Here is a 57,671-nt window from a genome sequence, read left to right on the forward strand (position 1 = left end):
CGGTATGAGATGGTAAGGATCGGCCATGGCCAGATTAGCGGCCCAAGGAATCAGAAGCGAGGTCATCGCGCTGCCGTGTGTCAGGAACAGCCCGTACATGCCCATCAGAACGGGAAGCTGCAGCAGTAAACCAGCCATCGATTGGAAAGGCTTGATGCGATAAACGCGATAGAGCTTGAACATCTCCGTCGGCAGCTGCTCCGGAACGGCTGCGAGCCGCTCACGCAGCTCCTTCAGCTCCGGCTGCATAGAGCTGCTTCGAACCTGCTGCCGTGCGGCCAACAAGTTGAAGTAGAACAATCCAGCTTTGACACATAACGTCAAGCCAATAACCGCCAGTCCCCAATCTCGGGTAAGCATATGGAGTCCGTCCAACAGCGGGACGAGCAATGAAGTAATCGAGTGAAACCAAGTATACATGCCAGATTCTCCTTCAAGCTTCTCAAGAAGCTTTGTTTAATGAAATGCTCCATTCATGGACATTAACACACCATGAACAAAGCCGCTTCATCATCACAGGAGGAACCCTTAGCAGAAGGCTGCTTGCGTCGAAACACCTTCATCCGCGAACACCTTGGCGGTGTCGAAGGAGCAGGAACAAGCATAACGCTTCGAGAAGGTTGTCCCGATGAAAGACTCTCCTCCCGCTGCCCTAGCAATATTCCAACTCCACCTATCAGACCTACCAAGCTCGCCATGAACAACCAAGTGGAAATATCAAAAGTCAGCTCCATCGGTTCACCCCCTTCCTGAAGGAATACTTTATATACGGATCAGCGAAGAAAAGATTTCATATTGCCTTTATTTTCATACCACCTATCTTTAGTGCAAATATTTCTTTTAATCCATCATATGTCCATACGAATAAGAACTCATCCTCATACTCTATTAGCATCCCGTTAATTGAAAGGAATGTTGATCTTAATGGCGAGAACAAAGCAGGGACAAGAAGGCCCCGTACAATTCAGACATCGTATGGAAGGGTTGACCTCATTTGTTGATGGTCACAGACATTCTTTTGGCAATCTGACCGATTTATTCATTCCTGAGGACGGAAGACACCGTCATACCTTCCGAGGCATAACAACTACCGCAGAGGGACATCGACATTCTTACTCCGGTCAAACAGGTCTCAATATCGGCATCGGTCCGAACCATTTTCACCGTTTTCGAATTCAGACGAATATTGCAGATGGCCATCGCCACATTATTACCGGTAGAACTACAGGACTCATTCGTCTAGGAACAAGGGTCGGACACAAATTAATCATCGAGAAAATTGTACGGCAGCGCGTAAAGTAATGGAATTACAATAAGAGCAAGTGAGTATCTACTAATGATACCCGCTTGCTCTCTTTTTTACTATACTAACGCTTCCGCAGGTATGATAGAATAAAGCAGAAGTAACCTATATCATACCTGTAACTAAAGGAGCGTCTATGAAAACTAGAGAGCCTTATAGCCATTTTCGACCGAAAAGAGTTGCAAGCTGGTGGTGTACCCTGGATGATATTCTATGGCCGCAAAAGGGAGTTACCGATCGCATCAAACGCAGGGCTGAAGCCTTTGCAGAAGCAGGCATCGACACCGCGATCAACTTCGGATTCCATATCCGCTTCGACTTCGCCAATTACTTCGGCCAATTGCACGGTTATTTGAACAACGTGTGTGAGGAGCTTCATAAATATGACATTCGTTTCCTTGATCATTATTCCTGCAACACGATTGAACGACCTCGGAGTAAAGCCGAATTAATTAAAATGAACACCGCTCAACGGCATCACATTCTGCTTCATCATGATCCTATTGCGGCTGAATATGCGGGGTACGCGGGGTACCGCTTTAATGACCTTTGTGAGGTCGATGTGCGAGACGGAAGCAGAGGCTACAGCCCTTCTTATCAATTAGAATTATTTTGTCACAACAACCCGTCATTCCTGGAAATGCATGGCAAATATCTGGAGCGGCTGCTGAATGAGGTGGATCTGGATGGCGCCCAAATCGACGATATGGCTCATTATGCCTGGATGTCCACATGCGCCTGCGAGCATTGTTTAGCTCGCTTCAAACGTGATTACGGACACGAGCTGCCTGCTTTTGGAGAGAAATCCTTCTGGGGGGATACGTCTGGATCCGCAATTTCATGGGGGAACTATGAGAACCCTGTGTTCCGCGATTGGTTAAGCTTGAAGACAGACGTCATTGCCGACCACGTAAAGATGATCAAGAGCTATTTTCCGGATAAACCGCTTACTACTTGCTGCTCCAGCACAGGTCCGATTATTCTTAACGCTGTATCGCTTGACTTGGAGAAGCTGACAGACCATCTGGATCTCGTGATGCTCGAGAACTGCGGCATTGGCACCGGCAGCGTCAATTGGTGCAAGATGGATGCTGAAGCCATGCAGCAAAAAGATATCGCCGCTAATATGGGTGGTGCCCCTGCCATTGCGCTTAGCTACATGATCTATGAGAAAGGCGGATACATGGGATGGGCTCTAGGACGTTTCTGGGGTGTGGTGAACTGGAGCAGCACGTTGAACGGGCGATTGGCGGATGATCCTGTCGATATGCTGGAAACCCACGATATTATCGGTCCGTACAACAACTGGGAAAAGGCCAATAGCGATCTAGACGGTCAAGCGGGTCATGATTTCGCGGAAGTGCGTCTCGTCAGCAGCAAATTTTGCCGTAACAACGGTTGGAGAGACGAGCAGGGTCAGGAGCATTGGGATCGCGTATTAGGTTGGTCAGGTGCATTCGTAGAATCCAACATCGGGTATCGGATCGTACGAACAGAAGAGCTTGCAGATGCAGCTCGGCTGAAACTAGAAAGTACACCTCTTCTGCTGGACGGTGTAGCCTGCGTGTCGGATGCGCAGTTCCAAGCCATCAAGAGCTTCCTCCAGGCAGATGGGACCGTATGGCTGGGTCTCCCATTCGGTACCCACGATGAGCGCGGCTTCAAGCGTGATCACGCATTATCGGACGAGCTGTTGGAACTGGCTGCCACTCAGGTTTATACGGGGCTTCAACTGCTAGAGAGCAGCGCGAGTTCGATGTCCGAAGGAGAACCAACACTTACTAGCTCGAGCTTAGTTTCCCTGCAGCGGTTAGCTGCTGACGGCGCATTCTCCCCGCGCATCCGTCAACTCTCGGGCGACACAGGGTGGGCAGCAAGGCTGCGCGTGCATGAAGAAGGCATTGTCCTGCATCTGATGAACCGCTCTCTTGAAGCGATTCCGCACCCTCAACTCAAGGATGCTCATAACCATGCAGTGGTATTACAGGATATCCGTTCACTCAGCACAAATAACCAGTTAATCTATGAGATAGACTTCGCTGGTCAAGGAACTGCTGAATCATGGACTACAGTTGTATTGAAAAGTCCGGAGCTTGGCGCGGAAGCCCGTGAAGTGAATGTCGAGACATTGTCATCGACGAGAGCTAGAGTATCCATCAACCTGGACGGTGTAGACATTTATGGTGTGATAGGTTAGAGAACTTCACAAATACCCTCTGGAACCATTATCCAGAGGGTATTTGTTATTGCTAACTGTCACGCCTTCAGCTTCATCAGCTCTCGATACTTCTCTATCATCCCTGCAACATCGATGCTCTTAATGGGTTTACTGATATACTCGTCCATTCCAGCTGCCATATATTTCTCCCGATCCCCATTCAGTGCGTTAGCCGTCACAGCCACGATATAAGGACGTCTCTCGGGGGGAAGCGTTTCTTTGATCACCTTAGTCGCTTCTACACCATCCATAATCGGCATCTGAACATCCATGAAGATGATGTCGTAGGTCTCATAAGCAACTGCACGAACGACTTCGCTGCCATTCTCCGATAAACTAGTCGAATGCCCCATCTTGTTCAACATCTTTTGCATTACGATCTGATTCACTTTATGGTCTTCGGCTATAAGAATCTTGAGCGGTTGAATATTATGCTGATCACCCTGTGCCTCTGACTGCTCCTTCAGGGGTACTGGCTCTTCCTCTTCCGAGAAGGAAACCGTGAACATGAAGGTCGCTCCTTGCTCGTCCGAATCAGCATGACGCTCTATCCATATTTCCCCGCCCATCAATTCCACGAGTTTCCTGCTGATCGCTAAGCCTAATCCGGTTCCTTCCGATTTGCGAGTCATGAAATGATCCAGCTGATAGAAAGGTTCGAACAAGTGGCCAAGCTTCTCTTCTGGAATCCCAATACCTGTATCTTTAATCGTGAATTGAAGCTTTACTTTATGATCATGGTTCCCTATCTTCTCGACGAATATGGTAACTCCACCGATATAGGTAAACTTGATCGCATTCCCGATAATATTGAGCAGCACTTGCCGCAACCGTTTGGAATCCCCGATTACTCGGCGAGGCACATCCGGGCTAACCGATACAGTCATTTTCAAGTCTTTCTCTCGAGCTTTGGACACTAACACATCGAGCGCCTCTTCAATAGTCTCGCTCACGTTTAAGGGTTCTTCCAGAAACTCTGTTTTCCCAGACTCAATTTTGGAGAAATCGAGAATGTCGTTAATCAGGTTCAGTAAAGTATTTCCGCTTTTGCTAATAATCTGTACATACTCTTTCTGCTCATCTGTCAGGTCTGGGGTATCTAACAAAAGATCCGTCATGCCGATCACACCATTCATTGGAGTACGGATCTCGTGACTCATCATCGCGAGGAATTCACTCTTCGCTTTATTCGTATTCTCAGCTGCTTCCTTTTCAATGAGAAGCTTCTTTTGGGCAGTAATGTCTTTGACTATGATATAGTAGCCTGTCATTTCCTTGTTAATGATAATCGGGGCTATTGTCGCAAGCACTTCTGCGTATCGGCCGTCTTTACATTCAATTCGATCTATATCTTTCTCAACAAGGGTGCTGTCCTCGGAGCCAGAAAGCAATCTTCTGAGATTCGTTTCCCCAATAAATCGGGAGAGATTCATTCCAATCATCTCACTAACACTATATCCGGTAAGTTGCTCCGCCATAGCATTGGTGTTCATTATAACACCTTCCATATCCAGCGAAATAATAGCATCATGGTTATATTTCTTGAGAGATGTATAACGCTCAATGCTTTCCTGGAGTTTCAATTCCACTCTCTTACGCTCCGAGATATCCTGAATCGTACCGTTCATACTAATAGGACTGCCATTTTCCGCAAAATTCACAGTACCTCTTATGTGCAAATATTTGACCGACTTATCCGCAAGGATATTACGGAACTCAAAATTTAATTCGCCCCTCTTATACGCTTGTCTAACGTTTACAAGCACATGCCGCTGATCATGGGGATGAACAAATCCTAACAGTTCGCCGGGCTGCGATAGCTGGCGATTCTTGTCTAACTGGAGAATTTCATACACTTGGTCCGATAAGAACATCGCCTCACTGTGAATATCCCATTCCCAGCTGCCCAGGAGGGCAATTCGTTGGGCTTCTGCGAGACTGTCTTCATATTTTTTGCGTTCGGTTACGTCCCGGCCTATCCCAATAATAATCTGGATTTCACCTTTTGCATCTCGTACAATCTTCGTCGTGGATTCAAACCACACATAGTAACCGTTCTTGTGAAGAACGCGATAGGTGAACACATTATGATCAAGGATCGGCTTGGACATCAGCAGCGCCATATCTTCTGGATGATAAAACTGCAAGTTGTTCTTCCCTATGACTTCCTCGGGTTCATATCCCAACAGATCACGCACCGAGGGTGAACAATATCGGGTAATGCCGTCAGGCGTCATATAAGAAATGATGTCCAATGCATGCTCGGAAATAAGATTAAACAATTGTTCAACCTCAATAAGCTTGTTCTCAACCGCTTTTTTCTCTGTAATATCGATCACATGGGCAATGAAGTATAAAGGCGTCCCTTCCTGCTCATCTCGTACTAATGATACGTGCAGGGAGGCCCATATATCGCTTCCATTTTTGTGGATATAGCGTTTCTCGGTTTCATATACAAGGGTAGTCCCATCTAGTAAACTACGGATAAACTCCTTATTAACTTCCAGATCATCCGGATGGGTAATGTCACCGAAAGATAATCTCACAAGCTCCTCATCGGAATAGCCAAGGACCGAACATAATGCTGGATTCGCCTTCAGCCACATTCCGTCAATAGATACCAAAGCAATACCAATTGGAGCATGTGTATATACATGTTCGAATAAAGCATGGTGATCGACTTGTGATTTGTGCTTCATAAAGATCCTCCAGTCGCGATGATAAGCATCCCCCTTATAAAGGCTGATACGGAAAAGTATAACACATATAATAAGGATCATCAGCAGGGCATATCAGGGTCTCATTCATGAGCGAGAAACAAAGGAATCGATGTTCCAACGTAAAAAAGAACCCAACCGACGGCTGAGTTCTTTGAGTTTTTATTATAATTTCAGGCTATCGCCGTACTTCCCTTCAAAGAACGATTCAGCAAACGGTCGGCGACTTGAAGGCTGCTCCCGCTCTTGGTGTTTCTCGGAAAGCTGCTCCTTCTCCCCGCGATAACCTAGAGCTATTACAGCCATCGCTTCGTAATCATCCGGAACGCCTAGCGTTTCTTTGGCCTTGTCTTTGTCGAATCCACCCATTGCATGTGAATAAACTCCATGACGAATCGCTTCAAGCGCCAAGTAACCCCAGGAGGTCCCTGTATCAAAGCCGCCCCAACGATTAGCGCTACCATTAGGGTTAAGTTGATGGGCAAAAGCAACAGCAATTACAGGGGCACGCTTGCACCACTCCACATTAAATGGGCTGATGAAGGATAAGAACCGTTCCCGATCCTCCGGAGTTTTCGCTACGATGTAACGCCAAGGTTGATTGTTACTTGCTGAAGGTGCCCACCGGGCCGCTTCAAAAATGCTTGCTAACACAGCATCCGGCACTTCTTTATTCTGAAAAGATCTTGGCGACCATCGATTAAGGAACGATGGATCCATGTCATGCTCCGCCTTCCTGGTCAGGCTCACCTCGGGATTTATCAATTTACTCATCATCTACTCCTCCTAATTCCTTTTCTTATACACATCAAATAAAAGTTACTTATATTTAATAAGAATAACAGAAGGAAATCAGGTTTTCAAATTTGAAGCATGTGTTAGATTTCAAGGTCCAATAGGGTATATTACTAAGTGAGGTGATTTTTCGCAGATGGACATATTTCTGGTCGTATTGGTGCTGCTTACCCTGATTCTTCTATCTAACATCCTGAATCGGTTCATCCCTTTTATTTCGGTTCCGCTTTTCCAGATTGCACTCGGAGCAGCTATTGATGTATTTCCATTACGTTTGCATATTCCGTTGAATCCGGAGCTATTCCTTGTTTTATTCGTAGCCCCGTTGCTGTTTAATGATGGCAAAAGAATACCGCGCGAAGAGTTATGGAATTTGCGTTCGCCCATTCTATTCCTTGCATTAGGCCTAGTATTCGCTACCGTCATTGTCGGAGGATACGTCATTCACGGATTAATTCCAACTATACCGCTCCCAGCTTCCTTCGCGCTTGCTGCCATTCTGTCTCCTACTGATGCGGTAGCCGTCGGAGCATTGTCCAGCCGAATTCGACTGCCCAAAAAAATTGTCCGCCTGCTTGAGGGAGAAGCATTATTGAATGACGCCTCCGGCTTGGTAGCATTCAAATTCGCGGTTGCAGCAACGGTTACAGGTGCATTCTCCTTCGCTGACGCTACTGTCGATTTCTTGATAATCGCGCTTGGCGGTCTGGCGATCGGCATCGTTGCAGCTTTCCTGCTCATCGGGTTCCGAGTATACATACGCCGCTTCGGAATGGAAGATATTACGATTCATATGCTGATTCAAATCTTAACGCCATTTATTATTTATCTGGCTGCAGAACATTTCCACATGTCGGGGATTCTCGCTGTTGTAGCCGGAGGAATAGTCCATGCCATTGCCAGGGATCGTTCCGAATCTTCTATGGTAAAGCTGCAGCTTGTATCGAACAGCACGTGGTCTGTTATCGTATTCATTCTCAATGGGCTTGTATTTGTTATTCTGGGGCTGCAGATTCCAGCTGTAACCGGTGTAATTTTCTACGATGTTGCTTTTAGCAACTATCTGGTTATCGGTTATATACTCTTGATATCCTTCACGTTAATTTTTCTGCGGTTCCTATGGATCTATTTCTATTGGAGAAGTGCCTACGCGTGGTCCCGCAGTAATATGCAGACCAATCCGAGTTTCAAGGATTCCGTGCTTACCTCTCTGTCCGGTGTTCGCGGAGCGGTCACATTGGCAGCGGCGTTCTCCATTCCCTATATGCTGCAGGATGGCAGTCCGTTTCCTCAGCGCGATCTGATTATTTTTCTCGCGTCAGGCGTCATTCTGGTTACGCTCATTACGGCAAGCTTCGTGCTCCCGCTTCTATCCAAACGTGAGAAGGAAGAAGGGGTGGAGGATAGGAGAAAAATGAGGCAAGCGGCTCGAGTGGCTATCATGCATGTAGCTATGGAGGCTGTAAAAGAAGAGATTAGTGAGGAGAATAAGGAAGCATCCTACGCGGTCTTAGCCGATTACAACAAACAAATTCAACTGATTCACAAAGAAGGAACTGAACCTAATACCAGCCCCTTGCCGGATCAAACTGAGATTGAGATCCGACTTAAAGCTCTTGCTGCCGAACGCAAAGAGGTGAAACGTCTATTCGAGAAGGGGCTGATTACTCGCCGAACCTCGGCCTCCCTGCACCGCAAATTGGATCACATGGAAACAGCCTTATCCGGGTCCTTCCAGTTACGGCTGCAGCATTTGATATTCCGCATACGGCGGCTAATATTTAACTTATTCATTGCCAGGACTAACCGTTCTTCAAGCCCATCCTCCCTGGCACAGGAGCTCGCTGTTCTCAAAGAAACGAAGCTCAAGACCTCACAGGCAGCCATAGAAGTTGTCCGCAATCAGATACAGGAGGAGAACGAGATTGTTTGCCAGGCTGTCATCTCCTCCTATGCCGAGATCATCGACAAGATCAGCTTGGGCAAGTCCAATCAAGTAACTAAAGATAAACAATTTGCTCAACATAAGAAAGAAATTCAGCTGAAAGCGATCCAGATCGAAAGAAACGAAGTCCAAGCTCAATTCGAGAAAGGCACTATTGGCCGTGAGACGGCCAATCATCTGCGCAAAGCGATCCTCTATTCAGAGGCAGCCATGCTGGAGAATAATGAGTTAGGGTAACTATAGTTTCCGCTGCCAATCTTATCCCCGCTCCTTATCGATGCGGGGATAGTTCGCATGCAATCACACAAGTAAACAAATTTGTCACTATTTCCTGGACGAAATTTGAAATCATTAAAGGGTTTCCAACGTATATACCGTATATAAAGAATGATTGGAAATGTTGAAGGAGGAACATAATGATCAAAAAAACAACGGTTAATGACTTAGTGGAACGTTTCTCCCTTGAAGTGCTTGTAGGAAGCGACCAATTGCATAGAACCATTGAGAAACCGAAAGCTCACCGACCTGGACTCGAATTCGCTGGTTACTTCGACTTTTTCTCGCATGCGCATGTTCAAGTGTTAGGGCGCAAAGAAATCACATACTTGCATAAGTTGACTGATGAGGAACGCAATGATCGGATTGGTAATGTCGTGAAATATCACCCGCCTTGCTTCGTGGTGACTCGTGACCTTGAAGGTTTGAAATATTTGACCAAGCATTGCGAAGAGGAAGGTATACCACTGCTCCGCACATCACAGCCTACTTTCAAGTTCATGGATTCGGTTGATACTTTTCTGGCTAAAGCGTTGGCTCCGGAAATTGCCATACATGGAGTGTGTGTGAACGTGTCGGGAATCGGAGTGCTATTGCGAGGCAAATCGGGAGTAGGCAAAAGCGAAACGGCGCATACGCTCATTCGACGGGGACATCGGTTAGTGGCCGATGATATGGTGGTCTTGAAGAAAATAAGCCCGGAAACGATATTAGGAACCCATAACGGAATGAACAAGGAGTTCCTTGCCCTCCGCAGTATTGGTTTAGTCAATGTGTCCCGATTATACGGCCGACGCGCCTTTCAAGATGAAACCCGCATCGTCCTGGACATTGAACTAACCAAATGGCAGGAGCATGCCCTGAACAATGACCTGGAGCTGGAACCCAAGTTCACGGAGTATATGGATGTGCGCATTCCGCATATCGAGATCCAGCTTCAACCCGGACGTGATGTCGCCGGTCTTGTCGAGGCTGCAGCCAATAACTGGTACTTGAAGACGCAAGGTTACAGCGCGGTAGATGAGTTCATGAAACGATTGGAGACGACTAACTAGCAGCCCATTGGAATTAAAGGAAATGTCTGATAGTATTATCTCTAAGGCCCCCATAACCTGGCGGGCTATTCTTTTTATGGAGGGAATTATATATGAGGAACGTTGTGTGGAACGCCGCAGTGGGAAGGCTTCGTAAGGGAGGTGAAATCTACTATGAGCCATAGTCCCCAGTTGCAGGAATCGCGCTTGCAGCTTCTTGCGCAGCTTGTATATTTCGACGAACAAAAAGTAGATTTCCTGGATCAATATTATCCGGTCTCCCCGCGGGAACGCAGCAAAATCGATAAAATGATAGCAGGCTACTCCAAAATGATAGAAAAAATACTTGCTGATTTCAACCAAGATAGCTTGAACTCTGCTGTCTTGATCGGCAGTGAGATGCGAATATGTTATCTGGATGATGGGTATACGGATTCCTTCGCGGTAGTATTCCCCCACCAGGTTGACCCAAACCTTAACAAAATATCTTTCCTGTCACCAATTGGTCATCAGTTATTGATGGCAAGAAAGAATGAAACGTATCCGCTTAAGGTTCCGTCTGGAGAAGTTACCGTTCGAATTGAGGATATTGCATATAAAGCTTACGGAGATTTGCATGCATTCAATTAATGGTTAGGAAAAAGTTCTGCAATATATCAACAAACAAGCTGCCTACAAGTAAATATGTAAGCAGCTTGTTTATTGTGGACCTGATCGCTAAGGTTCGTTGTATTTACCATTTATTACGATTAATCGTTGAGTGAGCCCTAGTGCTTTCATATATAACCTCCGGTTAATAAGGAATAAACTGCATCACCGTATACCAGATCGCTAAAATCACGATAACAGCAACAGAAGCAATGGAGATGAGCTTGAAGAAATTTTCGTAAGTAATCATAGATACTACCCTTCTTTACTAATTGATGTTCGATACGTAATCAGTATCGCACTTCGTTGTGTGTCTGTCCCTGATGGGGTTGATTTACGAATGGAACCATAACAGATGTTGATTACCTGCTCCTCTTGTAAGCTGGCAAGAAAAACATTGGCATTCTTCTCTGCAAAAGAAGTATCGGTGTCCACAAACTCCTTGACTTGAATCATTGACATCCTCCTCCTCCTTCCAAGTAACATTAAATGTAAAAAAAACCACCTAAATACAGGAAGACATCCTGCGATTGTTCGCAGAATGCCCTATGCCCCTCCACCATATCATCGAAGCTATCACGTGTCAATGCTTCCTCCGAAATGTATCTGCCTTCGGATAGCAGCAGGCATTCGGCCGTACGTATATGTTCCCTTACTCATGCGGATGAATCATATTTTCAGGCCGTACAATTTGATCGAACTGCTCTGCCGTGAGCAGCCCGCTCTTAATAGCTGCCTCCCGCAGGGTAGTCTTCTCGTTATGCGCTGCCTTGGCAATGGAGGCTGCATTCTCATAGCCGATGTGAGGGTTGAGTGCCGTCACCAGCATGAGCGACTCTTCGACATACCGGCGAATGACGTCATGGTTCGGTTCCAGACCGACCAGACAATGACGGTTGAAGGATTCCATCGCATCGGCAAGTAGTCTGACCGACTGCAGGAACCCATTGATGATGACCGGCTTAAACACGTTCAACTGGAAGTTGCCCTGGCTGGCGGCGAAGCCAATGGTCGCATCGTTGCCCATCACCTGGCAGACGACCATCGTCATCGCCTCGCTCTGTGTCGGGTTCACCTTGCCCGGCATAATCGAGCTTCCCGGCTCATTCGCCGGGATAACCAGTTCGCCGATCCCGCATCGCGGCCCACTCGCTAGCCAACGCACGTCGTTGGCTATCTTCATCAGATCGGCGGCCAGTGCCTTCAACGCGCCATGCGTGTACACGATTTCATCGTGGCTCGTCAGCGCGTGGAACTTGTTCGCGGCCGCAACGAACGGCCGCCCTGTCTCGCGGGCAAGCTCTTGCGCCGCCAGCTCCCCGAAGCGGGGATGGGCGTTCAAGCCCGTGCCCACGGCAGTACCGCCAATGGCCAGCTCCAGCATGCAGCTGGCGCTATGCCTCACCATCGCGCTGGTCTTCAGCAGCATCGCATGCCAACCGCTCACTTCCTGGCCGAGCGTGAGCGGAGTGGCATCTTGCAGATGCGTGCGCCCGATCTTCACAATATCAGCGAATGCTTCCATCTTCTGCTTCAGTGTCTCCTGAAGCTCGGCCAGAGCCGGCATCAGCCGATTCTCGATGGCCATGACACCCGCTACGTGCATAGCCGTCGGGAAAGTATCGTTCGAGCTCTGCGAACGATTGACATCATCATTCGGATGAATGCGAATTTCGCTGCCTTGCTCATCGAGCTTCGCACTCGCCAGACGCGCGATCACCTCATTGACGTTCATATTCGTCTGCGTCCCGCTGCCGGTCTGCCACACCACAAGCGGGAAATGATCATCCCACTTGCCGGCGACAACCTCATCGGCTGCGGCTGCGATCGCTTCCGCCTTCTCCCGCTCCAGCTTGCCCAGCTGGAGATTGGCAGCCGCTGCTGCCTTCTTCAGCAGCGCTAGCGCATGAATGACCTCGATTGGCATACGTTCCGTGCCAATACGAAAGTTATTGCGGCTGCGCTCCGTCTGCGCTCCCCATTGTTTGTCCGCTTCGACGCGGATCTCTCCCATTGTATCTCGCTCTATTCGATCACCCATTGTTTAACTACCTCCAATGCATGGAATTCTCATCATTTTCTTACTATAGGTAAGCCTTTTTTAGTAAACCACAGGTAGTATGTACGAGATAAATGAAAAGTTATTAATAAGGTAATCCACGTCCAATACCAGGACCAGTTGATATAGTCGATCAGACTTGTGTATCGCTCAATGATTACTTCCAATATCGTCATCCAAGTCGGAAAAAAGATATACCAACCGATTCTATGTAAGACGGCTTTATGTTCGGGAAATCTTAAAACAAATAGTACAGAAATGGCAGGGAAAATAAAATATTCAAAGGAGAAGCTGCTCTTGGTGGCTATTGGGAATAAACGAATCGGATATTCTATTAGTGAATATTCAACGATTAACAACCCTAATAACCATGTCAACACTTGTTGAAACAAGAACACTACTTGTGCTTCCCGTATTTTCTCTCGTGGAGTAAAAAGAATTAGGAGGAGTATGCTAACAACCCAAACTGCTATTAGAACGATCCAATCCAAGGACATTTATGTTAGATCCTTTCTCGTCTACATCTTAATCTTAATTATTTCCATTGGATATAGAACATAAACGAGATCCAGGTATGGGAATGCTCCTCTTTTTAGTCGTTAAAAGTTAAAGCCCCCTCGCAAGCACTCTAGTCAATTGATCTTCTCTATACGCCACTGTCAAGCCGTCCACGCGAACCGCCTTGTCACCGTCACAAAATTTGAAATCTGCAATATCTGTCGACATGTACCGAACCAGAAGCTCATAAGGACCTGGAATCACATAGGGCTTAGGCTTATTCGTCTCAAGCCCCTGGATTGCCTTCTTCACAGCTTCCTTCATCTCGCTCCGAACCCGTTGAGGCGCTTTCATTAATGCAGCATGCCGCGCCACAGCCCGCTTCGTCTCATAGACGACCACACCTTCAAGAGTAGCGGCAGCTTCTCGACAAGTAGAATCATCTCCTGTGACGAGCAGGATTGGCACTCCCTTTTCGCCTATGAGATGTCCGTCTAACGCGATTTCCCCGACAGGGACACCATTCAACTCTACATGCTGATAGGTTGCGGAAGAGAAGGTATGATCTCTGATCGAGCGAATCGTTCCGGCCATACCGTGATACCCGATTAGAAATGCTCCATCGAATGAAGCATCGAGCCCGGGGAAACGTTCCGAAATTGGTGAACCTCCCATGCAATACTCAGCACCAGGGTGCAGCAGTTCGGGCAGGAAATTATATCCGCTTCCGTGTGCGTCTTTGACAATAATCTCCGTTGCGCCTGCCTCGATACAAGCTTCAACAACAGCATTCGTTTCTTGAGTCAGCAGATGGCGGCCTTCCTGGTAAAAGAAATCCCCCCTCTTCAAGTGCTCCGCAAGAGCGATCCCCCCAATTCCTTCCATATCGACACTGACATAAATTTTCATAACGATTCCTCTCCTCCGGATATAGGTAACTGCTAATAAATTTGCTGCTCGTCGTCCGCTATACTCTGCAGATCATAAGCGTTAATCGTAATAATGGAGTAGGGCTGCTTCTCCGCCCATTGCAGCGCTTGCTTCTTAATATATCTGGGTGAACCTTCATTCTCTTCGTCATACACAAGCAACAGCCCATCTGAGTTTCGAATCAGGAATTTGTCCTTCTCTACGAACTGCCAAGGTCCATCATATTTGAGCTTTGTCACACTGCTAACGAAATCCGCCTGTTGAATGACATGGTTGTAGATGCCGCGTTTGTCCTCACTCCACTTCTCCTCCTGCTCCAAAAAAGGCGTAATAACGGCAAGTTGTAAGTGAGGGTACGAATGTTTGAGCTCGAGCAGCGCTTCGGCCGCCCAGATCTCCACACCCCATTGCCCGCTGACTACGACCCATTCCAGCCCTTCGTCAATCATGGCAGTGAGTCGTTTGGTAATAGCTTTTTTAATAATCGGTATACCGGCGTGCTTCAGAGAAAAGATGCCTAGCTCCGTTGCCCTATAGCCTGTAACTAAAACTCTCTTCAACGTCTCTACTCTCCTCTTATTTATGGCGATGAACTACCTTTCACAAGCATACATTCATCTTATTGCAGCCTTGTTCTATTGTACCATGACCTGCCTTCTGTTAAAGTCATACTTTGAACGGTATCGAGAAATCCTCAATTGACAACGCTTCCAAAACACTTCTATAATAAAAAACAAACCAGAAACAAACTAGAGGCCGAACAGCGGCTAAGACATAACGGATATACGAAGAGAAGGAATTAGGAGGGGGCCCGGTTGTGAAGCTGTTAAAAAAATTCAAAAGCGTGTACTACAAATTATTGCTCTCCTATGCCACTCTGCTTATTGTTACTACCGTAGCGGTCGGGACTACCTCCTATCTATTCTTCACCTCAAGCTTGAATGAGGAAGTAGAGAAGGTCCACGCGCGTATGCTTGTTCATACCAGTGAACAGCTGCAGGGCAATCTCCTTGAGAAAACCGAACGTATTTATGCCGACTTGGCCACTAATACAGATGTGCTTTACTTTTTCGATAATCCCTTACAGGGGAACTATGCCAGAGTGAACGATATTTTGCAATCTTTGAGAATAACCAACTCCCTGCATCAGAACCTGGTAGACTCCATCTCCGTCTATTACCGCAACAGCAATGCGATTCTCTCCTCCAAGCAAGGCATCTCACTGTTGGACAGTCTGCCTGATAAAGTTACGGTCAGCACAGACTGGATCGGACGTATGAATCAGTCGGATGCGAGAATGCAGTGGCTAGAAACGCGCAAAGTCCCCATCAGCCTCAATTCCAATGCCTTTGCGGAGGACATTACTTCCCTTGTGGGGGTCTACCCTTATCACTCCACCGGGATGAAGGCGCAGGGCTTCATCGCAATCAACCTGAAAGCGGAAGCGATCCATCAGATGATCCGTTCAACCGATCAATCCGACCAGAGTCAACTGTGGATTACGGACAATGCCGGACATGTCATCGCCTCCGAGAAGCTCGAGAGTCCCATTGGCGCTGAGGAGAACAGACGACTATTAACACAGATCCAAACTGTGGGCACGGATAAGGGAAGCTTCTCCGAATCGGTAGGCGGTGTTGCTTCGCTGGTCTCTTATACTACGATTCCTTCATCGGGTTGGAAGGTTGTTCAATCCACACCAATCGATGAGTACAATCAGAAGGCGGCAGCCATCCAGCGAACGTTGATCATTATTTGTCTGGCTTCCATTGTGGTCGGTCTCATCGTATCCAATGTCCTCACCTCGAATATGTACAGCCCATTAAAAACACTGCTCCAGACCGTAGGCAATTTGTTCGGCTCATCCTTTCCCACCGCTGCCAAACACGAGAATGAATATAAGCAAATTGACGGCTTTGTGGCTAATTTATCGATTAAGATGAGCGGGCTTGAAGCCGCAGTATCGGAGAATATGCCTGTCATTCGGCATAATCTGGTATTCGGCCTGCTGAATCGCACAGTCGTGCACGCGTCCGAGCTCTCAGAGCGATTAAAGTTCCTGCAGCTTGACTGGAGCCTCCCTCATTACAATGTGCTGATCATACGGCTTGATGAGCGGGAGATGAATGAATTGCAGGAGATTAATCGGCAAATAGTCGTCTATACGCTTATTCGAGAGCTGGAGCAATTGGATATCGAGGGCGCATCGTGTACGGCTATCTCGATCTCCGCCTCCGATATTGCGGCTATCGTCCACTCTCCGGTGCAGGATGAACACCTCATTCATCGGATGATGACGCTTCTGTTCCATTATGCGGAGGAACAATTCCTGCTGCATCCTATCGCCGCCTCTGGCGGATGGGTAGACGATCCGCTTCAGCTTCATCAGGCTTATCGGGAGGCACAGGATTACTTGAATTACCGCTTCTTCACGCCCAGCATCAGAATGTATATGGATTCGGAATACCGCGATCGAGGACGCAGCCGAATTGACATTCCGGAGCTGCTCGCTGAAAGGTTCACCGATGCCCTCAAATCAAGAGATCGCTCTATGTTAAAGGCTGTCTTGTCCGAGTTCGTGCACATGTTGGAGACAGGCCGATTCTCAACAGAGGATGGACATGAGAAATGGCGGCAATGGATCCGGCTCTATCATCAATACATCAAAGAAATGCATCTCAAATCCAGTGAAGTGATGACTGGTGAAGTATTGGATTATTTCCAACGTATTACGAATATTCATGAATTTCAGGAGTGGCTCCTTCTCGCTGCTGACCAGACCTTCCGTTTTGTCGAGGAGCGCACCCATAACAAATCCGGTGAAACGATCGAGAAGGTCAAGCTGTACGTGGAAGGCAATCTGGGTAACGATCTCAGTCTGCAGGTCGTTGCAGAAAGCGTGAACTTGCATCCGCGTTATCTAAGCCAATTGTTCAAAGAGGAGACCGGCATCAACTTTGTCGACTACGTCAATAAGCGGCGTATTGAGACAGCGGCTAATCTTATCCAATCAACGGATCTGAATGTCGAGAAAATTGCCTACAAGGTCGGCTTTAACACCCCCGCCTATTTCATCAAGAAATTCAAAGAAATGTACGGGGTCACTCCTAAGACTTATAAATTCAATTACACTTTGCGCAATAAAGATACTTCCGTATAAGCACACATGACGTGTGCAGGCATGTATGATCAGATCCGATCAGAAGCCTGCACACGTCTTTTTAACTCAATCCAACAGGGAGTTCTATAATCTGATCATTGTTCTGCTCCAATAACTGTGAAATCTTGAACCTGTTCTATAATCTGCGTTATTTCTTATTGAGCTCCTCCCAGTTAATCCGTTATGTTGACGTTGCAGGGCAGTCATACGAGACAACCTGTCAGCAAGTAAATCTAATGGAGCGGTCAAAACTTGAAAGGAGAGCCATACTCATGAATCGTTCCTCACAATCGAATGCGCTTACAAATAAAAGAGTAATAGCTGGAATTGATCCAGGCATTCGCAAACCGCGCAGCTCGTTCTATGGATATTGGAAGTACAAATATTTAACCCTGTTGTTCCTCCCGGCTGTCTTTTATTATTTCATCTTTCACTACGTCCCGATCTACGGCGTACTGATTGCCTTTAAGAATTACAAATTCAGCTTGGGCATACTAGGGAGCCCTTGGGTCGGTCTTGCCCATTTTCGCGAAATATTCGCCTTAGACAGCTTCTGGCAAGTGTTTCGCAACACAGTGACCATCAGCTTCTATAAGCTGGTATTCGGGTTCCCTGCACCGATAATATTCGCCCTTATGCTTAATGAAATTCGAGTGACAATATTCAAAAAGACGGTTCAGACTATCAGCTATTTCCCCCATTTTCTGTCCTGGGTCGTTCTAGGGGGGCTTGCGATGCAATTCCTTTCCCCTTCGATCGGGCCGATTAATATCGTACTGCAGACGATCGGACTTAAGCCTATCTACTTCCTGGGGGATCCCGGTTGGTTCCGCTCCGTTCTCGTAGCGACGGATATATGGAAGGAACTCGGTTGGGGAACGATTGTGTATTTGGCGGCGATATCCGGAGTCAATCCAGAGCTGCATGAGGCCGCAACAGTGGACGGCGCGAATCGATTCCATCGGATTCGTTATGTAACCTTGCCAGCCATGGCGCCGGTCATTACCATTATGATGATTTTCATGATCGGCCGGCTCATCAACGATGATTTCGATCAGGTATTTAACTTATACAACACGGCGGTTATGGAGGTCGGCGATGTGATGAGCACTTACACGTACCGAATGGGACTCGTCAATATGGAGTACAGCATCGCTACTGCGATTGGCCTGTTCAAGAACATCATTGCCTTCACATTAATCATAATCGCTAACGCAACAGCCAAGAAGTTCAGTGAATACGGCTTATGGTAAACCTATAAAGTTGATGGCTGTTCATGACGGATAGCGGCTGTTAGGAAAGGGGACGAATAGCATTGCGAGAGAACCGGATTAACGCCTTTGATATTTTCAACGCTTTGTTCATGATTACGCTATGTCTGACTACCATCTACCCGTTCATCTATTTACTATCCTTATCGCTCAGCACGGGAGACGTTCCATTAACCCAAATTCATCTGATTCCACCCAAGTTCACATGGGCGAACTACGACAAAGTATTAACGAATGAATTCATACTAAGCGGATTCATGAACACGGTTATCCGAACCGTACTCGGCACAGCCTTGTCGCTGACCTTTACGATCTTTGCCGCTTATGCTTTATCCAAAAGGTATTTCCCGCACCGTACGTTCTGGACTGCTTTTATCGTGTTCACGATGTTCTTCAGCGGAGGTCTTATTCCGAGCTACTTGCTGGTCAAAAGCTTAGGACTGATCAACAGCATGTGGGCTCTCGTCCTGCCTGGACTGATCAGCGCATTCTCGCTCATCATTGCCCGCAACTTCTTCATGGCGCTCCCCGAGAGCTTGGAGGAGTCAGCCCGAATCGACGGGGCGAACGATATTCGCATCCTGTTCTCGATCATCGTTCCGATCTCCATGCCCATCATTGCTACCCTAACGTTATGGATGGCTGTCCAGCATTGGAATGCCTGGTTCGACAGCTTAATCTATATGACGGACTCACACAAGCAGGTGCTGCAGGTCGTCATGCGGCGAATAGTACTTCAGGGCACGAAGGATATGATGGATGTCAACAACTTCGATGATCGTTCGCTCGTTGCCAATCCGGAAATGATTAAGGCCGCTACGATAATGGTTACGGTCATGCCCATCATTATGTTCTATCCTTTTTTGCAAAAGTATTTTGTCAAAGGTGTTCTAGTCGGCTCCCTAAAGGGCTGATTATTCCTCAGGGTTGAGCGAAGCCCCGATTCCGGGTCGGTGCTAGTTGATACCATATAGATAGGCACTAAAACCATGGGAGGTCTTATAAAATGAAAACAACCAAATTCAAACGTCTGGCCGTGCTTTCCGCGGCATCTCTCCTTTTAGCTGCTTTTACGGCTGCCTGCAGCTCAGGGGATGGCAAAGAAGCGGCTGGGACTAGCGGTAGTAGCGGAACTACTGGAACTAAAACAACGGACCATGCACCTCAAGCGGATAAAAAATACAAAATTTCTTGGGTTTCGGGACAATCCACCCCTGTCGTGAAAGATGCCAAGATGGTTAAATACTGGAATGAGAAATTGAACGCAGAGCTGGACATCTGGAACATTGAATCCAACAATTACGCCGAAATGATGAACCTCAAATTCGCATCCGGTGAGATTCCTGACCGCATGCTGGCTAAAGGCTTCACTGTCCTGCAAAAATACGTCGATCAAGACCTGCTGGCGGAGATCCCGCTAGATATGCTTAAGAAATACGCACCGAACGTGTATAGCAAGACGGAGAAAGAGTTTCCGAATGCTTTCGAATATGCGAAGATTAACGGCAAAATCTATGGAATTCCTCAGCTTAACATGTACGACCGCTATCGAGCCCCTGTTGTCTGGAGAGGGGATTGGCTGAAAAATGTAGGCATCACTAAATCGCCGGAGACATTAGAAGAATTCGAAGCGGCTCTCTACAAGCTGACGAATGAAGATCCTGACAAGAATGGTAAAAAAGATACGTACGGCATCTCGAAATCAGGCGTAACGAACGTCTATGGCGCTTTCGGATATTTGCCGGACCGATGGAACGCGCGAGACGGCAAGCTCGTATTCGGCGCCATTCAGCCGGAGATGAAGGATGCCTTGAAGCTGCTTAACAAATGGTATAAGGACGGAGTTATAGATCCTGAGTTTATTACTGGGGAGAACAACGGAGGATATTGGGCGCTCTCCCATGCCTTCATCAACGGCCGGATTGGCACAAGCAGCCTCGGGTTGTATTACCACTGGAAGCCGCTCTTATTCGAGGGGGACAGCGCTTCGCACGACTACGTGGAGCTGAAGAAAGTGAATGCCGCAGCAGCAGATGCACTTGTATATGGCTTGCCTCCAAAAGGGCCGAATGGCAAGATGGGAGCTCCTCAAGGCAGTATGATCAACGGCAACTTTGTTGCATTCGGCAAGCAGCTGGAGAAGCAACCGGATAAGCTAGCCAAAATATTGCAAATGATTGATCAGATCAGCGCCTCCACCTATGAAAACTACGTTACTGCTATGCTGGGGGTCGAAGGCCAAGAGTGGACATTTACAGACAAGAAAGTACCTCTATTAAAGACTGGAATAACGACTCAGGATCTGGAGGCGATGGGCGCTAACAACGTAATCGAATCGTTGGAGCTGCCAGAATTCTCAGCAATCCGTAACCAAGTTAATGTCAAATGGGCGTCCGATCAAGGCTTCGAGAAGGGCGGAATTCGCAATCAGCTTCTCACAGCCGTTCCCGCACAAGGCAAGTACCAAGCTGAATTAACGAAGCTCCAGGAGCAGACATACTTGTCCATCATCACCGGTGATAAACCGCTTTCCGAGTTCGACGAGTTCGTGAAGAAATGGCGCAGCAGCGGCGGCGATCAAATGGAGAAGGAAGCCAATGAATGGTTCTCCAAGGTGAAGAAGTAAGCAGCTTGCTGAACAATAGAGTAGTATGACTTAACGAGGTCAAGGGTTTGATATTCGTAATGCGAGCGGATTCCGCACGCAGTGCGAACTTACTCTTGACCTCGTTTTGTTTATTATTCTGATAAGGGTACTTTTCAGTGCTTATATCACTTAAAAGTACGTACTTATCAATCCAGTTTATATGGTTATATAATAGCACTACTGAGTCAAGCTATTACAAAATCAGCTTCTCATTCATCATATAAGTAATAGGAGTGGATAAAAAATGAAAAACTTGCAAGATACAATTCAATTAAATCACGGTAAACCTTTTCCTTGGCTAGGTCTAGGAGTCTTCCAGGTCGAGGACGGAGATACCGTTATTCAAGCCGTTGAAGAAGCCATCGCCATTGGCTACCGTCATATTGATACTGCTGCTATTTATCAGAACGAAGAAGGCGTTGGAGAAGGCATTCGGCGTGGATTGAAACGCTCCGGACTTAAACGCGAAGATTTGTATATCACCTCGAAACTATGGAACGCGGATCAAGGCTATGAGAGCACAATAGCTGCTTACGAGAAAGGCCTCAATAGTCTTGGTTTAGACTATCTTGATTTATATCTTATACACTGGCCTGTTGAACATAAATTTCTAGAAAGCTGGAAGGCGCTGGAGTTTTTATATCAGGAAGGACGCGTTGGGGCTATTGGAGTTAGTAACTTCCAGATCCATCACTTAGAAAATCTGCTTAAACAAGCTGCTGTGAAACCGGCAATTAATCAAGTGGAACGTCATCCACGACTCGTTCAGAATGAACTTAAATTATTTTTGGATCAACACAGTATCCAAGCTGTCGCCTGGGCACCATTGATGCAGGGCGAGATTTTGCAAGAACCGGTAATCCAAGCCATCGCAGATCGCAAAGGAAAATCGGTTGCCCAAATCGTGCTGCGTTGGCAGCTTCAGAGCGGCTGGGCAACGATTCCAAAATCGATTCAACCAACCCGCATTCAGTCCAATGCGAATATTTTTGACTTTTCGCTAAGCGATGCAGAAATGGCAACTATTTCTGCACTTGATCAGCATCGTCGGGTTGGTCCAGATCCAGATCATTTCGATTTTTAAGTTTTACTCAGTACAGTCGTTTCGTATAACTTTCCTGCAGCATCGCAGCTACTTCATCCACGGTCACAGTCATATTATCGCTCACATGCGCTACCAGCATCTTAGCAACAGAAGGGCGCGTTTCCCTTGGGAGCCAGCTTTCAGCCTGCCATAAGCCTGAGCGTTTGAATGCTTTGGCGCAGTGCACATAACATTCCTGGATCTCAACGCCAATGCCCATCATAGGCTGCTTGCCATTCACAGCTGTCAATTGCAGCAGCTCGGGGTCTCGTGTAATGCATGCGTTACCGTTTACTCGAAAGGTTTCTTCCAGACCCGGGATAACAAACAGGAGACCAATTCTGCCATTCTGTAAGATGTTCTGTATAGAATCCATCCTTTTGTTGCCCGGTCTTTCTGGCAGGAATAAATGCTTGTCATCAATAATATGAACGAAACCAGCGGCGTCTCCGCGAGGCGACACATCACAATGACCTTCTGAGTCTGCAGTAGCTATCATTACAAAGGGGGACTTGTTAATAAATTCTTTGCTGTGGGCATCCAACTCGGTTCTCACCTTACTGGCCGCCAGCTTACTCGGATAGCCAAGCTCCTCCCGTAGTTCCTTGAATTGTTCGATTGAAGTCATCTGCTCTTGAAATGTATAGGCCATTCTCTGTCCTCCCCTCCTTTCTATCGTACATATAAATTCTACATGTAGGATACAATAATTCCAAATTGAATTTGGGGGTATGATCTATGAACATATTTGAAGTGGTACTAGATACGATAAAACCTTTTGCTGATGGAGAGAAACCGCCGCTCCATGTCGGCGAAGTCATGAATCTATGGTTTTATTTAACTGGTGTGGAGCAGACGCTTCGAGCCGACCAGATCTCTTTCAATATTGTTCAGGACGAGGAGCTCAAAGAGAAGATTGAAGATATTATAGACAATGTGCATAAACCCATGATCCAACAATTAACAGAATTTTGTCAAAACGAAGGGATCCCGTTGCCGAAAACGACACCTCAGAAATCGGTCGGAGATTATCGCGATATTCCCGAAGGTGCTAAGCTTACTGACGAAGAGATCGCTAATCTTATTTCATATAACCTCGTAGTGGGCATTATGGCCGCTTGCAGAGGGATTACCGAATCAGTACGCCCTGATGTATCTATGATGTTCGTCAAATACCAGGCAATGAAAGTAACATTCGGCGTAACGTTCAAGGATATGATGATTAGAAAAGGGTGGTTAACTGTTCCCCCTTATTACCACTCTACCTAGCCTGCCATTTTATGATTCAAAAACCGACCAGACGCCTGATCGAACAAAAAAAGGTCCCTTCAATTCAAAGGAGACCCTTTTTTACTTGCTTCAAACGCTTAAGCGGGACTATACATGGCAACGCCGTCGTTTCCAATGGTCATCTTATACCGCATTCCATTCGGACTGTGTAAGTAAATTCCGTCAAAGTTCGTTGAACCTTGAACTAACACGGCGGCCGTCATGCCTTCAGCTATGTTGTCCGCAACCTGCACATCGCTGCATGTGCTTGTAACGCTAATGCCATATTGGTTTTGATTGCCAGTCAAAGCTTTTGTAATCCGATTACTTGCCACCTTCCCTTTTTTAGCCGAATTCGCTACAAGGATCCCGCTTCGCGTATTGTGGGTTTCGGTTGCCGGGGAATGAATGATATTTCCTATGACCTGAAACTTCTCCATACTCTGGATATAGATGCCGGTTCTGCCGCAGCGATCGATCTGATTATGGAGCACCTGAATGTCACCCGTGAGTCCACGGTTTTTGTAATCGGCGTCCGGTTCTTCAGAGAACATAGCCTCCACCGTTATATCCTGAAAAACGTTATGACTGATGGTTGCTTTGGTTACGTAAGAGATCCAGATTCCCCGATACTGGTTGCGGAACAAGTTGCCGGTAATGCTCACATGATGCACCCATCGCAGGTTGATGCAATTTTTGCTCGACGATCCCTGATCAAATACATTGTTGGCGATGATAACCGACTCCACTTTGGCATACACTAGAGCCGTTTTGGGCCATCCTACGCAATAAATCGTGTCGGACAACGTCCCCTTAAATATATTGCCGGAAATTACAATATTTTTACTGGACTGCGGCAGACCCGTCTGGTTACCCGCTGCGTCCTTGGATGAATTGGTATTCCCTGCCGGATTAGACAGCATAACGCCTCTGTTGCAGTTCAGGAACAAGTTGTTCGAGATGAACAGCTCTGCGAACTTGAAGCTTCGCACCCCGGCAAACGTCATCCCTTCAAAAGTATTGTCAACGACTTTGATATTCGAGTTGTAAAGGTCATACACAGCGTAATGATTGCCGACACCTGAAGGCCATGCTTGGGTGCCCGGTGTTCCACTGGCCCCGAAGTAGCAGTTACGGACCGTAATGTTGCGGCATGGCGTCCCATCGAACGCTCCCATTTGGCTGAAACCTTCCGCCGTATGATTGGCTAATTGAATCGCTTCCGCATAATCTCTGGATTGATCCGGCGTACTATCCCGATATCCAAGGAAACGACAATTTTCGATTACGACGTTCTCACAGGCGTTCATATCGACACCGTGAGCGGAAACGACGTCTCGCATTTCGATGTTGCGGATCGTGATATTCCTGCCTCTAGCCAAGCCGAATCCATTATACATATCAGGATATTGGAGGATGTTCCCTTCCCAAACACCTCCTTCAATCCATAAATCTCCATGCCCTTCGTAGCCTGGGAAGCCAGGGCCGTTATCCCCATTTACTAGAAACGAATGGTCATGGCAGCGCAGAATTTTGGCATCTGCATCTAAGGTCAGACGTGTATGGCGGTAAATCCGCAGCGTATCGGTGACTTTATAGGTGCCTTGAGGGATATGTACATGCGAACCCGACGCCTGGAGCGCTTGATTCAATGCGTTCTGAATGGCTGCCGTATCATCGGTTGAGCCATCTCCGACGGCGCCGTAGTCACGAACGTTGTTCACTGAGGATGTTTCCGTCGAAAAGACAGGATGGTCTTTCGGACCGTATACATCTTCCGTTACCGATTTGGCAAAAACACCGAAAGGTGATTGAAATAAGCTGGTGCCGGCCGCCAGGGCCACACTGGTCATACCCAGTGAGGCGAGCAGTTTTCTTCTGCTAATAGGACGTGTTGCTTGTGCCTCATGTTCCTGTTCCAGTTCATGTTCATGTTTCGACATTATTGTTTCCTCCCTAACCAATCTTTTTCCGTAGTTACGTTCATGGTCTTACCGTCGGAGCGAAGCATAATATTGCCATGCATGCCTGTGGAGTAAACCTTCGCGCCTTTTTTCTCCAGACGCTCCAGCAGGTTCGGGCTTTGAAACAGGTTCTGGCTCATGATGACGATCTGCGGGGAAACGGCCTGCAAGAACTGTTCCGATGAGGAGGTCGATTCGCTGCCATGATGAGGAATATCCATCATGTCTGACTTCAGCTTCTCTTTCCAAGGAGAAGAGGCAAGCTCAATCTCCCGGTGTTTGTAGATGTCAGCGGTAAACAGGTACGAGCGTTCGCCATAAGTCATCCTGAGCACCATCGAATAATCGTTAATTTCCTGGGCTGAAAACGTCTTCACCGCTTCGGGCAAAGATGCCTTTGGCGGATTGAGCACCTCGAATCGCACATGCTCGCCCAGTTGGAACACATCTCCCTCCTCAAGCGTTTTTATAGGGACTTTCTTCGCTTCCATAGGAGCAATCGCATTGTTGTATGCGGACGATTGCGTATACGGCAAATTCACCATATAAAATGACTTGATCAGCTTTTCCTTCGCCACGGTGGCGAATCCCCCGATATGATCAATATGAGGGTGCGTATTCAGAGCAATGTCCAGAGAATCGATCCCAAGCTTATTTAAGTACTCCACCACTTGCGGTCCGACTTGCGGCAGTCCAGCGTCTACTAGCATCGTTTTGCCATCGGGAGAAACAATCAGGAAGCTGTCCCCCATCAAATTATCCCCATCCAAATAAAAATAACGGATGGTCAGTTGTCCTTTACCAGCTTCCTTGTCGAATATTTGCTCCGTACGTACGGATGGCACGATCTTCGGACTCGGATCAGACAATGCGACCGGCGTAGCCTGTGGCTGGTTATCCGTGCACGCCATAAGCAGCAAGGACAGAGCGACCGCGATGCACATTAGCTTCGCAATGGCTATCCAGCGATTGAAGAACATGATGGATCCCCCTTTCTATGCCGAAGATAAGCAGGAGGGCGACTATGCCGCCCTCCTGGAATCGGCAAGCTTCGCCTTATTTGCTCTTGTAGCGATCGTAAGCTTGCTTGTAGCCTTTTATATATTCATCCACACCCATTTTATCAACCGTTGCGACATATTTATCCCAATCCGACATCGGTGCAGAGCCGGAAATAAACTTCGCTTCCATCTCACCGATATAACTCTGGATATCGTTTCCAACTGTCGATCTGAACTCTGTTTCTTGCTCTGTAAAGTTGAATGCATTCCACAGCTCTTTGACTTTATGCTGTTCCGCTTTTTTCCCTACAGCAATCGATTCCGGCAATGTCTCGGAGCCTTTGAAATACTTTTCCTGCACATAGCCCGGATAACTTCCGCCGAGCCAAGTGATATACTTCGCCAACGCCTGGTCCATGGTCAGTCCGTTCGGATTCTTCGTGATTTCTTCCACAAATTCCAGCTTGCCGTCTGCCGCTTTTCTATAGGTTTGTCCTTCAACACCCATGAAATAGAACGTTGCTCCTTCGTCGCCATATAAGTGGTCGATCCAGCGAATCGTCGCTTCAGGGTTCTTGTTTTTGTCTGTGATTACGAATGATCCAGGCCATACGACTGGCACCTTAATATGAGTATATAGCTGATCGCCGTACGGCCCCTTTAAGGCTCCGAGTCCAAAATACCCCGGCTGGGCCATCTGGGTCATCGGATTCGGATTGATCGTCGAGCCAAAGACTCCCTTCTGACCTTTTGCGTACAGGGCAGCTGTCTTAACCGTGAAAATTTCCTTATCGATTAAGCCTTCTGTGTATAGCTTACGCACGTACTCGATGACCTCTTTGTATTTCGGATCCGTCCGGAAGAAGCGCAGCTCATTCGTTTTGGGATCGACATCGACGAATTTGTGGCCCAACCCGCGGTTCCCGAAGCCCCATGCCCCTCTTATTTGTTCAATAAATGGATTAATGCCCTCTCCAGCGTAAGGGATTTCGTCCGCCTGACCATTCCCATTCAAATCGGTATTTTTGACGGCCTTCAAATATTGATACAATTCCTCGGTTGTCGTTGGTTCCTTCATTTTGAGCTTCTCCAGCCATTCCTGCTTAACCCATAGCGGAGTTCCGATGAGCATAGGAAGGAAGTCCGGACTGTAAAAGGACGGGAATGAATAGATGCCGCCGTCAGGCATGGTCAGCCCTTTTTTCAAGTCTGGGTATTTCTCCATCAGCTTCTTGAAATTGGGCGCATAATTGTCGATCAGGTTGTTCAGCTTGACGAAGGTTCCCTGAGCGCCGTATTTCGCTAAATCCGCGGAAGATACTCTAGAGGAGTAAAAAGCGTCCGGATAATCCCCGCCTGCGAGTGCCAGATTGCGTTTCTCGGTTAAATTCTCAAAAGGGACGAGCTGGAATTTGACGTTAACATTCGTCATTTTCGCGTATTCTTTCCAGACTAGCGTTTCTTCGAAGTTGTTGCCATTGGTCGCAGCTTTACCCGTGAAAAAGGTGAGCGAAATGGGCTCTTTCACGATCGGCATGCCCGTTTTGTTTAAGTTAGCAACTTCCTTGGCATCGGCTGGCTTGGTTGGATTCTCCGATGCACCTCCCGATCCTCCACTACAAGCCGACAATAGACTTCCTGCCATGGCAGCCACCACTGTCAGAGACACCCAGCTTTTTCTTTTCATAGACTTTTTCTTCCTCCCTTATTTCCCTTTGTATCTATTGGCTAAAAGGCGTACCTTCATAGCTTAGCTCATAAATTACAGGATTCCTGTCTCTTGTTCACGACAGCTCTTCACCCTTTGACCGCACCGATCATAACACCCTTGACAAAATACTTCTGAAGGAACGGATAGAGCAGGAATACCGGTAAATTAGCTACGATTACGACTGCGTACTTGATGGCTTCGCCTTCCATCATGACCCTGGCATTCGTGTCGTCACCAACACCCAGCATCTCCTGCATTTGTCCCTGAATCAGGATTTCACGCAAGAACAGCTGCAACGGGTATAGTTCGCGATCCGTCAAATAAATGAGAGCGCTGAAATAGGCGTTCCAATGCCCAACACTGTAGAACAGGATCATGACCGCTATAATGGGCATCGATAGCGGCAGCACAATTCTCACAAGCGTACCCAAATTCGAACAACCATCGATCGAAGCGGCTTCTTGCATCTCGTGCGGAATGCCGGTTTGAAAAAAAGTTCGCATAATTAATATATTAAATACGGAAACAGCTCCCGGAATAATAAGCGCCCACATCGAGTTAAGCATCCCTAAATCTTTGACCAATAGGTAGGTCGGAACCATGCCTCCGCTGAAAAACATCGTAAATACCATAAAAGCGGCAATAAGATTGCGGCCATAAAAATCTCTTCGAGAAAGAGGATACGCAGCTGCGATCGACATAGCCAGATTAATGGTGGTCCCGACTATGGTATAAACAATCGTGTTCATATACCCGGTTAAGATTTCGCTATTTTGAAAAACTTTATAGTATCCGACTAACGTAAGTTGTTTGGGCCAAAGCCAAACCTCGCCAAGCATGACCTTTTCGGGACTGCTAATGGATGCCGCCAGTACGAACACTAACGGATATAATACAATGATGCAAATAACCGCTAATATCGCATGGACCATCCAGTCAAATACTTTTTCGCTGTTGCTATGATGCTTCATGCTGCCCCTGACCTCCTACCATAAACTTGTATCATTTACTTTACGGGCAATTCGATTGACGATTACAAGTAAAGTGAAATTGATGACGGAATTGAACAACCCTACGGCTGCGGAGTAACTGTATTGGCCATCGATGATCCCTTTGCGGTATACATGAGTCGATATAATATCAGATGCAGACATATTAAGCGAATTCTGCATCAAGAACACCTTCTCGAAGCCAACACTGAGCAAGGAACCCATATTCAAGATGAGCAAGATCGTTATCGTAGGCATAATGCCCGGCAAATTGATATGCCAAATGCGTTGCCAGCGACTCGCTCCGTCGACCCTGGCCGCTTCATGAAGCTGCTGATCGATTCCAGTTAATGCGGCCAGATAGATGATGGAGCTCCATCCCATTTGCTGCCATACACCTGACCCCACATATATACTTTTGAACCAAGCCGGCTCCGTAAGGAAATTGATTGGAGCTCCCCACAACCAGGTGATCAGTCCATTCAATATTCCGGTTTGAGGCGAGAGGAAAATGAAGATCATCCCTACCATAACTACTGTGGACAAAAAGTGCGGCGCATAAGTAACGGTTTGTACGAAACGGCTAAACCTCTTTGAACGCACCTCGTTGATTAGGAGGGCAAGAGCAATCGGCACCGGGAAGCCAACCAACAATTGGTATACTCCAATGCCGAGCGTATTTTTGATCAATCTCCAGAAATAGTAGCTTTCAAAAAAGCGCTCAAAGTGTTTGAAGCCGACCCATGGGCTTCCCGAAATCCCCTTCGTTGCGATAAAGTCTTTGAAGGCGATCTGCACACCGTACATGGGGAAATACTCGAATATAACAAAGAAGGCAATGACCGGTAAGATTAGCAAGTACAAATCCCAGTTCTTTTTAATTCGCCTCACGGTTGCCGAACGTTTTGTTCTGGGGCTGATATTCGGTTCTGCTGTGGACATAGAAGATAAGTTCGACATTTCTCACCCGCTTTCGTTTTCTTTTCAGATCGTAGCATGGCGGTGTAGAAATGGATATTTACAGTTCTTGTGTTCATTCGCTAATCATTGCCCTACCCAAAATAATGATAACTACATAAAAAAAAGCAACTTTGTTAATAGGGTCATGTTAATGTAGAATAAGTGAAATCAGTATAAGGCACTACGTCACCAGAAAGAGGGGCATCCTTCATTGAAATGGCCTACCTTAAACCGGCAAATGTTATTTTTCAAAATATTCATCAGCTTTCTAATTATCATTTTGCTGTTATCCACTTTTAATTTGCTATCCATCCATTTATTCGGCAAGGGTATACAAAAAGAAATCATTCAGTATAACCGTCTGATGCTGACCAATACAGCGGAACGTTATCAAACCCACTTCGAACGGATGAAGACCTTGCTGTTTGATCTTTATTCGGATGAGTACGTCGTAGCGTTCAACAGCCAAATTCTCAGAAAGAACCAAGCAGATATAGCGTACTCGACCGCGGCGGATCTGATGAAAAATCTCCGTTCCGAAGCGTACAATCCGATGTTTTACCTCCATAATGTGTTGATTTATTTCGACTCGCCTTCCATCGTATTTGAAAAAGAAGGAAGCGTCGATGCGGACATGATGTTCTCCCGATTCTATGTAAGCGAGGACTACCCTCTCTCATTCTGGAAGGACAACCTTCGTCAACCTAGCAATTACAAGCTGCACCCTGAACATACATTTAAAGTGTCCACTCTGAATTCTTCATTGGATGTCCAGCTCATCCCCTTCTCGTTCCGGATGCCTGCTTCCAATTATCAGGTGATTGCTTTGCTAGATGCTGATCGGCTTCGGGAAGCTTATTATGGCAAGGAGGACGACCGTCAGTTCATGATTCTGAAAGAAGATGGCTCGCTGTTGTATCGTTCGTCCAACCTGATGTCAGCAGCAGATATTCCTATATTTAATGAAGGAACCAACCATATCTTGTCCGGTGATTATTACTTTTTCAAGGAAACGGCTTCCGATACAAGTCTTACATACATAACAGCCGTCCCTTATTCCGACATCGAATCGAGGGTCAGGAACACTACACTTACACTGCTTCTGATCTCTGCTTTATCGATTATCATTGGCATCATTGCTTCTTTATTCTTCAGCCGCCACATCAATCGGCCTGTCAAAGATATGGTATCTTTGCTTTTACGCAGAGATTCGGGCAAGCTGAAAAGCACCATTCACGAGTTCGACGTGATCCATCAGAACATTCGGGATTTGATGCTGGAGAAGGAGGCCATCCACAAGGATCTGATCGACAAACGATCCCTTCTGACCAACTTTGGTTATATCAATAAATTGAAAGCTATTATGTCCAACATTAACGACTGGAAAGATATCGATGAAATGGACGAACCGTTCTTCATCGTGCTGTATCAGCTGCATTTCAAGACTCTATCGATTGAGAACAATCAGATGAACACCGACCGAATGGCTTATTATATTCTGGAGTATATCAATACCGTCATGAACGAGTATATTCCTAACACCCATACGTTTCAAATCGAAAATAACCAAATTTTGTCTCTTATCCGCGGTAGAAAAATCGGCTTAGACCTGGAACAGGCGCTCGAGATGCTAAAAAAGGTGTTAGACCGCGATAATGCTTATTTCCTGGTGACGATCGCCATCAGCCCTGATCATGAGCATTCTTCTGAATTTAACGATACCTATCGTGAAGTTCTGGAGATGGCGCAGCGAGCAAGGCCTATAAATGAAATACAAGTAATTCGGGAACGCCGCAATATTCCCCCTCAGCTGGTGTTCACCGTGTTGCAGGAGCAGGAGCTATATGCGAATTTACAAGCGGGAAACCATGCTTTCTGCACTTTATTCTTGAATCGGATGCTTGATCAGTTCGACAAAAAGGAAGCAAGCATCCAACAGCTGCGGCAGTTGGCCATTGGAATCATCGCAAGGGTAGTAAAAATATTGGTTCCATACGGAGTCGACGCGGAATCAACGATGCAGCAGCGCTATATGGAGCTCATGGAAGAATGCTATATGTTGGACCAGTTCAAACAGTTCTATGATCATCTGTTCTCCACAGCCGCTACAATCATCATAACGATCAAAGAAGAACAAGATCCTACGATTTCGTTCATCTTGCACTATTTAGAAAACCGTTATGCGGACGATCTGTCTCTTGACCTGCTTGCCAATAAGCTGAATTTATCCGTTGCCTACTTGTCTGTTTACATTAAAGAGAAAACCGGCACCAACTTCAGCGAGCACTTGAATGCCATCCGAATTCGCAAAGCGAAGGAGCTGCTTGCGGACGATAATCTCAATGTGCAAGAAATCAGTCTTCAGATCGGTTACCAGAACGTGACTTCTTTTATACGAATGTTCAAGAAAATAACCGGCGTCCCGCCAGGTGAATATCGGAAAACAAAACGTTTGTAAACAACATTAAAAAGTGTCTATTGCCAGACGCCTTGTTCAGAAGTAGGATAATCATGTTTTATACAATCTCGTATATCGCATGCCAAGAATGGGGGACGTTTCAATGGAGTGGACGATCAGTTACTCAGATTTGCTGTTATTGGGCAAGCCAGTGGAAGAAAATGTGGAAACCCTGATTAGTGAAGGAGCGAAGCATATCGAGCTTCTGCTGGACGGGGAGGCATGGGACGATTCGCAAGGCACTATGGACAGAGTAATCCCCTACCTCCTGAATGCCGGCGTCTCTTATTCCGTGCATCCACCGGCATGGGATACGAATCTGTCAAGTGAAAATCAAGCCATACGCGATGCTTCATTCGATGAATACCGCAAATCGATTCTGTTTGCCCACCGCATCGGTGCCAAGCATGTCGTGATTCATCCCGGCTTTTGCTTTTCGCCGGCTTTTAGTAAACAAACAGCGATCGCTCGTGCCGAAGATGCCGTAAACAGGTTATGCCGGATCGCTTCTCCGCTTGGGATTCAATTGGCTGTGGAGAATGTAGGTTATCACGGCAGTTCGCTTTTTACGGAGGATGAATATGTGAGGTTCGTCCAGCAGTTGGACGATGCGGCTGTCTATTTGGTAGACACGGGTCATGCTCACCTTAATGGTTGGAATATTCCAGCTCTGCTCCAGAAAGCAGCCCCCAGACTAGGATCCGTACACCTGCATGATAATTTCGGAAGCTCCGACGAGCATCTGCCCATCGGTAACGGCTCTATAGAATGGGGACCGATTTATGAAGTTCTGAGTTCGATGCGCGATTGCCAGATGATTCTGGAATACGCCCCTGGAACGGATCCTTCCAGACTTCGTTCTGATGCAGCTCTTCTTCTGCAGCGGCTCAATCGAAGGCCCTAGACGAATTCTGTGGGTACTGAATAAGAAAAACCGCTAGAGAGGATCACTCTAGCGGTCCTTGCGACCCGAGTTTAGTTGTGCGCGCGGGAGGGCAGGAAGGTGGGCTACGATTGCTGTTGTGCTAGGGTTCCCTTGATTATGATATTTAGAGGTAGGAACCCCACCACAAAGGCAACCACTTCGTTTCTCCGCTCCACCTCCCTGCCCTTCTATTCGACTTTGGATTAAAGAGTTACGTCTCTATATGCTCCGCCTCCAGTTTTGCTGGACGCACATCCTCAATTCTATACTCGTGGTTCGCCGCTTACATATAAGCCATGTTACTACTGTCTATTTGGGACATTTCATCACGTATGCACGAATTAGCCAACCTGACTATCCTCTATTTCCGCATTGTGAACCGATTAACTTCAAAAACAGGCCAATAATCAATAGTAAAACTTGCTATCCCAGAAAAAGCCGTCTTTTCCGCCCTAATAACCTATAAGAGCACTTGCTATCTGATCTAACAATCAAGCCATGCTGGCCAACATTTGCTCCGTCACCCTATACAAGAGAGTCTCGCCTTGCAAGTATCTCTCGCACTCGTCCACCGCATAGACACCCATGCGAGCTACTTCATTATTCATACTTCCCGCAATATGCGGGGTTAGAATCACATTGTCCAGCTTCAGAAACTCGCTGTCCGCCTGGACAGGCTCCGGGAATGTCACATCAAGCAAAGCGGTTCGCATAGGCTGATCACGCATCGCTTGGATCAGATCAGCTTCTACTACTTGGGCACCACGGCCTGTGTTGATAAACGTAGCATGCGGAAGCATACAGTTGAAATGCTCTTTGTTCAGAATGCCCACCGTTGTTGGCAAATTCGCCAGGTGATTGGAGATCGTCTCACAAGTGGAGAAAATATCAATCAAATCCGTCTTTTGTACACCAAGCTCCAATGCCCTCTCATCTGGAAGGTACGGATCGAATACTTTCACTTTGATGTTAAAGTTACGCAAAAGCTCGATTACTTTCCTGCCTATCATGCCTGCGCCTAGAATGCCCACCACATTGTTATAATTCCCGGTGTAGTGTTGGGTCAAAGCTCTAGACTGAGGATAATCGATTTTATACACCCTTGAGGCATGGAAGAATCCCTTGCTTGCTAGCATTATCTGAGCAACCGTATACTCTGCTACTGGAATGGCATTAGCTGCCCATGAGCTGACGACTTGAATATCTTGACTCAAATACGTTCTGGCGAAGGATTGAACCGACCCAGCACCGTAGAACACAATCTTCAGATTAGGCAAGTACTGTCTAACCTGTTCTTCTGTGAGCTGCGGAATCCCCCATGTGGAAAAAGCAATCTCTACGTCTCCGAGTGATTCTTGATAAAGCTCCACATTGCCCTCATTAATATGTAACGGATTCAGGTCGACTAATTCATTCAACCTCGCAATCGATTGTTCGTCAAAAACCTTGCTTATCATCGTATTGTTATCTTGAGCCAGGAATATCGCTTTCTTTTTCAATTTCCCTTCACCCCTATAAATCAATATAATCCATCCGAATCCCTCAGATGGATTATATGATACAGGAAGCCCAGATAAATTCCTAGTACTTAATACTTGCATTTCGTTTGCGAATTCTTCAAATTAATGCGATGCCGCGTGCTCCTCGTGATCCCCGCCCTCTGTGACTTCCAGCTTGTCGCCCCCCATGAAGAAAGCAGCAGCCAAGGCAAGAACAGCAGGAATGATGCCCCAAGCAAAGGTCTGCACAATGGAAGAGGACAACGCTTCGGTAATCTTGTCTAACACCGGTGCCGATATCGTTGCACGGGTCTCTGGTTGAAGCAATAAGTGCGGATCACTGAGTAAATCTCCTGAGGGCGCTTGATTGCCGGATCCCGCAAAGGTGTCTACCAATTTTCTGCTGAACACATGGCTCTGAATAATACCGAATACGGTAATTCCGATGGTCATGCCCAGCGAGCGCAAGAAATTGAGCGTGGAACTCGCTGACCCCCGTTGTCTTGCCGAGAAAGCATGTATAGCTGCATTGCTTAACACCGAGAAGGAAGCCCCAATGCCAAGACCGATTAGTACCATATAGATCGTAACGATCAACCGTGATGAATCTGTAGACAAAGTGGTTAGCAACGCTACTCCAATCACGAGTAAGAATAATGTAGGAATCATTATCGATCGGTACTTGATCTTCGTCATCAGGAATCCGCCCAATGTTGCGGTAACTACCGATGCCAGCATCATAGGCAGCAGCACAAGGCCGGAATTCGTAGCCGAGCCTCCGAGAACCCCCTGAATGAAGATCGGAATATAGATAGAAGCTGTAATGAACGCCGCTCCGCTGAACATGGCCATAAGGTTACTGGACGAATAAATCTTTTTCCTGAACATGGCATAGGAAATGATCGGCTCTGCCACCTTCGTCTCAGTGACGAGGAATATAATCGTAAGCACGACAAAGCCAGCAAACAATCCCAAGATGTTAATAGAATCCCAGGCATACTCCTTGCCCCCGAGCTCGAGTGCGAACATTAGGCAAACTACTGCGCCAACTAGCGTGAATGCACCAATCCAATCGATCTTTTGCTTGGAATGCTCATGTGTTTCTTTGTAGTAGAAAGCTATCATAATAAAGGCAACGATACCAATAGGCAAATTGATATAGAATACCCACTCCCAACCGATGTAGTCCGTAATATAAGCACCGAGCAAAGGCCCGAATATACTGGACATTCCGAATACCGCTCCGAATAACCCGCCTAACTTGCCTCGTTTCTCGAGGGGAACCGAATCGAACATGATTGTGAATGCAATCGGGATCAATGCGCCGCCGCCAATCCCTTGTATGGCTCGATATATACTAAGCTCGATGATGGTGTTAGCAGTTCCACACAGAATCGAGCCCAACATAAACACCAGAATTCCGAATATGAAGAACCGTTTACGCCCATACATATCGGATAATTTACCGAAGATCGGCATCCCTGCCATCTCGGCGACCATATAGGCTGAAGTAACCCAGACGAACTTGTCGAAGCCTCCCAGCTCCCCTACAATCGTGCCCATGGCCGTCGCTACGATCGTATTATCCATAGATGCCATCAGAATGCTCAGCAGCAATCCTGCAATAACGATACCGATATGGTTGTTTTTCGTTGTTGTTGCCATAACCTGATCTCCCTTATTTATGATTCATGTGGTTTTACTTCAAATTGACTCTAAGTACTCATTTCGTATCCTTCTGCGCCGCCCTCCCCAGATCAAGGAGCTTATTCATCGTGTTCCAATTACGCGTCGTTGCCGGCACGCCTACCTTAGCCTCGAGAAAATTGTTCGAGAATATCGATTCCCTGATACTTTTACGGGCATAAATATATACCTCTGTATCCGTGCAGTGGAAATCATCAACGTCACTTTTGCAAGCAAGCAATCGTTCCTTAGCGTCTGGGGTCGGTTCTTCCGCCAGTAGAGAGAAATAAATATTTTCCCCTTCCTTGAGCTCCGACGCATCGTAAGGACAGTCCGCGACAATACGCTCCATCTCCTCAATCGTTCTCAGGACAACGGTGACCTCGTAACCGAACACCGCCTCGATCTGCTTCTCTAGCTGATGGCGCAGCTTCTTCGCTTTATCCTTGGACAGGAATAGCACATTGCCGCTCTGAATGAACGTCTGCACGCGCTCGAATCCCATTTCCTCGAACATCTGCTTCAAATCCGCCATCTTGATCTTCTTATGTCCGCCTACATTAATACCTCTGAGTAGTGCTACATATAGACTCATCCTTCGAACCTCATCTCAATTTTAAATATAGGGCTGAACGCCTTGTTCAATCCATTCTTCACGTGTCGGCCCGTATACACCTGCAATGTTCAGTCCAGCTTGACGCATCAAGACCGACATTTGCCCACGGTGATGAATCTCGTGTTGGATTAACAATCGGAGTGACGCCCCGTTCGTCCATCCTTCGCCAAATGCAGGTACGCCTTGCAGCAAGTACTCATCGGTCCATTGGCTCTGCACGGCATGCCGTACAGCTTGGGACAACCGATTGTATTCTTGGGCTATCGTTGTTGCTGAAGCAGGCGCTAATTCCTCCCCTTTCATCTTGTCAAAAACAAGCTCCTCACCTGACATACTGCTAATGACCGACACCAAATGCCAAGCAATTTGCCCGAGTTTCCGGTGATTCGGTGTAATGGCTTGCTCTAGCGATGTATCCGTAAGCAGATCCATTAATTTCTGAGTGGCCTCTGATTCCTTGGTCCATTCGGTAACGAAATCTTGAATTTTGTAGATCATCTTCTGTTGTTCCTCCTTCATGCAAATGACAAGCTTCATCCAACATCAGCCTTCATCATACACAAGGATGACTGACAGAATTAGTCAGTGAAAATTAATTAAGTTCATTAAATTACGGTTACACGCCCGAGATCCGCGTTATACGCTTTCAGCAGCAAATAAGTCAGTTTATCCATAGTCGCACCGTCGAAGATCGCTTTTTTCACTTCACTTTTGAAGGAGCAGTGCTTGAATGTGGCATTGCAGAAGGAAGTTTTTTTGAGAGAGCTGTAGTCGAAGTTCGCTCCGTTAAAGGTCTGGTTGTCGAAGCAGATCCCGGATAAATCGGACCATTTGAATTGAACGTTGTCGAACACACAATTTTGGAAGGAGGCGCCCCTCAGACTCGACTTCGACATCAGTGCTCCTGTCAGGTTCACGTTTTGGAAGATCGCATTATCCAGATTACTGCATTTAAAAGAGCTGTTCGTCAAATCAGAGTAGCTGAAATTCGAGCCTTGCAAGTTACTATAGTTAAATTTACCGTCATGCACCGAAATGGAAGTGAAGTCTGTATTCTGTAAATTGCTTTTGGAGAAATCCATGCCGATGATTTGATGTAATTTCCGGGTGCTAGCGTTCATACCTTCGATAAGGTCTGAGATTTCACCAATGGAATCAATCGTTTTCTCATAGGCCTCCTCCTCATCATAGCCTTCCTTCCGCATGTCCGCATACTCCATGGGGATCAGTTAGCCAGTGATTGTATAGGTTATTGGAGCGGGGAAGACGACTTTTTCTGAGATAGCAAGTCCTACTATTGGTTATTAGCCAGGTTTTGAGGATAATCCGTTCACGATGCGGAAATAAGGGATAGTCGGATTGGCTACTTCGTGCGTAAGTGATGAAATGGCACAAATAGACAGTAGTAACATGGCTTATCTGTAAGCGGTGTGCTATTGAATTTATGACAGTATCGAGCGGGCTTGTCGGATCGTCTCGGCCACAATCTCCTCCGCATCCTGTCCGGAAGTCAGCAGTCTTGTACCTTGTCCCGCCCACAATGACATATAGTCCGTGTTATTCTGCCTTGCTGCGACATTCCTGATATCACGGGTCATTGTATTCTGCGTCGGAAAAGGAAGAGGGTGAGCGCCGCTTGCATCCCATTCCCTAATAAATCGATTACGCACTCCTCTTGCCGGTCGACCTGAGAAAGCTTTGGTTAAGACTGTGCTTTCTTCCGTACTTTCCAACAGAGCCTGCTTGTAGGAGACATGTGCTCCAGATTGGATGGCTGTCAGGAAACGTGTCCCCATCTGCACCCCTTGAGCTCCTAAGGCCAGGGCGGCGACAAGCCCGCGTCCATCCATAATGCCGCCAGCGGCAACGACCGGAATCTTCACTTGGTCAACGACTTGAGGCACCAATGCAAGTGTGCCGACGTTTGCGCCCATGGGGTGCCCGGAAATGTCGAACGTCCCTCGATGGCCGCCTGCTTCACTTCCTTGAGCAACAATCGCATCACAACCGGCCTGCTCAGCCAAGAGAGCTTCACGCACAGTAGTCACCATCGCTACAATTCGAATACCAGCCGATTTGGCTTGTCGCATCAGCGGTTCTGGAAGAACGCCAAATGCAGTACTGATGACGGACACCTTTTCTTCTACTAATACTGCAAACTGTTCCCGGAAATAATCCGGAGTGGTCACGAGCCCTTCTGCCGCTTGGGGAATTCCAAGCACGTCCCGCACCCGATTCAGCTCTCGTGCTGCTTCCGCGTTTCTGATATTAGGGTCAGCAGCCTGGGGCATAAAAAGATTTACCGCGAACGGTGCATTCGTCAGTTGACGAATCCCCTGGATCGCTTCCCGGATCGAAGCCGGCTCCATATAGGCGGCTCCCAATGTCCCGAGTCCCCCTGCGCGAGACACTGCTGCAACCAGATTGACCGTTGACGGCCCGCCTGCCATCCCGGCCAGGAAGATTGGATAACGAATTTGAAACAAACGACAAAGATCGGTTTCCAGCAGGATGCCCATCATTGTGTCCTCCTTTGTAGAATCTATCTCTATATCATACTTCTTAATGCAAAAAAAATCAGAATTTCTATATAAAGAAGTAAAAATTTGACGGGTAAAAGTCAACATCTATAGCATGATATAAGCGCTTTCATGGGATAATGAGTCGTTGTCATCGGACAACAAGCATTCATCCTGATAGTGGAGGAATATATGATGAACACACGAAAGACGAAGAAGCTCCTTCTGCTCCGCCAACTGCCAGCGTCGATAATAGCGGTCCTGATCGCTGTCTCCTGCTTCGGATATTCTGCTGCAGCGGCTGATATCCAGGTGGCGAACTTCAGCTTCGAGCAGGAATTGTTAGGTTGGACGAAAACAACCGACAAAGACAATGGCAACGACCAGGACGACAAGGACAGCAGCATTAGTGTTACAAGTGATCAAGCCAGTGACGGGGTACAGAGTGTACGAATTTACGATGCCAAAAAATCCCGTGCTTATGGTCTGGAAAGCGAAAGATTGGCGGCGGAAGCAGGCGTAACTTATGTGACATTCGCTGACGTTCGGGTGGAAAGCGGAGAGGCTGATTTGTATTTACGCTTCTACAACGGCAGCGGTGAGCTGCTGGATGAGGCTTATTCGACCGCAACGCCGAACGGGAACTGGGGAACCATTCGGGTGAGCAAGACTGCACCAACCGGAACAACCCATGCTTCGGTTCATCTCCACTCAAGCAAGAAAAACGAAGGCACAGCCTATTGGGACCATATACGCTTCACTAAAGATTATACGAATCTCGGCGTCCAAGTAGGCGGCGCTGCCCCGCTTGGCTCCACATTCGGTAATGGAGGCAATCAAGATAAAATTTACTCCGTTGTGACAGGAAATGCCAATGATCTACCGATTATGCAGGTGATCGACGCAGACACAGACAGCGTGACAACAGCCGTAACGCTTCCGGGGGCGAGCGCCAAACCGACTGGTGTCTGGGCTGCCGCAACCGCAACAGACGGAACCGTCTACCTGGGTGCCTACGCGAACGGAAGAATGTACAAATATGTACCCGGAGAAACGAACATGACAGATCTCGGTCAAGCGATTGCGAACGAATCTTACGTCTATGATCTCGCGACGGGCAGGAATGGTAAAGTATACGGCGGAACCTACGGCCACGCAGGCTTTTTCCAATACGATCCTGCCAGCGGCTTCTCCCAGATCGGCAGCAAACCGATATATCAGCCGCCTGGGCGCAACATCACTTATGTCAGAGCATTAGCTCACGACGCCGTTCACGATGTATCCTATCTGGCTGTTGGCGTAAACGCATCAATCGTCCGATATGACCATGCGACCGGAACCAAGACGGATATATTGCCGGCGGCATATTCCAAAATTACGTTGGCCGGAGCGGTTGAATATGAAGGGGATCGCGTATTCGTTTCGATCGGAGGTTACGTGGTCGTCCTCCATGTCGAGGTACAACCGGATGGTTCAGTTGTTACGACCGAAGAGGCCGCGATTACCGGTACAACTCCAAGGGTATCGCCTGAACGCGATGGCAGCGTCTACTTAATCCAAGGCGGCAAATTGGCCCGATACGACATTGCATCCAAAACCGTAGTACCACTCGGACTTACGGTACCTGGACGCGTTCAGCGTTTCGGTTGGGTCACGCTTGAGGATCAGGTGAACTATCCTGGCGAGACTCTTATCGCCCTTTGCTCCACGAACAACGAAACGTTTTTGATGAAATATAACCCTAATAATGCATCATTCCGTATGGCGCATGTGGAAGGCTCTCCGCGCATACCTGGAGCGATTAACAGTATCGCAACTGGCCCGGACGGCAACATCTATACTAGCGCTTATTTGACCGGCAATCTAGGCATATATCGTCCTTTCCGCGGAGACGCGAACGATAAGCAGCCCGAGTACGTATATGCCCCGATCACGCAGATTGACAAAATGGCCTCATTCAACGGCAAGTTGTATTTGGCTGTTTATCCCGGAGGACATCTGCATGAATATGATCCTGATCAGCCTTGGCTACCTGGCGTCAACCCGAAGCTGCGGATCAGCACGACGGGATATGATCAAGATCGCCCCAAAGCGATTGCCTATGGAGACAATAAAGTGTTCATGGGAACGACCGGGAAAACCGGAGCGAGAGAAGGAGCATTATCCGTCTTCGATTACGTGACTGGTACAACAACCGTGCACAAGAACATTATCGCGGACCAGAGTATCGTCGCGCTCGCCTATTATAATGGCAAGCTGTACGGCGGTTCGACCATTCGCGGCGGATTAGAGAGTACGCCGTCGCAAACAGAGGCGAAGCTGTTCGTGTACGATCCGGCATCCGGAACCAAAACAGACGAGTACAGCTTGCCTCTTACTGCTAGCGGCAAGAAGCTGACTGCCATTACGGAGCTGGAGTTGGTTGACGGCAAACTGTGGGGCTTCGCCGAAGGTTATTTGTTCGTATTCAATCCTGAGACTAACACGTTCGAATATGTGGAACAGAAATTTGCCGATGTTAGTTACTCCGGCGGAACATATCGAGATGCGGATCTCGTCGCGGTCCAGAAGGACCCGAATTCCCTGTATGGAACGATCGGCAACAAGTATTTATTCAAGATCAATAAATCAGATAAGGTGGTCACGATTCTACAGTCTAACGGAGCTGACATGCTGACGGCAGACGAAGACGGCAATCTGTACTATAAACATAACGATACCGAGCTCTGGCGTTATTCCTTTTAATGAGATTGAAAAACGGATCTTCTCTGAAGAGAGAGGTCCGTTTTTTTTGCGGCTTTCGGCCGACCTGCACGGAATCGTTTTATGATACAATGTTGACAAATGATCAGGCGGGTGACGATATGACCTATTCTCCTGTATACCAAGATGTTTTGACTCATAATCAATACGGAAAAAGCCGGCTTCCGATCTTCATCATGGAAAAGTATATGCAGTATAATTACCCGCTTCACCACCATAATTTTGCAGAATTAAGTCTGGTTCTGGCTGGAACCGGAACGGAAATATTAAATGGCAAGCCTCACCGGTTCAAGCGTGGAACCGTATCCTTCCTGCTGCCCCATCACATTCATGAAATTCAACTCGACCAGCCTAATGTCCATAAATACAACTGTATGTTCGACGTCCAACTGCTGTTTTCCAGCCCGTCCGATCGTGAGCTTGCGAATACCTTACTCCAAACCGGTAAAGAAATACCTTCCCATTATGATTTGGATGAAGAACAAACCGTCATTATGGAACAAACATTCATCTCTATGAAACAGGAATATGAAAGCGAACAATTCGGGCAGGATACCGTCTTGCGGTCCAAACTCCTCGAAGCGTTCGTTTATTTGGTTCGAACAAGCCGTCCAGCCGCACCCAAAACTCCGCTCACACTACGGTCTAAGGATAAAGCATTAGAGCTGCTGCAATTTTTGCATCTTCATTTCCAAGAGGAAATTACGCTTAAGCAACTAGCCGACGAGTTCAATTTGAACCCATCCTACATCAGCCGCATATTCAAACAGCACGTGGGAAAAACACTAACAGATTACCTCCACTCTTTAAGGGTAGGTATGGCTACCAGTTTGCTGGCGACTACAACAATGAGTATCGTTGACATTACGTTCGAAGTAGGTTTTGAGCATGCACGAACATTTACAAGAGTGTTCAAGGAACTGCAAGGGATTACGCCAACACAATACCGTGAATTGCATCTTCAGCAGTATTTGCAACAGCATTAACGTCCGACTACGGAACGGATCAACCATTCGTTGGTAAGAATGTTCTGTATACTTAATCTCTCCCTTTTACCGCCATAGCTTTAGTGTATGATAGTAATTAATTATTATCTTTTTTGAGCACACGTCCCTCTAGGCGGTGAAGCCTGGAGTTTTTTGTTTTTCCCAAGACCCCACTATGTATGTCATTCATTAACCACGAACTTGTTGGTTTCGTCAGGAGGTTTAATAGTTGTCGCCGCACAAGCCATTATCGATGTCCTGGTTGCTTCGCTACCTTATTCCCGTCAAAGGGCGAATGTTCATCCTATTGATGCTGCTGTTAACCACAACCGCATTCCAACTCATCAATCCGCAGATCGTCCAACGCTTCATTGATACAGCTTCTGCTAAAGGAGCCGTCACGAGTCTGCTGGGTCTTGCCGGTTGGTACCTTGCCATTGCTGTCTGCAACCAAATCATCACAGTGTCGCTCAGTTACATCGGGAACGATGTGGCTTGGCGGGCTACCAATAAGCTTCGAGCAGATTTACTCCAACACTGCCTTCGGTTGGATATGCGTTTTCATAATCTCAAAACACCTGGTGAAATGATTGAGCGCATTGATGGGGACGTCAATAACATGTCGAATTTTTTTGCCATGTTCATCGTCCAGATTGTAGGCAGCTTCATTCTTCTAGCAGGGATTCTCGGATTCATGTTTGCTACCAACTGGCCCATTGCCACTGTCATGACGCTGTTTACCTTGATTTCTATAGGTGTCATGATCATCATTCGCAACCTGGGCGTAGCTACCTCACAGGCAGAACGCGGAGCGAGCGCTGCCTTATACGGCCTTATTGAAGAACGGATTGCAGGCATAGAAGATGTGCAGACGAACGGAAGTGTCCCGTATGTCATGAACCGATTCCATCGCGCCATGCGCACCGTATTCCAAAGAGGTCTCAGAGCATGGATGCTTCGAGTGGTTCCATGGAACACAACTGTGATCTTATTCACCATTGCTGTAACGGTGGTTTTACTGATGGGCGTTCACTTGTACCTGATCGGTCAGGTAACTCTTGGCACCCTGTATCTCCTGTTCCAGTACACCCAAATGTTGAACGAACCCATAGAACAGCTAGGCAATCAGATGCAAGAATTCCAAAGAGCAAAGTCCGGCATGCGCCGTGCCCATGAAATTCTCTCCCTGCGGAGTGAGGTTGTTGAGGGGAAGGAAGAGGCGCTTCCCGACGGAGCTCTCGGCGTGGAATTCGAGCATGTGAATTTCAGTTATAACAAAGGGAAGCTCGTGCTTCACGACGTCCACTTCACGCTGCAGCCTGGAGAAAGACTGGGCATTGTAGGGCGTACCGGCAGCGGCAAGTCCAGCATCAGCCGACTATTGCTCCGTTTATATAACATCGACAGCGGCACCATTCGGGTCGGCGGCGTGGATATTCGGACATTCCGGTTAGAAGCCCTTTATCGTCGAGTAGGGATGGTCACGCAGGATGTGCAATTATTCGATGGAACGCTCCGAGATAATCTCACTCTGTTCGACAACCGAATATCGGATAAGGAGATACTAGCAACCACTGAGAGACTAGGAATGCGACCATGGATTGACGGTCAACCGCAGGGATTAGATACTCATTTGTCATCGGGAGGAGCATCGCTTTCTGCCGGAGAGGCACAGCTGTTTGCTCTGACGCGAGTCTTCCTGACACGACCTAGCCTCGTCATATTAGATGAACCTTCCTCGCGGCTTGATGCAGCCACCGAAGCCAACCTACATGCAGCTGTCGACCAACTGATGGAACGCTGCACCGGGGTTGTGATTGCACACCGCTTGTCGACCCTCGAAAAAGTAGACAAAATCATGGTTCTCGGTGATGGACGTATTCTGGAGTTTGGTTCAAGGGAGAGCTTGTCACAGGATCCGTCATCTCGCTATGCGGAGCTTCTTAGAACGGATAGACAGGAGGAATTAGCATGACCGTAAGCCGTTTTATTGTGCGTTTAATGCAATTTCGCCTGTCTCTCTTTCTTATAAACGGACTATTATGGGGAGTCTTCCATTCTATGCCGGTACTTATTGGACTCGGTATGCAGTGGTTCTTTGATCGTGCTGCCAATCAATCCCACAATTACCTCTGGCTAGCGATCCCCCTTCTGGCTGTTGCCCTTGTCAGGATAACTAGGGTAGGGATGTTTTTCATCGCATTTTACAAATGGGTCACGTATTTCTATCACATCCAGGCCATCCTGCGTACCAACCTGCTTGCAGGCATCATGCGTTGGCCTGGCCGTAACCTTCCAGCATCTCCTGGTGAAGCCATGAGCCGATTTCGGGAAGACGTGGATGAGGTTGTAGAATATGTGGAATCATGGGTAGACTTCTGGGGGCGTTTGGCGTTTGCCGTTATTTCCATCGTCATTATGGCTCGAATTAATTGGCAAATAACCGCTGTCGCTATTCTCCCCCTTCTGATCATCACCCTGTTAAACAACCTGTCGGGCAATCGGGCGAGGCGATACAGTCAGTTAAACCGTGAAGCAACTGGAAGGATTACAGGATTTATTGCAGAAACCTTTGGCGCGATCCAAGCTATTAAGCTAGGGCAAGCGGAGGAGAATGTTCGATCCCGGTTTTTAAAGCTGAATGAAGCTCGCAGGCAAGCAGCCCTCAAAGATAATCTGTTCAAACAATTAATGAGGTCGTTGAATCAGCATGTCTTAAATATATGTACAGGTGTCATTCTACTGATGAGCGCTTCTCAGATGCAGACAGGACAGTTCACCGTTGGCAACTTTGCGCTTTTTACGTCGTATCTGGCTACCTTTGCTTCCAGTATCTCGCTGTTCGGTTATATGGTATTCCAACATAAGCGATTGCGAGTATCACTCGACCGGATGCAGGTTCTGTTACGCCCGAACGAGAAAGATCGCATTGTGGAACACAGTGAGATCCACCTTTTCAGCGACCCGCCGGATGTAGCAGCTTCTGACAAGAACGTGGACGAACAACTGCGAACCCTTGAGGTGAAAGGCCTCTCTTATTTGTATCCCAATTCCGTTAACGGGGTTACGGATGTCAGCTTCCGTCTAGAACGCGGGAAATTCCTGGTCATCACCGGGAGAATCGGTTCGGGTAAATCGACCCTTGTGCGAACGCTCTTGGGACTCTTACCCCTAAGGAGCGGGACCATCCATTGGAACGGGAATCTGGTCCACGATCCAGCCGCATTCCTGGTGCCCCCAAGAACAGCCTATACTCCACAGGTGCCGCGTCTGTTCAGCGATCCGCTCCGGGAGAACATCATTCAAGGCAGTCAAGCTAGTCCGGCCAAGATCGACCGCGCGGTTCGATTAGCCGTTATGGAAAAAGATATTCAAGACCTCGAGCATGGGTTAGATACTTTTGTTGGCCCGAGGGGTGTCATGTTGTCTGGCGGTCAAATTCAACGCGCAGCCACCGCTCGAATGATCATGACCCATTCGGACCTCTTAATCTTTGATGATTTATCCAGTGCGCTCGACGTAGAAACGGAGAAGTTGCTGTGGGAGCGGCTGTTCAAGGAAAGCGACGTCACATGTATCGCCGTATCTCATCGCAGAGCGGCACTGGCGCAAGCGGATCATATTATTGTGATAAAGGACGGTCGGGTTGAAGCAGAGGGTACTCTGTCCGAGCTGCTGGCAACTAGTACAGAGATGCAGCTGTTGTGGCAAGGGGAAGAGTCTCCGGCGGAGGAACAATTGGAGCGGATGGCCTAATAGCATTCAAGATTTTGACTAGGTTATACTGCTGAATTTATACACGTATAAGGGAAACCTGCGGGTCCACCAAACTTTCTGATCGCCAACAACCTCTGGAGAATATCTCCAGAGGTTGAGTTCGTTAAGATCGGCGCACGAGTTAGGTATTCCTCCATAAAAGCTCGTGTGCTCACATTGCTTCAAAAATTTTGTGTTCGCGACTCTCCATTAACTGCAAAAGCTGCAGTTAATCCTCAGGGATTCGGGCCTTTTACCAACTTATCTGCATTTCGTACAGTTAAATTTATGGTATCCGGCTCATCTCGATATAAGTCTACTAAATTAGCTGCAGGTTCTACAGTTATAATTCAAATACACTGCAATTGTGTGAAATTAACTGCAGGTTTTGCAGTTACCTTCTCGTGTTGTTTAGCTAGATAACTGTATCTGCACCCTTTTCCTTCCATAGTCAACATTTCCCGTATCAAGTCCTATTTTGCTCCAGTGAGTAACGTTTTGTTGTCAACGTGCAGCAATATAATCAGGTCTAGGCTTCTGCCCGGAGAAGGGCTCGATCAATTGGTTCTGCACGCTATTATATACAATAAATACGTTGCTCCGCGGGTAAGGCGTGATGTTGCTATTCGAGCCGTGCATCAGGTTGCAATCGAACAGCAGGATCGAGCCCGCCTTCCCGATTGGTGCCACGATGCCTCCATCCGCAACGAGCTGCTTAAGGCTTTCCTGATCCGGAACGCCGTATTCTTGACGGCGCAGCGAAGACTTGTAGTGCTCCTCAGGCGCCTCTCCCACGCAAGAGACGAATGTGCGATGTGAACCTGGCACCACCATCAAAGGCCCATTGTCCGCATAATTATCCTCCAAGGAGATGGAGCAGCTGAGCGCCCTCATACCTGGCATCCCATCCTCCACATGCCATGTTTCGAAATCGGAATGCCAATAAAATTCTTTGCCCGTGAAGCCTTGCTTGAAGTTGATCCGTGACTGATGAATGTAAACATCGCTTCCGAGAATTTGCTTAACGACGTCAAGAATACGCGGATGCTTTGCCATTTGCTCAAATTCCGCATGGTCCCGATGCACAGCAAAGATGGAACGGATCTCATTGTTTCCTGGCTCTCGAATCACCTCCGGCTTACTGAGACCCTTACTTTCCTCGAATAGATCCGCCAGCTCCTTTTTCCACGCCGCCACTTGATCTTCCTTGAAAAAAGACTCCAGAAACAAATAGCCGTTCTTTTCATAGAAGTTAAGCTGCTCTGCGCTAATCTCGGATTGATTAAGAGCAGGGTTATACACAACTGGATCCTGACGATCCAATAACCGAGGCTCCGGATGAACCCTGGATGGATAAAGATCTTGGTCCTTCGTCTTCATAAGTTGTTACTCCTCTCTCTCATCACTATTCATACTATCCATTTATTCAGCCATTCCCTTAGTCTGCATCTAGTGGATAAGTGCCTTCCGCATCATGAACCTCTTGTCCCGAACAGGGCGGATTGAAGACGCATAGCATATGCATCTCCGTCTTCCCGCGCAACAAATGCTTCTCATGACCGTTCAGCACATACATCGTTCCCGGCTGAATCGGATAAATACGTCCTTCCGCCAGAACCTCGATCTCGCCTTCCCCTTGTATGCAATAGACGGCTTCTACATGGTTCTTGTACCAGATTTCGGTCTCGGTCCCTGCTTTGATGATGGTGTTGTGAAGGGAGAAGCCTACCCCATCTTTCTTAAGCAGCAGACGCCTGCTGTTCCAAGTTGGTGTATCTACATCGTGTTCGGTTCCAATAATATCCGATAAATGCTTGACGATCATGTACGCATCCTCCTTTTACACTTTTATTACCGCCTACAGCTCTTCCGCCGCATCCCTCATGCTCGCTTGTAGAATATCGAGTCCATGCTGCAGGCCCGATTCCTCAATGATGAGAGGCGGCATAATCTTGGCAACCTCGCTGTCTGTGCCTGATGTTTCCATGATCAGCCCTCTGCCAAAAGCATAGGCGCATATACGCTCGGCCAGTCCGACCCGACTGAAGGCAATGCCCTGCATCAGCCCTCTGCCGCGCACCTTGCCTTGCATGCTGGGAAACTGAGCGACTAGCTGATGCAAACGGCGGTTCAACAGCTCGCCCTTTTTCTTAATGCCGATGGAAAACTCATCAGACTCCCAGTAGCGCAGAGCTTCTGCCGCTGTAATAAAGGCGAGGTTATTCCCTCGGAATGTTCCGTTATGCTCACCCGGCTCCCATATATCCAGCTCAGGTTTCATTAAAGTTAAAGCCATCGGCATACCGTAGCCGCCTATCGACTTGGACAAACAGATGATATCCGGCTTTATGCCCGCTTCCTCGAAGCTGAAAAATGTACCCGTTCGACCGCAGCCCATCTGCACATCATCCACAATAAGCAGAATCTCGTTCGCTTTGCATATGCCCTCCAGACGGCGCAGCCACGCGACACTTGCTTCATTAATCCCGCCTTCACCTTGGATTGTCTCCACAATGACAGCTGCTGGAAGTGACATCCCGCTCCCGCTATCCTGAATGTTGCTCTCGATATAATTGAGTGTATCGATATCGGTACCCAGGTATCCGTCATAAGGCATCGATACGGTATGATGCAGCGGAATTCCCGCTCCTTTACGCTTGAATTTGTTGCCCGTTACAGATAGAGCACCCAGTGTCATGCCGTGAAAAGCATTGGTGAAAGCCATAACCGTCGTTCGGCCTGTAACCTTACGAGCCAGCTTAAGCGCACTCTCTACTGAATTGGCTCCTGTAGGCCCAGGAAACATGACCTTATATGAGAGCCCTCTGGGCTGAAGAACAACTTCCTGGAATCGCTGAAGAAAGTTCCCCTTCGCTTCCGTAGCCATATCCAGACTGTGTGTAATCCCGTCGTCCTGCAAATACTGGATCAGCTTCTGTTTCATTCCCGGGTGGTTATGTCCATAGTTCAGAGCGCCCGCTCCAGCGAAGAAATCAATGTATTCCCGTCCTGCGGCGTCCCATAGCTTATATCCGGAAGCACGGGTGAATACGGTGGGAAACGATCTGCAGTAGCTTCTAACCTCTGATTCCAACGTTTCGAATACTTCCAAGGATGTTGCGTTCTGATCCAATACTTTCATTTGTACGTCCCCCGTTCTTTTAATGGTCCTATCCGAATCAGATTCTCATCTTCGTGAACTCCATTCGGGAATAGAGAGGCGGAGAAGCCTTGAGTTGTAATACTAGGAGCGGCAAGCTTTACCGCTAACTTGTCAAATAAGCGTAATGAAGCTTTGTTACTCGGCGATATCGTAGTTTCGATGAACTGGGCACGTCTGCCGCTCGGGCTGAAAAGCAGATGCTCAAGAAGTCCATCGGCGATCCCTCCCCCTCTGTGTGCAGAAGCAACCGCTATTTGCCATACGAAAAGAGTCTTCGGCTTGCCCGGTGGATAGTACCCTGTGACGAACCCGACCATCTTCCCGTCTACTTCAGCAACGACGCATGTATCTGCAAAATATTCGCAAAGCAAAATGTAGCAGTACGCGGAATTGATATCGAGCTTGCCGCTATCCACCGCCAATTGCCAGATTGCCTTGCCATCATGAATACCCGGCTGGCGATAATGGCATGGGTCTGCTGTTTGATCCTCATGATGCATGGTGTCACCCCTTTTCTACCGCAATGGATGCCTCTGAAGCTCCGCCCATATACCAAGTCTGTCTAAAACGGCTTAGGAAAGTTTGTAATCTGGGGCTTAGCGGATTCTCGAATATTTGCTCTGGTGTTCCTTGCTCCACAAGCGACCCACCATCTGTGAAGATGATGCGATCCGCTATTTCTCTCGCGAAATCCATCTCATGTGTTATCAGCATCATCGCCATATCCCCTGCAGCGGCAAGATCCTTGATAACCGTGAGCACCTCTCCGACTAACTCGGGATCCAAGGCAGAGGTGGCCTCATCGAACAGCATCACCTTAGGACGCATCACAACCGCTCTGGCAATCGCAACCCGCTGCTTTTGACCGCCCGATAGACGAGACGGGTACTCCTTCGTTTTGTCAGACAAGCCTACTTTCTCTAACATCTCAAGCGCTTCTTTCTCTGCTTCCTTACGGCTCATTCCTAATACTTGCCTTGGGGCTTCTGTTACATTGCGCAGGATGTTCATGTGAGGGAACAGATTGAAATGCTGAAACACCATTCCGATCTTGCTGCGTACCATATGCAAATGCTTCTCATTCGCCGGAACGAGCTTCCCGCCCACTTCCCGGTGCCACAATGGCTCCCCATCTACTTCAATCGTGCCGGATGTCGGGCTTTCCAAGGTCATTAACAACCTGGCAAGGGTCGTTTTGCCTGAGCCGCTCGGACCAATAATAGCCACCTTTTCACCGGGATACAGATCCAGATCAATTTCATTCAGAACATGGACCGATCCGAACGACTTACTCACTTTCCGATAGCTTACGACTGGTTTATTCATATGAATGCTCCTTCCCTCCTATTTTGTTTGGAAATGCTTCTCGAGCTTTCCGACCAGTAAGGATGAAGGATAACTAAGCAGAAAGAACAGCACCCCGAGCAGTGTAAAAGCTTCAATATACTTAAATGATCCCGACCCGATCGCTTTGGCTGTTGTCAGCAGCTCTACTAATGTAATAGCCGATAAAATGGGGGTTTCCTTGAACATGGTAATCAAATAGTTGCCCATTACGGGAATAATCGGGGGTAAAGCTTGAGGTAGAATGATCCGAATCCATGTTTGCTTTTTGTTGAAATTAAGCGCGGTCGCAGCCTCCCATTGTCCTTTCGGAACGGCTTCGATGCCTGAGCGATATACTTCCGACATATACGTGCTGTAATGAAGCCCTAATCCGATTACACCCGCTGTAAAAGGGGACAACGTTACTCCATATAGCGGCAGCGCGTAAAACAATATCAATAGTTGGATAAGTAATGGAGTGCTTCGTATAAACTCGATCCAAGCCATTGCGGTGTAGGAGAGCAGCTTAAATCTGGATCTTCTGGCTAAAGCAAGAGGCAAGCCAACTGCAGCAGCTACCGCAAAGCCTGCCAAGGTTGCAGCAATCGTGATCGGCAATACGGCTAATAGCTGAGGAAGAATCTCTAATGCATAATTCCAATCCCACATCTTCTAAACCCTCCCCTTGCTTAATCTGCGTTCTACAAAACGAACGATCAGTGTTAAGGAGTAGGCTAGCACAAAATAGATCACAAGCAGCATTGCAAAAATCTCAGGTGTCTTCGAGCTGTCATACGTGCGCAACACCATACCTTGATACGTTAAATCCATTAATGTTATTAAATAGACCAGCGATGTTCCCTTAAGCAATTCAATTTGTAAATTACCAAAGGCAGGCAGCATTCGGACGATTGCCTGAGGCAGGATCACACGGCGCATTCTGGACCAAGGTGTCATATTCAAAGCGATAGCCGCTTCATACTGGCCGCGCGGTACCGCTAGTATCGAGCTGCGCACCACTTCCGAGCCGTAAGCGCCATAGTTGAGACCAAGCGCCAAAACCGCAGCCATCATCGCCGATATCCGGATATCCAACAGCATAGGCAGAGCGAAATATAACCAGAATAATTGAACCAACAAGGAGGTGCCTCGAAATACCTCCACATAGACTGCACTTGCCAAGCGAACAGCTCGATGCTTCGAGAGCCTGGCGAGACCGGCTAGAAAAGCCATAATCAGCGCCAACCCCAGCCCGAAAAGTGTAATCTGCAATGTAACAAGAGCTCCCCTCAGCAGAGAGGGGGCGAATTGAACTAGCAATTCTCCGAAGCTCATACCGCTCACTCTGCTGTGAGCTGTTCTGCTGTCATATCACCAGGCAGTTCTTGTTCGGTGAACCCGAAGGGCTTCAGAATCTCCAGAAGCTCCCCAGATTTCTTCAGCTTTTCCAGCTCGTTATTGAAGGCTTCTCTGAAAGCCGTATCTTCTTTGCGAAAGGCTGCTGCTCCGTAACCTCTGACGCTTTTCCCGTCAATCTTCGGTTGCTTGAAATCAGCGACCCGTTCCAGTTTGTTGTCCTTAGCGGAATCCAACATCGCCTGCAGCGCAGGCCCTGTCATAGTCACAGCTTGCACGCGCCCTGCTTGCAAGGCGGAGATCGCAGATGGTTGATCGGGCACGGTTACGATCTGGTTCTCGGGCACGCCTACTTTGGTCAAATATTCCTTTTCGATTGCTCCCACCATAACCGCAACTTTGATCTCTTTATTAGCTGCAATATCCTCGTAACTCATTAATTTATTCGGATTTCCCTTCTCAACAGCCAACGCTTCCCCGATACTGTATTCGGGATTAGCGAAGCTTACTTCCTTGCTTCGGGTCGGATTAATAAACATTCCTGCTGTAATAATATCGAACCGTTTGGCTTTCAGTCCTGGAATTAATGAGCCGAATTCCGTCAGAACGCCGTTCATTTCTTTGATCCCCAGGTTTTTCAAGATGACTCTTGCCACCTCTACCGCTTCTCCTGTCAGTTTACCGTCAGGAGTGGCATAGGCGTAAGGATTCTCATTCGCGAATCCAACGTTAACAAAGCCTTGCTTTCGTGCTTTCTCAAGTAGGTTTTCCTGATTGGTTGGCTTTTCACCGTTTGCATTTGTTTGGCCGCTATCACTTCCGGATGCACAGCCCACCAGCAAGACCATCGCCAGCGTGAAACATAGCGCGTACGAAAACAACTTCTTCAATTTGAAAACTCCCTTTTTGTCTTATTTTTTTGGGGCCCCGTATAAGGGTAACATGATCAGCATTGTATCTCACCCCTGAGAATCCCTCCTGAAAGCCTCTCAGCCCCCCTATCCATTGATCCCGTAAAATTAGCAGACATATCCAATTAAATGCTCCCAGTTCCTCTCCGATCCTTCCATATTCTAAAAAATCAGTTTTTTAACGATTTATTAAGAAAAATTGTAATAATACACAAAAAATGATGATAACTACTGTTATCATCACTGTTTTATGACTTTTTTGGTTAATTTAACTGAAATTGAGCAAAAACAAGGTTTACATTTTATGGGTATAAGTTTAGTTTATGTTTAGTACTATCGATTTATCTTAATTATTAAGACAACCCTATTATAATTAATTCTTATTACTCCTTAGCGGAATTCCAATTCTCCCAACCACATAGACCCCTCCATCCTGCCATTCTCGAAAGCACAGTAAACATTGATCCAATTATGTTCTGGCCCTATCCACCAAAATTGGAAAATAGAGTAGAATCATATCGATCGCTACTCATTAGCCTTTATACCCATTCATTTTTATTGGTTGGTCTTTTATTTCATTTCAGGTTGGAGCTTCAAATCGGCGGGTGCCATAAGTTCCTTATGCCCGTTATATTGGTCGTACTGGATGCTGATGGAAGTATTCACATCCCATGATTCATCATCCTCTACTTCCGTTGTGGTAATTTTCAAAGCAACATTAAGTGTTTTCGGCAATGCCGTTTCCTTGTCTAGTACTAGACTCATCTTGAGCTCATGGAAAACAACCTCGCCAGCCAAATCTTTCTCCGTTAAGAACAGTCTAGCCATAGGACCCCACCTTTCGCCAGATCCGCCGATTTGCACTTCAATTCCCTCGTTAGAAGTATTCATTCGGGCATCTGCCGAGGCGGCGAGCATAAGCTCAAGTAGTTTGCTCGGATCATATATCTGCTCTGGGACCAAGTCCGTCAAACTCTTCTTGCTCGCCTCCCATATTTTAAATTTAGAATACATGATACCATCCGTATAATAGAACTGCTCTGGAAATGGCACACCGAATAGGGTTTGCTCATTTTCACCCTTTAATGTAAGCGAAGGTTGCAGAATTACATCGGCTTTGATGGATGAACTGACTCCTATTTGAAAACCGTCGTCTTTGCCTCCAAGCGTGTTTGCTTTTATTTGCAGGGAGAGGCTTTGGAGCTTGCTCGTTTGATCGATGCTTTTTTTCAACCAGTTCTGCGCCTCTTTAGACTGTGCGAGAATGTTTTCCTCCTGTTTGCCGATCCAGACGGTTTGGGTCTGCTCGTTCCAACCTACCTCCTTGCCAAGTGCATCACTGACAAAACGCAACGGAACATAGGTGCTTCCCTCATAAATAAATGGTTTCCCCTCCTCCGGCTTTTTTTCCGTTCCATCCACCATAATCTTGATATTGTTGAAAAACACTTCGATCGTCGTCCCGCCTGCAGCATATACGAACGTGCCGCCCAGTAACACCGATAACACCGCCGCTCCAGACAAAAAACCTTTCCAATACGACTTCATAGCAATCCTCCTTGTAATTATCGTAAGGGAGAGTATTCGTGTCGAAAGTAGGATTATCCTTCTTTAAAATCCAATAAGTCCCACTAAAATAGTGCTTTAGGATTATGCTTGGGATCTATACAGCACAACAGGCTGCCATGTCGGCAGCCTGTTGTGCTGATGCTTAACCTTGCAAACTTCCATATGCCTGAGCGAACGCTGTCGCCTTGCTCCGATCAATCCCGGCCTTCAAGCTCCCTTTGAGCCCATATTCAACTACGGAGCCTTGTGATTTTCTTATTATGATTGATTGAAATTCCAATTCTCCCAACCACATAGACCCCTCCTGGAATCCGATTGGCAATATTCGCGATAATCATAGAACCAGCCACACAGCCAACAAATTGCAACCCTACACTGAGTAACCCTAGATTCTGCAATCCTAACGATTCAGGCATCATCGCGAATATTACGAGCAGCAGAGGATGCACCAAATAAATGCCGAATGAATAACGACTGACCGTTTCCAACACAAAAGGCACACGTCGCATTGTAGAAGCAGTAGCGAATAACAACAGGATCATACTGCATGTGAACAGCAGCATATCCACTCTTTTGGAAGAATGCGCTGTAATCCAGCCTGATGTATGCACGAGCAGCACAAGAGCCCCTGTAACTACGGGCAACGTGTACACCCACCATCGGAATCTCCTCAATTGCTCGCGGAACCAACCTTCATTGCGTCCCAAATAATAAGCGCCGGAGAAATAAACAAGCCAACCCGGGAAGAAGATCCAGTACATTTTATCCCATACATATCGGGCAGCTGCCGTATCTGCAGGACTGGTGAGGTTGAAGAAGGCCAAATAAGCGATGTTAATGATTAGCGACCCTAACATTACGGAACGCGGCGAGAACCGGCTTGCATAAATCTGGTACAAGGAATGTAGAACATAGAATTGAAATATAACCAGAATAAAGTACCCGTGAAAGTCCCCTAGCAGGAGATGGCGCCATAAGTAGTACCAGATCGCCTCAACAATCGGCACACTCTCACTTACGGACATATCGAGCCCCTTCAAAAAGGCATAAAAGGTTCCAAAGAAGAGATAAGGAAGCAGGATATATTTGACTCTCTTCGCCCAGAAGCCCCTCGGACTGCCTTGCGGATAAGCAAACGACAGCACATACTCGGAGATGAACACGAACACCGGCGTTCCGAACGTTAGCAGCAAACCAACCCATTCCACCCATTCGGTTCCATCATCGTAGACTCTATACAAGGCATGCAGAAGGGCAATGCTCAGACATGCGATGCTTCGCAGAACGAACATCTCCGCGTTGATGGGCCGTGTCATGACACAACCGCTCCGTCTTCCTTCATGCGGTAAGCAATCGTTTCTTCTAGTCCATCCTCCAATGTATATTGCGGATTCCATTGCAGCAGCTCTATTGCTCTCCTGTTGTTCAAAAAGCTATTCGTGATATCGCCTGTTCGAGGCTTGTCGTACAAGGGGTTCGTCGTTCGGTGTAATAGTCTGGCCATTACGTCGGCCAGCTCATTCACCGATGTGGGTTGATTGCAGCTTATATTAAGCGTCTCGTTATCTGCTCTTGTCATGGCCTTGACAACAGCACTGGCCACATCGGCTACGTACACAAAGTCCCTTGTCTGCTCTCCGTCGCCATATATAACCGGAC

Annotated in this window: 49 protein-coding genes (2 of these 49 cut by a window edge); 17 read left to right on the forward strand and 32 right to left on the reverse strand. The window is 47.3% G+C overall.

What is annotated here, in order from left to right; all coding sequences use genetic code 11:
• Both AC58QD_RS07860 and AC58QD_RS07865 read right to left on the reverse strand, forming a co-directional pair.
• Positions 1–420: the 5' portion of a YidC/Oxa1 family membrane protein insertase gene (locus AC58QD_RS07860; RefSeq protein ID WP_497331776.1), read on the reverse strand. It extends 243 nt beyond the left edge of the window; 420 of the gene's 663 nt are visible here — the first part of the coding sequence; it begins with the start codon at positions 418–420; the stop codon falls past the left edge of the window.
• 62 nt (positions 421–482) lie between these two features.
• A complete protein-coding gene (locus AC58QD_RS07865; RefSeq protein ID WP_497331778.1) occupies positions 483–734 on the reverse strand; it encodes a hypothetical protein in 252 nt (83 codons plus the stop codon).
• Positions 735–924: 190 nt separating this feature from the next.
• Here AC58QD_RS07865 and AC58QD_RS07870 point away from each other — a divergent pair, with 190 nt between their 5' ends.
• Together AC58QD_RS07870 and AC58QD_RS07875 are read left to right on the forward strand one after the other, a co-directional pair.
• Positions 925–1,302: a YmaF family protein gene (locus tag AC58QD_RS07870; protein ID WP_497331780.1), complete on the forward strand. Its 378-nt coding sequence runs from the start codon at positions 925–927 to the stop codon at positions 1,300–1,302.
• 137 nt (positions 1,303–1,439) lie between these two features.
• Positions 1,440–3,500, forward strand: coding sequence for a hypothetical protein (locus tag AC58QD_RS07875; protein WP_497331782.1), 2,061 nt, complete (start codon positions 1,440–1,442; stop codon positions 3,498–3,500).
• Positions 3,501–3,559: 59 nt separating this feature from the next.
• Here AC58QD_RS07875 and AC58QD_RS07880 read toward each other — a convergent pair whose 3' ends face one another.
• Both AC58QD_RS07880 and AC58QD_RS07885 read right to left on the reverse strand, forming a co-directional pair.
• The gene (locus tag AC58QD_RS07880) at positions 3,560–6,220 is read right to left on the reverse strand and encodes a PAS domain S-box protein (protein WP_497331784.1); all 2,661 of its coding nucleotides are present in this window, start codon (positions 6,218–6,220) and stop codon (positions 3,560–3,562) included.
• A 183-nt stretch (positions 6,221–6,403) separates the two neighbouring features.
• Complete coding sequence (locus AC58QD_RS07885; RefSeq protein WP_497331786.1) at positions 6,404–7,012, reverse strand: nitroreductase family protein; 609 nt, start codon at positions 7,010–7,012, stop codon at positions 6,404–6,406.
• Positions 7,013–7,169: 157 nt separating this feature from the next.
• Here AC58QD_RS07885 and AC58QD_RS07890 point away from each other — a divergent pair, with 157 nt between their 5' ends.
• The 3 genes from AC58QD_RS07890 to AC58QD_RS07900 all read left to right on the forward strand — a co-directional run bounded on the left by AC58QD_RS07890 (position 7,170) and on the right by AC58QD_RS07900 (position 10,918).
• Positions 7,170–9,215, forward strand: coding sequence for a Na+/H+ antiporter (locus tag AC58QD_RS07890; protein WP_497331788.1), 2,046 nt, complete (start codon positions 7,170–7,172; stop codon positions 9,213–9,215).
• A gap of 182 nt (positions 9,216–9,397) precedes the next feature.
• Positions 9,398–10,309: an HPr(Ser) kinase/phosphatase gene (hprK, locus tag AC58QD_RS07895; RefSeq protein WP_497332168.1), complete on the forward strand. Its 912-nt coding sequence runs from the start codon at positions 9,398–9,400 to the stop codon at positions 10,307–10,309.
• A 153-nt stretch (positions 10,310–10,462) separates the two neighbouring features.
• On the forward strand, positions 10,463–10,918 hold the full coding sequence (locus tag AC58QD_RS07900) for a GreA/GreB family elongation factor (protein WP_497331790.1): 456 nt from the start codon (positions 10,463–10,465) through the stop codon (positions 10,916–10,918).
• Positions 10,919–11,191: 273 nt separating this feature from the next.
• Here the strand turns inward: AC58QD_RS07900 and AC58QD_RS07905 are convergent, their stop codons facing one another.
• The 5 genes from AC58QD_RS07905 to AC58QD_RS07925 form a co-directional block, all read right to left on the reverse strand.
• Positions 11,192–11,392, reverse strand: coding sequence for a sporulation protein Cse60 (locus tag AC58QD_RS07905; RefSeq protein ID WP_497331792.1), 201 nt, complete (start codon positions 11,390–11,392; stop codon positions 11,192–11,194).
• Positions 11,393–11,588: 196 nt separating this feature from the next.
• Positions 11,589–12,977: a class II fumarate hydratase gene (gene fumC / locus AC58QD_RS07910; RefSeq protein WP_497331794.1), complete on the reverse strand. Its 1,389-nt coding sequence runs from the start codon at positions 12,975–12,977 to the stop codon at positions 11,589–11,591.
• Between the two features lie 32 nt (positions 12,978–13,009).
• Positions 13,010–13,492, reverse strand: a complete 483-nt coding sequence (locus AC58QD_RS07915) for a CBO0543 family protein (protein WP_497331796.1) — start codon at positions 13,490–13,492, stop codon at positions 13,010–13,012.
• A 109-nt stretch (positions 13,493–13,601) separates the two neighbouring features.
• Complete coding sequence (locus tag AC58QD_RS07920; RefSeq protein ID WP_497331798.1) at positions 13,602–14,402, reverse strand: M55 family metallopeptidase; 801 nt, start codon at positions 14,400–14,402, stop codon at positions 13,602–13,604.
• A gap of 32 nt (positions 14,403–14,434) precedes the next feature.
• Positions 14,435–14,983: an SLOG family protein gene (locus AC58QD_RS07925; RefSeq protein WP_497331800.1), complete on the reverse strand. Its 549-nt coding sequence runs from the start codon at positions 14,981–14,983 to the stop codon at positions 14,435–14,437.
• Positions 14,984–15,240: 257 nt separating this feature from the next.
• Between AC58QD_RS07925 and AC58QD_RS07930 the strand changes: the two genes are divergently transcribed.
• The 5 genes from AC58QD_RS07930 (at position 15,241) to AC58QD_RS07950 (ending at position 22,585) form a co-directional block, all read left to right on the forward strand.
• Entirely contained in the window at positions 15,241–17,583 is a 2,343-nt protein-coding gene (locus AC58QD_RS07930) for a helix-turn-helix domain-containing protein (RefSeq protein ID WP_497331802.1), read from the forward strand.
• 272 nt (positions 17,584–17,855) lie between these two features.
• Entirely contained in the window at positions 17,856–18,836 is a 981-nt protein-coding gene (locus AC58QD_RS07935) for an ABC transporter permease (protein WP_497331804.1), read from the forward strand.
• A 62-nt stretch (positions 18,837–18,898) separates the two neighbouring features.
• Positions 18,899–19,768, forward strand: a complete 870-nt coding sequence (locus AC58QD_RS07940; protein ID WP_497331806.1) for a carbohydrate ABC transporter permease — start codon at positions 18,899–18,901, stop codon at positions 19,766–19,768.
• A 92-nt stretch (positions 19,769–19,860) separates the two neighbouring features.
• Complete coding sequence (locus AC58QD_RS07945) at positions 19,861–21,480, forward strand: extracellular solute-binding protein (RefSeq protein WP_497331808.1); 1,620 nt, start codon at positions 19,861–19,863, stop codon at positions 21,478–21,480.
• A 265-nt stretch (positions 21,481–21,745) separates the two neighbouring features.
• Positions 21,746–22,585, forward strand: coding sequence for an aldo/keto reductase (locus tag AC58QD_RS07950; RefSeq protein ID WP_497331810.1), 840 nt, complete (start codon positions 21,746–21,748; stop codon positions 22,583–22,585).
• 7 nt (positions 22,586–22,592) lie between these two features.
• Here AC58QD_RS07950 and AC58QD_RS07955 read toward each other — a convergent pair whose 3' ends face one another.
• Entirely contained in the window at positions 22,593–23,237 is a 645-nt protein-coding gene (locus AC58QD_RS07955; protein ID WP_497331812.1) for a pyridoxamine 5'-phosphate oxidase family protein, read from the reverse strand.
• Positions 23,238–23,323: 86 nt separating this feature from the next.
• Here AC58QD_RS07955 and AC58QD_RS07960 point away from each other — a divergent pair, with 86 nt between their 5' ends.
• The gene (locus AC58QD_RS07960) at positions 23,324–23,854 is read left to right on the forward strand and encodes a DUF3231 family protein (RefSeq protein WP_497331814.1); all 531 of its coding nucleotides are present in this window, start codon (positions 23,324–23,326) and stop codon (positions 23,852–23,854) included.
• A gap of 98 nt (positions 23,855–23,952) precedes the next feature.
• On the opposite strand, the gene AC58QD_RS07965 is transcribed toward AC58QD_RS07960, so the two are convergent.
• The 5 genes from AC58QD_RS07965 to AC58QD_RS07985 form a co-directional block, all read right to left on the reverse strand.
• Positions 23,953–25,797: a right-handed parallel beta-helix repeat-containing protein gene (locus AC58QD_RS07965; RefSeq protein ID WP_497331817.1), complete on the reverse strand. Its 1,845-nt coding sequence runs from the start codon at positions 25,795–25,797 to the stop codon at positions 23,953–23,955.
• Positions 25,797–26,798 carry a ComEC/Rec2 family competence protein gene (locus tag AC58QD_RS07970; protein WP_497331819.1) on the reverse strand — a complete coding sequence of 334 codons (1,002 nt, stop codon included), beginning with the start codon at positions 26,796–26,798 and terminating at the stop codon, positions 25,797–25,799. Before AC58QD_RS07970 ends, AC58QD_RS07965 begins: the two co-directional genes overlap by 1 nt.
• 76 nt (positions 26,799–26,874) lie before the next feature.
• Positions 26,875–28,506 carry an extracellular solute-binding protein gene (locus tag AC58QD_RS07975; RefSeq protein ID WP_497331821.1) on the reverse strand — a complete coding sequence of 544 codons (1,632 nt, stop codon included), beginning with the start codon at positions 28,504–28,506 and terminating at the stop codon, positions 26,875–26,877.
• 110 nt (positions 28,507–28,616) lie between these two features.
• Complete coding sequence (locus tag AC58QD_RS07980) at positions 28,617–29,501, reverse strand: carbohydrate ABC transporter permease (RefSeq protein ID WP_497331823.1); 885 nt, start codon at positions 29,499–29,501, stop codon at positions 28,617–28,619.
• A 15-nt stretch (positions 29,502–29,516) separates the two neighbouring features.
• On the reverse strand, positions 29,517–30,479 hold the full coding sequence (locus AC58QD_RS07985; RefSeq protein ID WP_497331825.1) for an ABC transporter permease: 963 nt from the start codon (positions 30,477–30,479) through the stop codon (positions 29,517–29,519).
• A gap of 211 nt (positions 30,480–30,690) precedes the next feature.
• Between AC58QD_RS07985 and AC58QD_RS07990 the strand changes: the two genes are divergently transcribed.
• Together AC58QD_RS07990 and AC58QD_RS07995 are read left to right on the forward strand one after the other, a co-directional pair.
• Positions 30,691–32,937 (forward strand): helix-turn-helix domain-containing protein, encoded by a 2,247-nt coding sequence (locus AC58QD_RS07990; protein ID WP_497331827.1) that lies wholly within the window; start codon positions 30,691–30,693, stop codon positions 32,935–32,937.
• A 103-nt stretch (positions 32,938–33,040) separates the two neighbouring features.
• Positions 33,041–33,841 carry a sugar phosphate isomerase/epimerase family protein gene (locus tag AC58QD_RS07995; RefSeq protein WP_497331829.1) on the forward strand — a complete coding sequence of 267 codons (801 nt, stop codon included), beginning with the start codon at positions 33,041–33,043 and terminating at the stop codon, positions 33,839–33,841.
• Positions 33,842–34,353: 512 nt separating this feature from the next.
• Here the strand turns inward: AC58QD_RS07995 and AC58QD_RS08000 are convergent.
• The 6 genes from AC58QD_RS08000 to AC58QD_RS08025 all read right to left on the reverse strand — a co-directional run bounded on the left by AC58QD_RS08000 (position 34,354) and on the right by AC58QD_RS08025 (position 40,182).
• Positions 34,354–35,361, reverse strand: coding sequence for a hydroxyacid dehydrogenase (locus AC58QD_RS08000; protein ID WP_497331831.1), 1,008 nt, complete (start codon positions 35,359–35,361; stop codon positions 34,354–34,356).
• A gap of 123 nt (positions 35,362–35,484) precedes the next feature.
• Positions 35,485–37,026 (reverse strand): MDR family MFS transporter, encoded by a 1,542-nt coding sequence (locus AC58QD_RS08005; RefSeq protein ID WP_497331833.1) that lies wholly within the window; start codon positions 37,024–37,026, stop codon positions 35,485–35,487.
• Positions 37,027–37,084: 58 nt separating this feature from the next.
• Positions 37,085–37,642, reverse strand: a complete 558-nt coding sequence (locus AC58QD_RS08010) for a DUF1697 domain-containing protein (protein WP_497331835.1) — start codon at positions 37,640–37,642, stop codon at positions 37,085–37,087.
• 21 nt (positions 37,643–37,663) lie between these two features.
• The gene (locus AC58QD_RS08015; protein ID WP_497331837.1) at positions 37,664–38,161 is read right to left on the reverse strand and encodes a DinB family protein; all 498 of its coding nucleotides are present in this window, start codon (positions 38,159–38,161) and stop codon (positions 37,664–37,666) included.
• Positions 38,162–38,268: 107 nt separating this feature from the next.
• A complete protein-coding gene (locus AC58QD_RS08020; RefSeq protein WP_497331839.1) occupies positions 38,269–38,868 on the reverse strand; it encodes a pentapeptide repeat-containing protein in 600 nt (199 codons plus the stop codon).
• A 237-nt stretch (positions 38,869–39,105) separates the two neighbouring features.
• Complete coding sequence (locus AC58QD_RS08025; protein ID WP_497332170.1) at positions 39,106–40,182, reverse strand: NAD(P)H-dependent flavin oxidoreductase; 1,077 nt, start codon at positions 40,180–40,182, stop codon at positions 39,106–39,108.
• Positions 40,183–40,374: 192 nt separating this feature from the next.
• Between AC58QD_RS08025 and AC58QD_RS08030 the strand changes: the two genes are divergently transcribed.
• The 4 genes from AC58QD_RS08030 to AC58QD_RS08045 all read left to right on the forward strand — a co-directional run bounded on the left by AC58QD_RS08030 (position 40,375) and on the right by AC58QD_RS08045 (position 47,687).
• On the forward strand, positions 40,375–42,927 hold the full coding sequence (locus tag AC58QD_RS08030; RefSeq protein WP_497331841.1) for a hypothetical protein: 2,553 nt from the start codon (positions 40,375–40,377) through the stop codon (positions 42,925–42,927).
• A gap of 119 nt (positions 42,928–43,046) precedes the next feature.
• Positions 43,047–43,931: an AraC family transcriptional regulator gene (locus AC58QD_RS08035; RefSeq protein WP_497331843.1), complete on the forward strand. Its 885-nt coding sequence runs from the start codon at positions 43,047–43,049 to the stop codon at positions 43,929–43,931.
• A 229-nt stretch (positions 43,932–44,160) separates the two neighbouring features.
• On the forward strand, positions 44,161–45,906 hold the full coding sequence (locus tag AC58QD_RS08040; protein ID WP_497331845.1) for an ABC transporter ATP-binding protein: 1,746 nt from the start codon (positions 44,161–44,163) through the stop codon (positions 45,904–45,906).
• Positions 45,903–47,687 (forward strand): ABC transporter ATP-binding protein, encoded by a 1,785-nt coding sequence (locus AC58QD_RS08045; RefSeq protein WP_497331847.1) that lies wholly within the window; start codon positions 45,903–45,905, stop codon positions 47,685–47,687. The genes AC58QD_RS08040 and AC58QD_RS08045 overlap by 4 nt, the downstream gene beginning before the upstream one ends.
• A 504-nt stretch (positions 47,688–48,191) precedes the next feature.
• Here the strand turns inward: AC58QD_RS08045 and thpD are convergent.
• From thpD to AC58QD_RS08100, 11 genes are all read right to left on the reverse strand, one after another.
• Positions 48,192–49,067 carry an ectoine hydroxylase gene (gene thpD / locus AC58QD_RS08050; protein WP_497331849.1) on the reverse strand — a complete coding sequence of 292 codons (876 nt, stop codon included), beginning with the start codon at positions 49,065–49,067 and terminating at the stop codon, positions 48,192–48,194.
• 58 nt (positions 49,068–49,125) lie between these two features.
• Positions 49,126–49,512, reverse strand: coding sequence for an ectoine synthase (locus tag AC58QD_RS08055; RefSeq protein ID WP_497331851.1), 387 nt, complete (start codon positions 49,510–49,512; stop codon positions 49,126–49,128).
• Between the two features lie 33 nt (positions 49,513–49,545).
• Positions 49,546–50,829 carry a diaminobutyrate--2-oxoglutarate transaminase gene (gene ectB, locus AC58QD_RS08060; protein ID WP_497331853.1) on the reverse strand — a complete coding sequence of 428 codons (1,284 nt, stop codon included), beginning with the start codon at positions 50,827–50,829 and terminating at the stop codon, positions 49,546–49,548.
• Entirely contained in the window at positions 50,826–51,350 is a 525-nt protein-coding gene (gene ectA, locus AC58QD_RS08065; RefSeq protein WP_497331855.1) for a diaminobutyrate acetyltransferase, read from the reverse strand. Before ectA ends, ectB begins: the two co-directional genes overlap by 4 nt.
• 4 nt (positions 51,351–51,354) lie before the next feature.
• A complete protein-coding gene (ehuA, locus tag AC58QD_RS08070; RefSeq protein ID WP_497331857.1) occupies positions 51,355–52,176 on the reverse strand; it encodes an ectoine/hydroxyectoine ABC transporter ATP-binding protein EhuA in 822 nt (273 codons plus the stop codon).
• 18 nt (positions 52,177–52,194) lie between these two features.
• The gene (gene ehuD, locus AC58QD_RS08075; protein ID WP_497331859.1) at positions 52,195–52,845 is read right to left on the reverse strand and encodes an ectoine/hydroxyectoine ABC transporter permease subunit EhuD; all 651 of its coding nucleotides are present in this window, start codon (positions 52,843–52,845) and stop codon (positions 52,195–52,197) included.
• 3 nt (positions 52,846–52,848) lie between these two features.
• Positions 52,849–53,511, reverse strand: a complete 663-nt coding sequence (gene ehuC / locus AC58QD_RS08080) for an ectoine/hydroxyectoine ABC transporter permease subunit EhuC (protein WP_497331861.1) — start codon at positions 53,509–53,511, stop codon at positions 52,849–52,851.
• A 5-nt stretch (positions 53,512–53,516) separates the two neighbouring features.
• Entirely contained in the window at positions 53,517–54,422 is a 906-nt protein-coding gene (gene ehuB / locus AC58QD_RS08085) for an ectoine/hydroxyectoine ABC transporter substrate-binding protein EhuB (protein ID WP_497331863.1), read from the reverse strand.
• A 591-nt stretch (positions 54,423–55,013) separates the two neighbouring features.
• Positions 55,014–55,991 (reverse strand): DUF6612 family protein, encoded by a 978-nt coding sequence (locus tag AC58QD_RS08090; RefSeq protein ID WP_497331865.1) that lies wholly within the window; start codon positions 55,989–55,991, stop codon positions 55,014–55,016.
• Between the two features lie 251 nt (positions 55,992–56,242).
• Positions 56,243–57,328, reverse strand: coding sequence for an acyltransferase family protein (locus AC58QD_RS08095; RefSeq protein WP_497331867.1), 1,086 nt, complete (start codon positions 57,326–57,328; stop codon positions 56,243–56,245).
• On the reverse strand, positions 57,325–57,671 hold the end of the coding sequence (locus AC58QD_RS08100) for an NAD-dependent epimerase/dehydratase family protein (RefSeq protein WP_497331869.1). It continues 589 nt past the right edge of the window; 347 of the gene's 936 nt are visible here — the last part of the coding sequence; the start codon falls outside the window, past its right edge — the gene reads right to left on this strand; the stop codon is at positions 57,325–57,327. The genes AC58QD_RS08095 and AC58QD_RS08100 overlap by 4 nt, the downstream gene beginning before the upstream one ends.

Source organism: Paenibacillus sp. J2R1T-4, from assembly GCF_059692235.1.

Excerpts from the sequence above, each read along its gene's own strand:
- AC58QD_RS07865 (WP_497331778.1), bottom strand. The coding sequence starts at position 734 with ATGGAGCTGACTTTTGATATTTCCACTTGGTTGTTCATGGCGAGCTTG.
- thpD (WP_497331849.1), bottom strand. The coding sequence starts at position 49,067 with ATGAAGACGAAGGACCAAGATCTTTATCCATCCAGGGTTCATCCGGAG.
- AC58QD_RS07945 (WP_497331808.1), top strand. The coding sequence starts at position 19,861 with ATGAAAACAACCAAATTCAAACGTCTGGCCGTGCTTTCCGCGGCATCT.
- AC58QD_RS07920 (WP_497331798.1), bottom strand. The coding sequence starts at position 14,402 with ATGAAAATTTATGTCAGTGTCGATATGGAAGGAATTGGGGGGATCGCT.
- AC58QD_RS08095 (WP_497331867.1), bottom strand. The coding sequence starts at position 57,328 with ATGACACGGCCCATCAACGCGGAGATGTTCGTTCTGCGAAGCATCGCA.
- ehuA (WP_497331857.1), bottom strand. The coding sequence starts at position 52,176 with ATGAATAAACCAGTCGTAAGCTATCGGAAAGTGAGTAAGTCGTTCGGA.
- ehuD (WP_497331859.1), bottom strand. The coding sequence starts at position 52,845 with ATGTGGGATTGGAATTATGCATTAGAGATTCTTCCTCAGCTATTAGCC.
- AC58QD_RS08025 (WP_497332170.1), bottom strand. The coding sequence starts at position 40,182 with ATGGGCATCCTGCTGGAAACCGATCTTTGTCGTTTGTTTCAAATTCGT.
- ectA (WP_497331855.1), bottom strand. The coding sequence starts at position 51,350 with ATGCATCATGAGGATCAAACAGCAGACCCATGCCATTATCGCCAGCCG.
- AC58QD_RS08010 (WP_497331835.1), bottom strand. The coding sequence starts at position 37,642 with ATGAGTCTATATGTAGCACTACTCAGAGGTATTAATGTAGGCGGACAT.
- AC58QD_RS07960 (WP_497331814.1), top strand. The coding sequence starts at position 23,324 with ATGAACATATTTGAAGTGGTACTAGATACGATAAAACCTTTTGCTGAT.
- AC58QD_RS07915 (WP_497331796.1), bottom strand. The coding sequence starts at position 13,492 with ATGTCCTTGGATTGGATCGTTCTAATAGCAGTTTGGGTTGTTAGCATA.
- AC58QD_RS07995 (WP_497331829.1), top strand. The coding sequence starts at position 33,041 with ATGGAGTGGACGATCAGTTACTCAGATTTGCTGTTATTGGGCAAGCCA.
- AC58QD_RS07885 (WP_497331786.1), bottom strand. The coding sequence starts at position 7,012 with ATGAGTAAATTGATAAATCCCGAGGTGAGCCTGACCAGGAAGGCGGAG.
- fumC (WP_497331794.1), bottom strand. The coding sequence starts at position 12,977 with ATGGGTGATCGAATAGAGCGAGATACAATGGGAGAGATCCGCGTCGAA.
- AC58QD_RS07905 (WP_497331792.1), bottom strand. The coding sequence starts at position 11,392 with ATGATTCAAGTCAAGGAGTTTGTGGACACCGATACTTCTTTTGCAGAG.
- AC58QD_RS07890 (WP_497331788.1), top strand. The coding sequence starts at position 7,170 with ATGGACATATTTCTGGTCGTATTGGTGCTGCTTACCCTGATTCTTCTA.
- AC58QD_RS07965 (WP_497331817.1), bottom strand. The coding sequence starts at position 25,797 with ATGTCGAAACATGAACATGAACTGGAACAGGAACATGAGGCACAAGCA.
- AC58QD_RS07880 (WP_497331784.1), bottom strand. The coding sequence starts at position 6,220 with ATGAAGCACAAATCACAAGTCGATCACCATGCTTTATTCGAACATGTA.
- AC58QD_RS08035 (WP_497331843.1), top strand. The coding sequence starts at position 43,047 with ATGACCTATTCTCCTGTATACCAAGATGTTTTGACTCATAATCAATAC.
- AC58QD_RS08020 (WP_497331839.1), bottom strand. The coding sequence starts at position 38,868 with ATGCGGAAGGAAGGCTATGATGAGGAGGAGGCCTATGAGAAAACGATT.
- AC58QD_RS07900 (WP_497331790.1), top strand. The coding sequence starts at position 10,463 with ATGAGCCATAGTCCCCAGTTGCAGGAATCGCGCTTGCAGCTTCTTGCG.
- AC58QD_RS07875 (WP_497331782.1), top strand. The coding sequence starts at position 1,440 with ATGAAAACTAGAGAGCCTTATAGCCATTTTCGACCGAAAAGAGTTGCA.
- ectB (WP_497331853.1), bottom strand. The coding sequence starts at position 50,829 with ATGAAAGTATTGGATCAGAACGCAACATCCTTGGAAGTATTCGAAACG.
- AC58QD_RS08055 (WP_497331851.1), bottom strand. The coding sequence starts at position 49,512 with ATGATCGTCAAGCATTTATCGGATATTATTGGAACCGAACACGATGTA.
- AC58QD_RS08030 (WP_497331841.1), top strand. The coding sequence starts at position 40,375 with ATGATGAACACACGAAAGACGAAGAAGCTCCTTCTGCTCCGCCAACTG.
- AC58QD_RS07985 (WP_497331825.1), bottom strand. The coding sequence starts at position 30,479 with ATGTCGAACTTATCTTCTATGTCCACAGCAGAACCGAATATCAGCCCC.
- AC58QD_RS07935 (WP_497331804.1), top strand. The coding sequence starts at position 17,856 with ATGAATCGTTCCTCACAATCGAATGCGCTTACAAATAAAAGAGTAATA.
- AC58QD_RS07975 (WP_497331821.1), bottom strand. The coding sequence starts at position 28,506 with ATGAAAAGAAAAAGCTGGGTGTCTCTGACAGTGGTGGCTGCCATGGCA.
- AC58QD_RS08005 (WP_497331833.1), bottom strand. The coding sequence starts at position 37,026 with ATGGCAACAACAACGAAAAACAACCATATCGGTATCGTTATTGCAGGA.
- ehuC (WP_497331861.1), bottom strand. The coding sequence starts at position 53,511 with ATGAGCTTCGGAGAATTGCTAGTTCAATTCGCCCCCTCTCTGCTGAGG.
- AC58QD_RS08015 (WP_497331837.1), bottom strand. The coding sequence starts at position 38,161 with ATGATCTACAAAATTCAAGATTTCGTTACCGAATGGACCAAGGAATCA.
- AC58QD_RS07950 (WP_497331810.1), top strand. The coding sequence starts at position 21,746 with ATGAAAAACTTGCAAGATACAATTCAATTAAATCACGGTAAACCTTTT.
- AC58QD_RS07870 (WP_497331780.1), top strand. The coding sequence starts at position 925 with ATGGCGAGAACAAAGCAGGGACAAGAAGGCCCCGTACAATTCAGACAT.
- AC58QD_RS07970 (WP_497331819.1), bottom strand. The coding sequence starts at position 26,798 with ATGTTCTTCAATCGCTGGATAGCCATTGCGAAGCTAATGTGCATCGCG.
- AC58QD_RS08045 (WP_497331847.1), top strand. The coding sequence starts at position 45,903 with ATGACCGTAAGCCGTTTTATTGTGCGTTTAATGCAATTTCGCCTGTCT.
- AC58QD_RS07955 (WP_497331812.1), bottom strand. The coding sequence starts at position 23,237 with ATGGCCTATACATTTCAAGAGCAGATGACTTCAATCGAACAATTCAAG.
- AC58QD_RS07980 (WP_497331823.1), bottom strand. The coding sequence starts at position 29,501 with ATGAAGCATCATAGCAACAGCGAAAAAGTATTTGACTGGATGGTCCAT.
- AC58QD_RS08090 (WP_497331865.1), bottom strand. The coding sequence starts at position 55,991 with ATGAAGTCGTATTGGAAAGGTTTTTTGTCTGGAGCGGCGGTGTTATCG.